The 44654-nt window shown below is 72.7% G+C and carries 30 protein-coding genes, 1 pseudogene and 1 riboswitch; of the genes and pseudogenes, 12 read left to right on the forward strand and 19 right to left on the reverse strand.

Features of this window, described 5'->3' with window-relative positions; all coding sequences use genetic code 11:
* Positions 1-279 precede the first annotated feature (279 nt).
* Positions 280-1269, reverse strand: a pseudogene (pseI, locus tag DLJ59_RS33845) (pseudaminic acid synthase); the annotation flags it as partial.
* 133 nt (positions 1270-1402) lie between these two features.
* Positions 1403-2566 (reverse strand): glycosyltransferase family 2 protein, encoded by a 1164-nt coding sequence (locus DLJ59_RS33850; RefSeq protein ID WP_124778184.1) that lies wholly within the window; start codon positions 2564-2566, stop codon positions 1403-1405.
* 300 nt (positions 2567-2866) lie between these two features.
* On the opposite strand from DLJ59_RS33850, the gene DLJ59_RS33855 reads away from it, so the two are divergent.
* The 5 genes from DLJ59_RS33855 to DLJ59_RS33875 all read left to right on the forward strand — a co-directional run bounded on the left by DLJ59_RS33855 (position 2867) and on the right by DLJ59_RS33875 (position 7924).
* Positions 2867-4102, forward strand: coding sequence for an acyltransferase family protein (locus DLJ59_RS33855; protein WP_124778185.1), 1236 nt, complete (start codon positions 2867-2869; stop codon positions 4100-4102).
* A 92-nt stretch (positions 4103-4194) separates the two neighbouring features.
* Entirely contained in the window at positions 4195-4635 is a 441-nt protein-coding gene (locus DLJ59_RS33860; protein ID WP_124778186.1) for a hypothetical protein, read from the forward strand.
* 131 nt (positions 4636-4766) lie between these two features.
* Complete coding sequence (locus DLJ59_RS33865) at positions 4767-5537, forward strand: hypothetical protein (RefSeq protein WP_124778187.1); 771 nt, start codon at positions 4767-4769, stop codon at positions 5535-5537.
* A 285-nt stretch (positions 5538-5822) separates the two neighbouring features.
* Positions 5823-5964: riboswitch (cyclic di-AMP (ydaO/yuaA leader) on the forward strand.
* Positions 5965-6197: 233 nt separating this feature from the next.
* On the forward strand, positions 6198-7043 hold the full coding sequence (locus DLJ59_RS33870; RefSeq protein ID WP_208648929.1) for a C39 family peptidase: 846 nt from the start codon (positions 6198-6200) through the stop codon (positions 7041-7043).
* A 134-nt stretch (positions 7044-7177) separates the two neighbouring features.
* Complete coding sequence (locus tag DLJ59_RS33875) at positions 7178-7924, forward strand: alpha/beta hydrolase (RefSeq protein WP_124778189.1); 747 nt, start codon at positions 7178-7180, stop codon at positions 7922-7924.
* A 39-nt stretch (positions 7925-7963) separates the two neighbouring features.
* Here DLJ59_RS33875 and DLJ59_RS33880 read toward each other — a convergent pair whose 3' ends face one another.
* The 4 genes from DLJ59_RS33880 to DLJ59_RS33895 form a co-directional block, all read right to left on the reverse strand.
* Positions 7964-9652 carry a CDP-glycerol glycerophosphotransferase family protein gene (locus tag DLJ59_RS33880; protein ID WP_124778190.1) on the reverse strand — a complete coding sequence of 563 codons (1689 nt, stop codon included), beginning with the start codon at positions 9650-9652 and terminating at the stop codon, positions 7964-7966.
* Between the two features lie 33 nt (positions 9653-9685).
* Entirely contained in the window at positions 9686-11203 is a 1518-nt protein-coding gene (locus DLJ59_RS33885; RefSeq protein WP_124778191.1) for a bifunctional cytidylyltransferase/SDR family oxidoreductase, read from the reverse strand.
* Between the two features lie 145 nt (positions 11204-11348).
* Complete coding sequence (locus DLJ59_RS33890; protein WP_124778207.1) at positions 11349-12125, reverse strand: ABC transporter ATP-binding protein; 777 nt, start codon at positions 12123-12125, stop codon at positions 11349-11351.
* Between the two features lie 34 nt (positions 12126-12159).
* Positions 12160-13053, reverse strand: coding sequence for an ABC transporter permease (locus tag DLJ59_RS33895; RefSeq protein WP_124778192.1), 894 nt, complete (start codon positions 13051-13053; stop codon positions 12160-12162).
* Between the two features lie 180 nt (positions 13054-13233).
* On the opposite strand from DLJ59_RS33895, the gene DLJ59_RS33900 reads away from it, so the two are divergent.
* From DLJ59_RS33900 to DLJ59_RS33910, 3 genes are all read left to right on the forward strand, one after another.
* Positions 13234-13872, forward strand: a complete 639-nt coding sequence (locus DLJ59_RS33900; protein ID WP_124778193.1) for a TetR/AcrR family transcriptional regulator — start codon at positions 13234-13236, stop codon at positions 13870-13872.
* 124 nt (positions 13873-13996) lie between these two features.
* A complete protein-coding gene (locus tag DLJ59_RS33905) occupies positions 13997-16105 on the forward strand; it encodes a DUF6077 domain-containing protein (protein WP_124778194.1) in 2109 nt (702 codons plus the stop codon).
* 224 nt (positions 16106-16329) lie between these two features.
* Positions 16330-18087, forward strand: coding sequence for a CDP-glycerol glycerophosphotransferase family protein (locus DLJ59_RS33910; RefSeq protein ID WP_208648930.1), 1758 nt, complete (start codon positions 16330-16332; stop codon positions 18085-18087).
* Positions 18088-18153: 66 nt separating this feature from the next.
* Here DLJ59_RS33910 and DLJ59_RS33915 read toward each other — a convergent pair whose 3' ends face one another.
* Entirely contained in the window at positions 18154-18492 is a 339-nt protein-coding gene (locus tag DLJ59_RS33915; RefSeq protein WP_124778195.1) for a DUF952 domain-containing protein, read from the reverse strand.
* A gap of 113 nt (positions 18493-18605) precedes the next feature.
* Here DLJ59_RS33915 and DLJ59_RS33920 point away from each other — a divergent pair, with 113 nt between their 5' ends.
* The 3 genes from DLJ59_RS33920 (at position 18606) to DLJ59_RS33930 (ending at position 21110) form a co-directional block, all read left to right on the forward strand.
* Positions 18606-18917, forward strand: coding sequence for a hypothetical protein (locus DLJ59_RS33920; protein ID WP_124778196.1), 312 nt, complete (start codon positions 18606-18608; stop codon positions 18915-18917).
* Positions 18918-19013: 96 nt separating this feature from the next.
* The gene (locus tag DLJ59_RS33925; protein WP_124778197.1) at positions 19014-19670 is read left to right on the forward strand and encodes a response regulator transcription factor; all 657 of its coding nucleotides are present in this window, start codon (positions 19014-19016) and stop codon (positions 19668-19670) included.
* A 9-nt stretch (positions 19671-19679) separates the two neighbouring features.
* Entirely contained in the window at positions 19680-21110 is a 1431-nt protein-coding gene (locus DLJ59_RS33930; protein WP_124778198.1) for a sensor histidine kinase, read from the forward strand.
* A 9-nt stretch (positions 21111-21119) separates the two neighbouring features.
* Here the strand turns inward: DLJ59_RS33930 and DLJ59_RS33935 are convergent, their stop codons facing one another.
* The 4 genes from DLJ59_RS33935 to DLJ59_RS33950 form a co-directional block, all read right to left on the reverse strand.
* A complete protein-coding gene (locus DLJ59_RS33935; RefSeq protein ID WP_124778209.1) occupies positions 21120-22076 on the reverse strand; it encodes a TAXI family TRAP transporter solute-binding subunit in 957 nt (318 codons plus the stop codon).
* Positions 22077-22138: 62 nt separating this feature from the next.
* Positions 22139-22879: a hypothetical protein gene (locus DLJ59_RS33940; protein ID WP_244236377.1), complete on the reverse strand. Its 741-nt coding sequence runs from the start codon at positions 22877-22879 to the stop codon at positions 22139-22141.
* A gap of 107 nt (positions 22880-22986) precedes the next feature.
* Complete coding sequence (gene yaaA / locus DLJ59_RS33945) at positions 22987-23784, reverse strand: peroxide stress protein YaaA (RefSeq protein ID WP_124778199.1); 798 nt, start codon at positions 23782-23784, stop codon at positions 22987-22989.
* Positions 23785-23848: 64 nt separating this feature from the next.
* The gene (locus DLJ59_RS33950; RefSeq protein ID WP_124778200.1) at positions 23849-25465 is read right to left on the reverse strand and encodes an ArnT family glycosyltransferase; all 1617 of its coding nucleotides are present in this window, start codon (positions 25463-25465) and stop codon (positions 23849-23851) included.
* 145 nt (positions 25466-25610) lie between these two features.
* Here DLJ59_RS33950 and DLJ59_RS33955 point away from each other — a divergent pair, with 145 nt between their 5' ends.
* Positions 25611-26651: an App1 family protein gene (locus DLJ59_RS33955; protein WP_124778201.1), complete on the forward strand. Its 1041-nt coding sequence runs from the start codon at positions 25611-25613 to the stop codon at positions 26649-26651.
* A gap of 183 nt (positions 26652-26834) precedes the next feature.
* Here the strand turns inward: DLJ59_RS33955 and DLJ59_RS33960 are convergent, their stop codons facing one another.
* From DLJ59_RS33960 to DLJ59_RS33995, 8 genes are all read right to left on the reverse strand, one after another.
* Positions 26835-28754, reverse strand: coding sequence for a hypothetical protein (locus DLJ59_RS33960; protein ID WP_124778202.1), 1920 nt, complete (start codon positions 28752-28754; stop codon positions 26835-26837).
* The gene (locus tag DLJ59_RS37790) at positions 28751-32404 is read right to left on the reverse strand and encodes a vWA domain-containing protein (RefSeq protein ID WP_124778203.1); all 3654 of its coding nucleotides are present in this window, start codon (positions 32402-32404) and stop codon (positions 28751-28753) included. Before DLJ59_RS37790 ends, DLJ59_RS33960 begins: the two co-directional genes overlap by 4 nt.
* A 50-nt stretch (positions 32405-32454) precedes the next feature.
* Positions 32455-33645, reverse strand: a complete 1191-nt coding sequence (locus DLJ59_RS33970) for an ATP-binding protein (RefSeq protein WP_208648931.1) — start codon at positions 33643-33645, stop codon at positions 32455-32457.
* Positions 33646-33679: 34 nt separating this feature from the next.
* Positions 33680-38719, reverse strand: a complete 5040-nt coding sequence (locus tag DLJ59_RS33975) for a hypothetical protein (RefSeq protein ID WP_208648932.1) — start codon at positions 38717-38719, stop codon at positions 33680-33682.
* Positions 38716-39573 (reverse strand): DUF4132 domain-containing protein, encoded by an 858-nt coding sequence (locus DLJ59_RS33980; protein ID WP_124778204.1) that lies wholly within the window; start codon positions 39571-39573, stop codon positions 38716-38718. Before DLJ59_RS33980 ends, DLJ59_RS33975 begins: the two co-directional genes overlap by 4 nt.
* Positions 39574-39820: 247 nt before the next feature.
* A complete protein-coding gene (gene glgB / locus DLJ59_RS33985) occupies positions 39821-41923 on the reverse strand; it encodes a 1,4-alpha-glucan branching protein GlgB (protein WP_124778205.1) in 2103 nt (700 codons plus the stop codon).
* Positions 41911-44061, reverse strand: a complete 2151-nt coding sequence (locus DLJ59_RS33990) for an alpha-1,4-glucan--maltose-1-phosphate maltosyltransferase (RefSeq protein ID WP_244236378.1) — start codon at positions 44059-44061, stop codon at positions 41911-41913. Before DLJ59_RS33990 ends, glgB begins: the two co-directional genes overlap by 13 nt.
* A gap of 184 nt (positions 44062-44245) precedes the next feature.
* A complete protein-coding gene (locus DLJ59_RS33995) occupies positions 44246-44473 on the reverse strand; it encodes a winged helix-turn-helix domain-containing protein (protein ID WP_124778206.1) in 228 nt (75 codons plus the stop codon).
* Positions 44474-44654: the final 181 nt, after the last annotated feature.

Raw genomic sequence — 44654 nt, forward strand, 5'->3', positions numbered from 1 at the left:
CCGCTGAGCTGGAACCTGATCTGACCCCAACCCCACCCCGCCCTCGCGATCTCGCAGTTACCGTCGCGGCTGAAGGCGCGAAAGCGGCGATTCGGCGTCCGGAAGCGCAAGATCGCGGGGCGGGAGGATCGCGGGGGCGAAGCCGACGCTGACCACCAGGTCGGCTACCCGGAGGGTCCGCCAGACCGCCGACCCGTCGGCTGGCGTACCCAGACCGTGGCGCCGCCACCAGGCCGCCACCGGCACGTCGACCAGCTTGCAGCAGCACTCCGCCCGGTGGACCCGGTCGATCTCCACGGGGGCCAGCCCGCCGGCCGGCCGGATCGAACGGACGTTGTCCGCGGTCACCGGGTCGCCGGCCCGGACGTCCTCGACCACGAAGAGCGACCGGCGGAACCGCAGCCCCTCCCGCTCGGCGGGGGTGGGGCCGATCGCGGTCCCGCCCAGCGCCGCGTACGCCCGGCCTGACTCGGCGACCAGAGCCGTGAGCTCCGCCGGGTTCAGGGAAAAGTCCGAGTCGACGCCGCCGTCGGCCCGGTCCAGCGTCACGTGCTTCTCGATGAAGCAGGCGCCAAGCGCCACCGAGGCCACCGCCACCCCGATGCCGGGCGTGTGGTCGGAGAGCCCGACCGGCACGTCGAACGCACCGGCCAGCACCGGCAACCGGCGCAGGTTGCTGTCGGCCGGTGGCGCCGGGTAGGACGCCGTGCAGGCCAGCAGGACGATGCCCGCCGCGCCACCGGACCGGGCGGTGCGCACCGCGGCGTCGATCTCGGCGACCGTCGCCATTCCGGTGGAGATCACCATGGGCTTGCCGGTGCTGGCGACCAGTCGGATCAGCGGCAGGTCGACCAGCTCCGACGAGGCGATCTTGTACGCGGGCGCGTCCAGGGACTCCAGCAGCTGCACGGCTGTCGCGTCGAACGGCGACGAGAAGACGGTCAGGCCACGCTCGCGGGCCCGCTCGAAGATCGGGGCGTGCCACTCGTACGGGGTGTGCGCGCGCTCGTAGAGGCGGTACAGGTTCTCCCCGCCCCACAGCTCGTGCCCACTGGAGATCCGGAACGCCGGGGTGTCGACGTCGATGGTGATCGTGTCCGGTCGGTACGTCTGGAGCTTCAACGCGTGCGCCCCGCTGTCGGCCACCGCGTCGACGATGGCCAGCGCCCGGTTGAGATCACCATTGTGGTTGCCGGACATCTCGGCGACCACGAACGGTCGCTCCCCGGCACCGACCGCGTGCCGTCCGATCTTGATTGTCGCCGTCATTCCGACCTCTGCTCAGGTACGCCCGCACCGGGGTGCGGTGGTGCTGTCGTCGTCCACCCGGCGGGCGGACGACCTGGAAAATCAGGACACCGGGAGTCGCCCCGACGCCCGGTGTGCTGTGCGGTGGGGTCGATCACGGCAGCCAACCAGCGGCCAGCGCGTCACGCCGTTCCGGGGCGAGCCCACCGTCGCGCGTCGGCGTGGCGTCCGCCCGGCGGCTCGGGTCATCGTCGACGGCGGGCGAACCGCTGTCGGTGCCGCCCACCGGGCCGGGCCGGCGCAGCCGACCAGTGACCCGGTGGGCCCGGCGCAGCGCCGAGTACGCCAACCAGTCACCCCGCCCGACGAGGCGGTGCTTGAGCCCGGTCGCGCCCGGGGGCACCGGGTAGCCGCCGGTGGGCAGGTATCGGCGGTAGTGCGCGGCGGCCCGGTGGAAGAAGTCGCGCCGCAGGTGCGGGTGCAGCCGGCCGTCGTTGCCCACCACCACCAGGTAGTGGCTGATCATCAGCTCGAACAGTTCGGCCCGCAACCGCTCGTCCGGGTGCTTGCGGGCGACCCAGTCCATCAGACGCTCGTACTGGGCGAAGGCGTCGAAGTGCCGGCCGCTGCGGGTGGAGGTGATCGCGCCCTGACGGCCCTGGCGGTACAGGTAGCAGACCCGGTCCAGCACGGAGATCTTCTCGGCTCCGATGAGCAGGGGGTGGCTGAACGGGATGTCCTCGTACCAGCCGGGGAAGAAACGCAGCTCCAGCTCGTCCATGAAGTCCCGGCGGACCACCTTGTTCCAGGCGGTGTGCTGCACCCGCAGCAGCCGCGGCTGGTCGGCCAGCCGGGTGACGCCGGTGATCCCGCGCAGCAGCGGGCTGCTCGCGTCGACCTCCCGTCGACCGTCCTCGTGCACCCGCAGATGGTCGAGCATCAGCACGTCGGGTTGGTGCTGGCGCAGCCGGTCCAGCACCGCCGCGATCGTGCCCGGCGGCAACCAGTCGTCACTGTCGACGAACCAGACGTACCGGCCGGTGGCCACGTCGAGCCCGGCGTTGCGGGCCAGCCCCAGACCCACGTTGCTGCTCAGGTGCACGACGCGGACGCCGTCGCGGCCGACCGCGTACGCGCGGAGCATGTCGCCGCAGCCGTCCGGGGAGGCGTCATCGACGGCGATCAGCTCGACCGCGTCCGACTCGCCCGCCGGGATGTCGGCCCGGATGGACTCGAGGCACTGGTACAGGTACGCCTCGACGCCGTAGACGGGCACGACGATGCTCAGCAGCGGTGCGTGCGTCGGCTCATTGACCACGTCCGCCACCTTCGACGACCCGGGTGGCCGGCCCCGGAACCTGACGTTGCCGCCGATGGTGGAATCTCTGAACTCCGGTGCAGCGGAAGGTTAACGCCGGACGGCGGGCGATCGCGCGGCCCGGGGAACGGGGGCTCATGGGGTCGGGTGGGACGCGTCCGGTTCACCCGGGAGTGACCCGGTAGGGTGCCTCGGTGCGGCCCTGCCGGGTCGTCGCGGGCGTCGCCGTCGCGCCGTCCGACGCCGCGCCGAGGAGGATACGACAGTGCTGGTGAGCCTGCCGAGCGTCGGGATCCCGGCATGACAAGCACCGCGGCGTCGGCCGCCCGGCCGGAGTCCGCCCCGCCCCGGCTGCCGTCGTTGACCGGGCTGCGTTGGATCGCCGCCCTGCTGGTCTTCGGCTTTCACGCGGGCACCATGGGGATCATCGCCGAGCCGGACTACAAGGCAGTGGTCGACGCGCTGTTCACCCTGGGCCTGTCCGGGGTGCAGTTCTTCTTCATCCTCAGTGGTTTCGTGCTGGTCTGGTCGGCCCGCGCGGGCGACTCCCGGCGTACCTTCTGGCGGCGGCGGATCGCCAAGATCTACCCGAATCACCTGGTGCTGTGGGCGGCGACGCTGGTGGTCGCCGCGTGGTTCGCCGACCCGGTCCTGCCGGCGGCCGCGCTGGAGAACCTGCTGCTGCTACAGGCGTGGGACGCCCGGCCAGGCTGGTTCTACAGCATCAACACCGTCAGCTGGTCGCTCTCCTGCGAGTTCTTCTTCTACCTCTGTCTGCCGTTCGCGTTGCCGCTGTTGCGCCGGGCCCGCCCGAAGCTGCTCTGGGCGTTGATCGTCGTGCTGCCGCTGCTGATCCTCGCGCTCTGGCCGGCGCAGGAGTTGGTGCCGGAGGTGAGTCGGTGGTGGTTCACCCAGATCTTCCCGCCGGTACGGTCGCTGGAGTTCTGGTTGGGCGCGGTGGCTGCCGAGTTGATGCGCCGTGGGCTCTGGCGCGGTCCCGGTCTCACCGTGGCCAGCGGGATCTTCCTGGTCACCTGGGTGGCGGCCGCGCAGTGGATCCGCGCCGAGCTGTGGACCACGCTGCTCGCGGTCGTGTACCTGCTGGTGATCACTGCCGCCGCGGACGCGGACGTGCGGGGTCGACGCTCGCCGTGGCGGTCCCGGCCGTTGGTCTGGCTCGGTGAGGTCTCGTTCGCCTTCTACCTGGTGCACGTGCTGGTGATGACGAGCGTGCTGCGCTGGAGCGGGGACTGGGGGACCGGCTTCGCGGGCTGGCGTGGCCCGGCCGTGGTGCTCGGCTTCCTGGTGGTGAACCTGATCCTCGCCGGGCTGCTGCACCGCTTCGTCGAGACCCCGATGATGCGCCGGCTCGCGCCGCGCCGTCCGGCCCGTCCGGCGCCGGTCCCCCGGCAACGCGCGGCCGGCACGCAGGCCGCCGGTAACGACGAGGCACGAGACCCGAAGGGCGGGGCCGGCGGGGCTGCCGACGAGATCGACCCGGCCGACAATCGATCAACGTACGTCGACCTGCGCTGACAGCGTCCACCCTGGTCAACGGGGTCGGCGCGGCGCGATTCGACACGCCCGTGGTCGGTGCGCCCGGGGCGGTGCGACGGTAGCGTGGGCACGTGCTCCCGGTCGCGTTCACCTGTCCGCTGTGGTGGGTGGCGCGCTGGGCGACGCGGGTGCTGACCAGCCTCGCCGTCGTCGCGGCCCTGGCGCTCGGCGCAGGTTCGGCCACGGCCGCCGCGTCGACGCCCAGCGCGGTGCCAACGTCGAGCGCGGTGCCAACGTCTAGCGCGGTGCCGGCCTCCGTCGCTGCCGGGTCGCTGGCGGCCTCCTGCCGGCACGTCGGCGCGCAGGGTGCGGCGAGCTCGGTGTCGGCGATCCCGCCGGACGCCGCCGAGGGGGCCGTTGCGGCCTGGTCGGTCGACTCGCCTGTGGCGCTCCCCGGCGACCAGCGCACCATCGCGTCCGGTGTGCTTCCGATTCGCGCGGCCGGGTCTGACCGGCTGCCCGTCGTCGACCCGGCGAACGGTCGGGCCTCCCGGGCCCCACCCCGGCGCTGAGCCACCGGGACGACAGTCCCGTCGTCGCGCCCTGTCGATCCACCCGCTTCCCAACCCGCCGACCGGTGGCCCCCGTGGCCCGCTGGCCGGTGCGGCCCCCGTCGCACTGCTCTCTCCCCGAGGTGCCGACCATGGAGACCGTCGTCTTCTACCAGTTCGTGACCGAGGTGCCACAGGCCGCCGCCATCTGGTCGACGCTGTTCCTGCTGACCCTGGGTCTGCTCACCGTGCTGGCCACCCGCTCCGAACGGGACCAGCCCACTGACGACCCACCCCCGGCCCCGCCCACCGCCCGGGAGGTGGCCGCCGCCGAGGCTGTCGACCTGCGCCGCTACGCCGAGGAGGTGGCCGTCGCCGCAACCGGTGCGGCGACGACCGCCAAACGGCGCCGCGCCGCCTGGCTGACCGCTCAGGAGCAGATGGAGCGGGCCTTCATCGAGTACGACGAGGCGGACAACGCCGCGCGTCGCTTCGCGGGCGCGGGGGCGCTGCCCACCCCGCGTACTCCGCAGACTCCCGCCGAGTACGCGGCCCGGGAGCGCTACCTGCACCGGGCGGCGATGGCGGCGTACTGGAGGGGTGACCTGACCATGGCGCAGCTCGGTGACGTGTTCGGGCACCGGCACGGCTGGGATCCCCGACGACACCCGGTCGAGCAGGAGGTGCTGATCAGCCGGGTGATCCGGGATGCGCGGCTGGCCGACTACCAGGTGGCCGCCGGCCGTGAGCGGGCCGCCTGGCGCGACGCGGAGTTGGCCGCCGAGTCGGCTCGTACCCTGGCCGAGGAGGCGTACGCGGCGGCGGTCCGGCTGCGTCCGGCCCCGGTGCCCGCCCGCCGGACGGTGGCGGGGGCGTTGCGTCCCGCCGTCGTGGCACGGTGGCGCCCGGCCCGGGTGGGTTGAGCCCGATCTGTTATGTGAGGCGGGTCACGCAATTGTGAAATCGGACGTCTGGCGCGATCGGCGCCATTGCTCCCACGATTATGGCTGCGTTCTTCGCCGGCTGTCCGGTTGTCGCCCGCGGGCGCGGTCGTAACCGGTTGTCCCATCGAGTCACATCATCGGCAATACGCGCAGAAATTGCTGCGATAATTGAGGTTTACGCAGGTGAACCTTGCTTGGCAGCGTGCGTGGGCGACCAGTACTGTCGTCCCGTCCGGTGCGGTAACCGATCGCAAGACGCGACGCCGCACCGACCCGCTTAATCGTGATCAACGAACCGGGGACCCATCAGTAAGTCCGGGGTGAATCCGCGAGCCACGGCCCGCGGTAGGGCGATCTTCCCGCCCGAATCCGTCAGCTAACCCGGTAGGCGGTGTCGGAAGGAGTCCCATCCTCGTGCAGCACCTTTCCACCCCTCGGTTGTTCCCTCGCCTCCACGGCGCGGCGGTGCACCCGCTCAATCGTCGCGTGACGGTGAGCTGACCCCCAAGGTCATCGCCTTTCCCGCCCGGCCACGCCGGGCGTTCCCCTGAGCGGTTCACCATCCGCGGACCACGGTCCGCGCGCTGGCGCCTGCCCGGATACCGGTCCGGCCCCGGTGTGCCGCTCTCCCCCCGATCCGTGGAGGACCCCGTGAAGCACACCCTGAAGCGTCAGCTCCGCCGCCTCGCCACCGAGCGCCCGTACCAGATCGTGGCCGCCTCCGCCGCAGCCCTCGCGATCGCCACCACCAGCGGCGCCCTGCTCACCACGGCCGACGACGCCCCGGCCGGCCAGCGCACCGCGACCACGGTCGCCGAGATGCGCAGCGACGTCGCCGCCTCCCGCGGTGAGGTTCGGGACGCGTCTCCCTCGGCCAGCTCCGCGCCGACCACGGCCGCCCCGGCCGCCAGCGCCGCGTCCCCCGCCGCCAAGGCCAAGAGCAACCCGGACCTGACCCGTAAGCCGACGCCGAAGCCGCCCGCGACGAAGGTGCTCGACTACGACTACGAGGCGCAGAACACCTATTACAACTGCGGTCCGGCGGCCACCCGGAACGCGCTCAGCGCCGCCGGCATCGACCGCACCCAGGAGGAGCTCGGCGCCGAGCTGGGCACCACCGAGATGGGCACCAACTCGGCCGAGGACACCACCCGGGTGCTCAACGCCGAGGTGAAGGGCTCCCCGTACCGGACCCGGATGTTCCCTGGGGCGCCCAGCCCGGCGCAGATGGACCGTCTCCAGGCCGACGTCGTGAAGGCCATCACCGACGGCCGGGGCGTGGTGGCCAACGTCGTCGGGGACGCCACCGACACCGACGGCGGCTGGCACTCCTACGGCGGTGGGCACTACATCGCCGTCGTGGGCTACAAGGACAACGGTCGCACCGTGCGGATCGCCGACTCGGCGAACCCGGCCGACCCGTCGTACTGGATCACCACCATCGACCTGGCCAACTGGATCACCAGCCGGGGCTACTCCGCCTGACCCGGGCACGCTGACCGCCGCGGGCGCCGTCCTCCACAAGGGGCCGGCGCCCGCGGCGTCTCTACGCGGCGGCCGGGTGTACGCGGTCATCGACGACTCTCGTACCGGGCCGCGAACCGTGGGAGACTGCGGCCGTGGTGGAGACGTCGGGTGGTCACGCCGGCCGTAGGCCGGTCCTGCTGCTGTTGCACGGCATGGGAGCGACCGGGGACGTGTGGTTGCCCTGGGCGCCCTACCTTGAGCAGCACTGGCCCGGGCGGTGGCTGGCACCGGATCTGGCCGGCCACGGCTGGGCGCCGCCGCTGCCGTCGTACTCCTTCGCGGGCTTCGCCCGGCAGGTCGCGCAGGCCCTCGCCCCCGACGACCGGCTGGTGGTGCTCGGGCACTCGCTCGGTGGGGTGGTCGGCTTGGCGGTGGCCGCCCGCGACGCCGGTACGCCGGTGGACGCGGTGGTCGGTCTGGGCATCAAGGCACAGTGGTCACCCGCGGAGCTGGCCCGCGCCGCCGAGGTCGCCGCGCGCCCGGTGAGTTGGTTCGCCAGCCGCACCGAGGCGGCCCGCCGCTACCTGCGCGTCTCCGGGCTGGCCGGCCTGGTCTCGCCGGACCATCCGGTGGTGGACGCCGGTCTGCGCCAGGTCGACGGCCGGTGGCGTCTCGCCATGGACCCGACCGCCTTCGCCGTCGGCGAGCCCGACCTGGCCGCGCTGCTGGCGGCGACCGACGTGCCGGTGGTGCTGGCCCGTGGGGAGAACGACCCGATGGTCAGCGACGAACAGCTCAAGGAGTACGGCGTACCCGTCGCCACGCTGCCCGGTCTCGGGCACAACGCGCATGTGGAGGACCCGGCGGCGGTGCTGGCGTTGCTCGACCCGTACCGCTGAGGTTCGTCGAGCGCGCGGCTCGGATTGGGCTGACCCTCTTCAGGCAAGCGGGGAGAGCTGCGCCGACCCCTCGGACACGCGGCCCTCGGGCAGCGTCAGCTCCCGGCGGGCAGCGGCCAGGAACGCCTCGGCGTACGACTCGGCCGGGAAGTCACCCAGGTAGCGGCGGCGGGTGGCCCAGCGGGCCTCGGCCAGCGGGTCGGTGTCCAGCAGCGCGGTCAACACATCGTCCACGTTGGACATGTCCCGGCGCAGCACGTAACCCGACCCGGCCAACGGGAAACGCTCCACGAACCGTTCGCCCTCGCCGCCCATGTCGGTGACCGCGTACGGCTTGCCGGAGTAGAGGAAATCGGAGATCACGCCGGACACGTCGGAGACCAGCGCGTCGGAGGCGTTGACACACTCGGTCAGGCTCAGCTCCCGAGCCGCCGCGCCGACCACGTGCTGGCGGCCGGTGTGGGCCCGGTCGGCGACGAGCAACTCGGTCAGGCGGCCCAGTTGGCGGGCCGACGCCGGGTTCTGCCCGGTGTACGGGTGGGCCCGCAGGATCACCGTCGCCCCGCGCTCCAGCAGCCGGTGCAGCAGCCCTTCGGCCACCGGCAGCGAGCAGTAGTCGGCGTCGGCGTGGTGCCCGGTCCACGTCGGGGTGTACAGCACGGTGGGGTTTGCCAACCCTCGCGCCGGCTCCGGGCGTACCTCGATCGACTCGACCTGTGGGCGACCCACCACCACGAACTTGTCCGCCGGGATCTGCACCCCGGCGCGGGCGTACCGGTCGATCGCCGCCTGCCCGGCCACGAAGATCCGGTCGAAGATCCCCGACACCGGGTTGGCGCTCGGCGCCTTGTCGCTGTCGCCGTGGTGCAGTTGGACGTGGCTGAGCTGGGTGAAGCGGACGCAGTGGCTGTTCTTCGCCCCGTGGTTGACGTAGAACGCCGCCCGCAGGCTCGGCACCAACGCCTCGTCCAACGCCCCCAGGGTGGGGCAGTAGACCACCGGCGCGTCGGTGGCCGCCGCGACCGGGGCCAGGAACTCCGGCTCGCGCAGTACGACCAGGAACGGCCGGCCGATCCGTTCCAGGTACGGCAGCCACATGGTGACCTGGTATTCCGACCCGGGAGGCGCGGAGAAGTAGAGCAGGAACTCCGGCTGGTGCCGGCGCAGCGCGGCGGCCACCGGCCCGCCGCCGGCCCTCGGCCGGAACCGCCGCCGGGCCAGGTCCAGTGCGACCGCACCGGCTCCCGCGCCGACCAGCAGACTGGCGGCCAGCGCCCCGCCGGCCGGCAGGTCGAGGGCGGCGGCGAGCGCCAGGGCGGCGAGCAGCCCGAGCAGAGCCGTGCCGAGTTGGTCGGCGATCAGCGGCGTCCAGGCGCGTACCGGCAGGTTGGCCGCCCGGATCTCCAGACTGCCGGCGGTGCGCAGCGGCCCCACCAGCAGCACCAGCCCCAGCAGGACCAGCCCGGTGGCGACCAGCGCGAGGTTGAGCCCGTCGTCCAGCCGCCGGGCGTAACCGACCACGATCGCCGCGGCGATCAACGTGGTTTCCGCTACGAGGTCAGCGCTGGGTCGGACCCGCTGCTCGGCGGCCGTGGCGGCCAGCGCGGCGACGGCCAGTGCCAGCCCCCAACCGGTGGCGCCGGTGAGCGCCAGCACGACAAAGGCCAGCACGGCCAACCCGATGGTCAGGCACCGGGCGGCCAGCTTTCGGACCAGGTCGCCGCGCATGTCGCTCCGTTCGTGGTTCCGCCGCCGCCGGCGTCAGTTCGCGGACGTCGCGCCGGTTGGTGACCCGACCCGACCCGACCCGGGCTGGGCCGGCAGGTTCGGCGTGGGCCCGTCACCGGGTGCCCGGCGTACGTCGATCACCTGACCGGTCAGGTCGGAGATCAGCACGTCCAGCGACGACTGGGCGACGGCCTCCGCGGCGAGCAGGGTGTGCTCCGGCTCCTCGCCGAAGGCCCGCGTCCGCATCGGGGTGGCGGTGCGCTCTGGGTTGATGCAGTTGACGCGGACGCCCACGTCGGCCCACTCGTCGGCGAGCGCCTGGGTGAGGTTGACCAGGGCAGCCTTGGTGGCCGAGTAGAGCGCGTAGCGGGCCCGGCCCCGGGTGTAGGAGCTGGAGGTGTAGAGCAACAGCTGACCCTTGGTCTGCTGGAGGTACGGAAGAGCCTGGCGGGCGATGGTCACCGGGCCGACGAAGTTGACCTGGAGAACCCGGTCCATGGTCTCCTCGTCCATCTCGGCGAGGGCGCCCCTCTCCAGGATGCCGGCGGTGACCACCACGTGGTCGATCCGGCCGGTGGCCTCGAAGGCGGTCGTCAGCGCGGCCTCGACGTCCTCGGCCCGCTCCACGTGGGTGCCCGTGCTGGAACGGCTGAACGGGAAGACCTGGGCGCCGTAGCGCCGGGCCAACTCGGTCAGCTCGTGCCCGATGCCGTAGCTGCCGCCGAACACCACGATGGTGCGGCCGGTCAGCTCCTCGCTGTAGCTGCGGTGGTCGGTCAGCCGAGGCGCCTGCGCCGCGGCGAGCTGGAAGAGCTTGTCCGCCAGGTGCACGTCGACCGGGTGGGTGACCTTGATGTTCTCGTCCGAACCGTCGATCACCTTGATCGGGGTGCCGGGAAGGTAGCGCAGCACCACGCCGCAGTCGTCGGTGGCGGCGAAGTCCGGGTCGTCCTCGGCGATCCGGTACGCCGAACGGATCGTGGGGGAGCGGAACGCCTGCGGGGTCTGGCCCCGGCGCAGCCGGGAGCGCACCGGGATGTCGGTGATGCAGTCGTTCTCGTCGACCTGGATGATCGTGTCCGCGGAGGGGATGGCCACGTCCACGGCGTCGTAGCTCCAGAGCGCGTTGACGCACTCGCGCACGATCCGGCCACTGAGCAGCGGGCGCACCGCGTCGTGGAAGAGGATGTTGCAGTCCTGCGGGCCGACCGCGTCCAGCGCGATCCGGGTGGTGGCGTTGCGGGTGTCACCACCCTCGATCACCTTGGTGACCTTGCGTAGGCCGGCCTTCTCGACGATCTGCTGGGCGTCCTCGACGTGGCCGGTGGCCATCAGCACGATGATCTCGTCGATCTCCGGTGCCGCCTCGAAGACCGCCAGGGTGTGCTCGATGATCGGCTTGCCGGCGATCTTCAGCAGCTGCTTCGGGATGCCGAGGCCCAGCCGGGTCCCGGTGCCTCCGGCCAGAACCACCGCCACTGTCCGCGAGGGCCGCCACGGCGTAGGGGTCTCCGCTTCGGCGTCCGGGCCAGTGGTCTGGTCCTGCGTCATTGCCGGATCCTCACTCTCAGGGATGCGTTAACGGAAGGTTCCGCCCGAGCGGCGACGGAATGAACCTTAACGCGCGGACCGCGCCGCCCCAACGCGGGCGACGCGGTCCGCAAATGCCGTGCCGGTGCCGGACGTTCGCGGAACTCTACTTGCTGTTCGCGTACGCCTCGTACGCCCGGATGACCTCGTCGGTGGGGCCGTCCATCCGGATGACGCCCGATTCCAGCCAGATCGTCCGTTCGCAGGTGTCCCGTACGGAGGAGAGCTGGTGGCTGACCAGGAACACCGTCCCCGCGCCCTCCCGCAGCTCCCGTACCCGCTGCTCGCTGCGCTTGCGGAAGCCCTTGTCGCCGGTGGCGAGGGCCTCGTCGATCAGCAACACGTCGTGCTTCTTGGCGGCGGCGATGGAGAACCGCAGCCGGGCGGCCATGCCGGACGAGTACGTCCGCATCGGCAGGCTGGCGAAGTCACCCCGCTCGTTGATCCCGGAGAAGTCGATGATCCCGGCGGCCTGCTTGGCCACGTCATCGGGGTGCATACCCATGGCCAGGCAGCCGAGGACGACGTTGCGCTCCCCGGAGAGGTCGTTGAGCAGGGCGGCGTTGACGCCCAGCAGCGACGGCTGCCCCTGGGTGTGGATGGCGCCCCGGTTGACCGGCAGCAGGCCGGCGATGGCCCGCAGGATGGTGGACTTGCCGGAGCCGTTGCTGCCGATCAGCCCGATCGCCTCGCCCCGGTACGCGGTGAAGGAGACGCCCTTGACCGCGTGCACCTCCCGCACGTTCGGCGCGTGGGTGCGCTTGACCAGCCGGCGCAGCGCGGCCACCGGCGTGGTGCCACCGGAGGCGCCCTGGTGCACCCGGTAGATGATGTGTGCGTCGTCCACGACCACTGTCGGGATGCGCTCCTGGGTTCGGGTCATCGTCGCGCTCGCCTCAACGGGGGCGCCGAAGTGCTCAACCACGGCCGTACTCCTGTTCGCCGCGCCAGAAGTAGATGAAACCGCCGATGCCGGCGACCAGCGCCCAACCTGCGCCGACCAGCCAGAGCTGGGTCAGCGACTCGTTGAGCAGCGGCGCCTCCTCGAGCAGCGAGTACCGGGCCAGCTCGATGTAGACCAGCAGCGGGTTGTACTGCACCACTGTCGTCGCCCAGCCGGGCAGCCGCTCGAAGAGGCTGACGCTGTAGAGGACGCCGGAGCCGTACATCCAGGTCCGCATGATGAACGGCATGACCTGCTTCAGGTCGCTCGACTTGGAGCCCAGCCGGGCGACCAGCAGCACCACTCCGGCGTTGAACACCGCCTGCAGGAACAGCGCCGGAACCAGCAGCAACCACTCCCAGGTGAGCGGCTCGCCGGTGACCAGCACGATGCCGATCAGCACCACCATCGAGGCCAGCAACTGCTGGAACTGGGTGATCGTGGTGGACAGCGGCAGACTGGCCCGGGGGAAGTGCAGCGCCCGGATCAGCCCCAGGTTGCTGCTGATCGACTGGGTGCCGGCCAGGACGGCGCTCTGGGTGAAGTTGAAGATGAACAACCCGGTGGTCAGGTAGGCGATGAAGTTCGGGATGTTGTTCTGTGCCAGCACCACCCCGAAGATCAGGTAGTAGACCGCCGCGTTGGTCAGCGGGGTGAGCACCTGCCAGAGCTGACCCAGCTTGGCGTTGCTGTACGAGGCGACGAGCTTGGCATTGGCGTACGCGGCGATGAAGTGCCGGTAGGCCCATAGTCGGCGGCTGTACTCGACGAGGCTGGGTCGCTCACCGGCGACCCGTAGCCCGTGCCGAGCGGCCAGCTGCGCCTGGGTCAGGCCCGTGTCGGGGTCGACCAGCGCGGTGGTGGCCATGGAAATGGCGCTCCGATCTTTCGTGCAGACGGGGGTTGCTCGCGACGAACGCATCCTAGTGGGAAATTTACGCGGGGCGCCGCCTCGTCGCTGCGAGGACAGTAGTCCGAAACACGTCGGGACGCAACCGTACCGTCGTTGCGCTACGATATCCGGCGTGACCTGCGATAAGAGCCCTCGATGACGGCCGAAAAGAGGCGGGCACCGGCCGGCGCGGCGGTGCTGCGCGACGAGATCACCACGGCGATCCGCCGCGCGTTGATGCAAGAACTCGCCGCGGTCGGCTACGGCCGGCTCTCCATCGAGGCGGTGGCCCGACGGGCCGGCGTCAGCAAGACGGCGATCTACCGACGGTGGAGCTCGAAGCTCGACCTGGTGCTGGAGATCGTCGCCGCCGCGGCCCACGGCAAGCTCCCCGCGCTGGACACCGGCACGCTGCGCGGTGATCTTGCGCTGCTGTTCCAGGCGGTGGCGCACGCGCTGCGGCACCCGCTGGCGTCGCAGATCCTCCCGGACCTGCTGGCCGAGGCCGCCCGCAACCCCACCATCGACGCGACCCTGCGGCAGGTGCTGCACGCCCGGCAGCAGGAGATCGGCGGTCGCCTGGTCAGCCGTGCCGTGCAGCGTGGCGAACTGCCCGCCGACACCGACCTGGACGCCGCCGTCGACCTCATCGTGGGGCCGCTCTACTGGCGTCTCGCCATCGCCCGGCTCCCGCTCACCGATGGTTACCTCGACAACCTTGTCGAATCCGTGGCGGCCGGGCTCGGCGCCGACAGCGTTCTGCCCCGTCCCCGGGCGGCTCCGAGATCGGGTTGACCAGCCCTCGACACCCGGCAGCCGGTAGCGGCGGCCCTCCTGCCCGATTCCGCTACGCTGCCCCCTTGACACCCGGCCGTCACCGTGCCGAGGCCCCTCATCCGTCTGACGAGTAAGGACGACCGTGGCCAACGTCGACAGCATCGCCGTAGCGCCCGCCGAACCGGATCCGACGTCCGGGACCGGGCAGGCATCCCGGCCCGCCACCGCTCGGGTGGGGCTCTCCCGGGTGCGCGCGCTGGTGGCCGTCGCCCCGGTGGTGCTCACCGATGGCGCCGTGATCGCGTTCGCGCTCTTCACAGTGCTCTACCACCTGGCCTTCCTGGGGGACCTGCGTCCGTCGGTGACCTTCCGGATCTGGCTGCTGGCCTGCGTGGTGCTCGCGGTCGTCGCCGTGCTGCGCGCCCGCCGTCGTCGCGCCGCCGGCACCCCGACCGACAGCACCCCGACCGGTCAGGAGGATCCGGTCAGCGCGCCGCCCGCCGCCGACCGTCGCCTGCTGATCGGGGTTCTGGGCGCCGCCGCTGTGGCCGCCGTCTCCGCCGGTGCGGCCGGCACCCGCATCAACCTCTCCTGGTGGATCCCGGCCGTGGCCGGTCTGCTCGCGGCCGTCGGCGGGCTCCTGCTGGTTCGCCAGGCCTGGCTGCGCGGCCCGGTGTCCACCCCGGCCGCCCCGGCGCCCACCACGGCGCAGTCGGCGTACGCGCTTGTCATCTCGGTCCTGGTCGGCATCTCCTCGTTCTTCATGTCCCGCAACACACCTGACGACGTCTACTACGTCGGCAAGTCGGTGTGGATCGCCGAGCGTGACCTGATCCCGCTCAACGACTTCCTCTTCTCCGAGAACGTGCTGCCGGCCATGGGCTCGCAGCCGCCCATTCCGTCGATCGAGGTCTTCGACGGCGCGTTCGCCAATGTGGTCGGTATCCACGCCAGCTCGGCCCTCTGGTACGTGCTGCTGCCGATCATGGCGGTGTTCGCGGCGCTGGCGCTGTGGCGGCTGACGCACCGGTGGGCCCCACGCCGTCCGTTGCTCGCCTTCACCGTGGCGATCGCGTACCTGTACCTCGTCGCCGGCGGCGATGCCGCGCTGGGCACGTTCCACGTGCTCCGGTTGCACGAGGGCAAGGGCGTGTTCGTCTCGGCGGTCATCCCGCTGATGTGGCTCTACCTGACCGAGTGGTTCGACACCCGGTCGCGGCGCAGCCTGGTGCTCATCGTTGCGCTCTCGATCACCGCGATCGGGCTCACCAACACCGCGGCGATCATCCTGCCGATGCTTGTCGGCGCCGCCGGCTTCGCCATGATGCTGGTCGGCCGCTGGAAGGCGGCCATCGTCGCGGCGGTCGCCGCCCTCGCGTACCCGATCGGGTCGCTGGTGGTCTCCCGCCTGGCGCTCGGCGTGATGACCGCGACCGGCGCGGACGACACCTTCTTCGACGCGGCGCACACCTACCGGCGGACCCTGCTGTTCGGCGTGGTCGGGGTGATCAGCGGTCTCGCGCTGTGGTGCGGTGCGTTGCTCGCCCGACGGCGCACGCCCGCGCTGCTCGCGGCCGGTGCCACCCTGGCGTTGAGCGTGATGTTCGTGCCCGGCGTGCTGGAGGTGCTGAGCGCGTTGAGCGGCGTCTCGGTGGTGCTCTGGCGCGTGCCGTGGCTGCTCGCCCTGCCGACGCTGATCGGTCTGCTCTGCACCGTGCGTGTGCCGGCACCGACCGCGGCGCTGCGCCGGGCGGCGTCCGGTGGGATCGCGGTGCTGTTGGTCGCCTCGTTCGCGCTGTTCGCCACCCCGGTGTGGTCGTCGAAGAGCTGGGTCGAGGTGCGCACCAGCCCGACCTGGAAGCTCCTGCCGCATCGTCAGTCGATCGCATTCTGGATCAAGGGCCTGGACCGCCCGCAGGGTCTGCTGCTCGCCCCTCAGACGGTCATGCGCACCGTGCCGATCATCACCAGCGAGGTCCGGGTCGTCCTGCCCCGCGAGTTCTACCTCGTCGAATACGACCTCAACTCTCAGTTCGCCAAGGACCGAATGTTGCTCGCCGAGTTCGCGGACGGCACCACCAGCCCGGCGCCGGCCGAGCTGGCGCCGGCACTGGACCGCCTGGACGTGGGCACCATCTGCGTCTACAACGGCAACCGGTACGCCCGCGACACCGTGCCGGAGCTGGGCTACCAGGAGTTCGCCACGCGCAGTTCGCCCGGCGCGATGACCTGCTTCCGGCGGGCCGACTGAGCGCTCTGCCCGCACCGGACGCCCGACCCCGCGCTGGGGTCGGGCGCGTCCCGGCCCGGAACTTTGCCCGAAATGATGCCGGATACCCGAGCGACACCGAGCTGTCCCCTCGCGTTAAGGTCGCAGTCACACGCAGCCGCGACTGAGCCGCTGCGCGACGGGGGAGTGACGTCGGTCCATCACGGGCACCGCCCGCAACGAAATCTCGTAGGGAGCGAACTCGTTTGTTCGGCACGTTGACAGGACGCCTCGGAGTGGCCGCCCAGAGTGCGCTACTGGTACTGGCCTACCTGGTCATGCTCGTCGGCGGCGCATTCGGCTGGATCGGCCTGTTCGCCGTCGCCGGATTGGCCGCCATCATCGGCGAGTTCGCCGTCGCCCGCTGGTCACCGCAGTCGCAGGTGCTGTTGGAGAAGGTGGGCCTGCACTGGTCGTACCGACAGCTGACCCGGGACCTCGCCGCGGTGCTGCTGGTCGCCGCCGAGGTGCGGCTCAGCGGCGGCGAGCTGACCCTGCTGCTCGTGCTGCCGGCCGTGGTGTGGGTCGTGTCGGTCTTCGCCGGCGCGTTCTCCACCATGATCGAGCGTCGTAACCCGATCTCCGCCATGGTGCGCAACATCGAGCTGGGTCCACTGTCCAGCGCCCCCCAGCCGCCCGCCTGGGCGGCGGCGGTCGCCGGTGACCGGATGCCGCTGCTCAACCTGCTGCTGGTGCCGGCCGGCGTGGCAGCCGCGGTGCAGCACGACCCGACGCCGTTCTTCGTGGCCGGCGCTGTGGCGGTCGTGGCGACCGGTCTGGTGGGCGCCATCATCGCGCTGACCTGGCTGCGGGGTCGGGGCGCGGGGCAGGGCCCGCTGCTGCCGGCGGTCCAGCGTTGGCTGGACAGCTATCGGCCGGAGGTGGCGCTGTACTTCGCCGGCCCGGCCAAGGACGTCTACCAGGCGAACATGTGGCTCGCCCCGGCCGAGGCGCTGCAGCAGCGCGCGGTGGTGCTGATGCGCAGCCGGGAGGCGTTCCTGGAGTTGGCCGACACCCGGCTGCCGGTGATCTGCGTACCGGCCGGGGTCGACTTCATGAACCTCGACCTCGGCGGCGTCCGCGCGGCGCTCTACTGCGCCAACGTCGGCGCGAACATCCACATGCTCCGCGAGCCGGGTACGAAGCACGTCTTCGTCGGGCATGGCGACAGTGACAAGCAGGCCAGCGTCAACCCCTACAGCAAGGTGTACGACGAGGTCTGGGTCGCCGGTCTGGCCGGCCGGGAGCGTTACGCGCGGGCCGGTGTGGGCGTGCTCGACGCGGACATCGTCGAGATCGGCCGGCCGCAGCTCGCCGGGGTGCACACCTTCGGCGCCGAGTCGGTGGACCGGCCGTTCACAGTGCTCTACGCGCCGACCTGGGAGGGTTGGCTCGACGACGACCCGTACCACACCTCGCTGGTGCTGATGGGTGAGCGGATCGTCAAGGGGCTGCTCGCCACGAACCCCCGGGTTCGCCTGATCTACAAGCCGCACCCGCTGACCGGTTCGCGGTCGAAGGCGGCCAAGGCCGTGCACGAGCGGGTCGTCACGGCGATCCGGGCTGCCGGCGGCGACCCGGACGCGTCCTCGCTGGACGGCACCGCGCACCTGGTGGTCACCGGCCGCACGCCGGCGCTGTTCGACTGCTTCAACCAGACCGACCTGCTGATCAGCGACGTGTCCAGTGTGGTGTCCGACTTCGTGCAGAGCCAGCGGCCGTACGTGGTGGCCAACCCGGCCGGCCTGTCCGAGGACGACTTCCGCCGCGAGTACCCGACGGCTCGGGCCGCGTACCTGCTCTCCAAGGACTGCGGTGAGCTGGAGAAGATCGTGACGGTCACCCGGGCCGGTGACGACCCGATGACCGAGGCCCGCCGGGAGCTGAAGACCTACCTGCTCGGCCCCGCCGAGGCGAACCCGATGGACCGCTTCCAGGAGGAGATCGACCGGCTCTGCCGCTGATCTGGCATCGCGCGCCCGGCCCGACACCCGTCGGGTCGGGCGCGTCCGGTTCAGCCCGCGTCCGGTTCAGCTCAGCAGGGCGGCCACCGCGTCGGCGGCCGGAAGGTCCGCCGGCAACACCCGCGCCGCCACCACCGCGGTGACCGGCAGTGGGCCGTAGACGTGCGGGAAGAGTTGACCGCCGCGCGACGGCTCCCACCGCAGCGCGTCGCCCAGTTGCTCCTCGTCGACGCTGAGCAGGGTCAATCCGGTAGCGCCGGCGAAGTGCCGCCGCGCCGTCTCCACCACCTGGTCGCCGGCGGAGAGGTGGATGAAACCGTCCTGCCGGTCCACGGCGGAGCCGGTGAAGGCGCCGGCGGCGAGGGCGTCGTCCCATTCCGTGCTCGGCAGCAGTTTGTAGATCACCACAGCAGCGTACGGGCCCGGCGTCGGCGCGCTCGCCCGGTTTTCGCCGGTACCGCCGCGCCCGTCGCCTCCCGCCGGGCATGCTCAGGTCAGAGGCCGCGGAGGGATGGGCGATGCAGAGCTACGACGATGACTGGACCGACAGCCAGCGTGCGCTGTACGACGAGTGCTACCGGGCCGGCGGCGAGTGGGCCGAGGACCCGGACACTCCGTCCGACGACGTACAGCACGTGATCAACCTGGCCGAGGCGGACGACGACGCCTTCGGAGACGCCGAGATCGACTACCCGCCGCTGGTCGACGCTGTCACCCAGGCCAGCGGGGTCACCGTCACCAGCGTGCCGGCCAGCCACGAGGACCCGGGTTTCCGCGGGTTCACCGACGGCGTCCGGGACGCCACCGCCGACGACGTCTTCGGCCTGTAGCGGCCGGTAGCCCGCCCGCGCGGGCGGGCGGTCTCCCGGTCCGCGCGCGCTTCTGCCACCATTCGCAGAACAGCGCTGCGACAGACGGGGGCACGGGTGCGCATCCTGCTGGTGGAGGACGACCGCCGGGTGGCCGCCGCGCTGTTCTCCGCTCTCACCCGCCGGGGGTACGAGGTCGAGCACGCGGCCACCGTCGCCGCCGCGCTCTCCGCCGCCCCGTGCGACCTGGTGCTGCTCGACCTGACCCTGCCCGACGGGGACGGCACCGACCTGTGCCGGGAGTTGCGTCGGCGCAGCAGCCAACTCGGCATCATCGCGGTGACCGCCCGGGGTGAGGAACGTGACCGGGTGCTGGGTCTGCGCCTCGGTGCGGACGACTACGTGGTCAAGCCGTTCTCGATGGTGGAGTTGCAGGCCCGGATCGAGGCGGTGCTGCGCCGCGCCGCGAACGCCGCGCCCGAGCGGCACCTCATCGAGGCCGGGTCGGTGCGTATCGATGTGGCCGCGCGGACGGTGACCGTCGAAGGCCGTGCCGTGACGTTGACCCGCAAGGAGTTCGACGTGCTCCTCTCGCTGGCCCGCCAGCCGGGGGTGGCGGTGCCCCGCGATCGGATCCTGCTCGACGCCTGGGGCACCACCTGGGCCGACCGGCACACCGTTGAGGTGCACGTCGGGTCGCTGCGCGGCAAGCTCGGCGACGCCCGCCTGGTGGAGACCGTGCGCGGCGTCGGTTACCGGCTGCGCGTCGCGTGAGGAGCTGACGTGCGCCGCCGCCTGGTGATCAGCTATCTGCTGCTGATGGTCCTCGTCCTCATCGCGTTGGAGACCCCACTGGCCGCCACCATGGCCAGTCGTGAGACCGAGCGGGTCCGTGCCGACCGGCTCGCCGACGCCACCCGGTTCGCCTCGCTGGCCGGGCCGGCGTTGCGCGACGGCGGGCCCGGCCCGGTCGAGTCGGAGTTGGCCAGCTACGACGACCTGTACGCGATCGGCGCCGCGATCGTCGACCGGGACCGGAAAATCCCGGTCTCGTCGCCGAGGTGGCAGTCGAGCCCGGGAACCGCCACGGTGTTGGACGTCGCGCTGTCCGGGCAGCAGTCCAGCGCCCCGGAATCGGTCTGGCCCTGGACGACCGACCCGGTGGTGGTGGCGGTGCCGATCAACGACGGTGGCGAGGTGCTCGGCGCTGTGGTGATCGTGACCCCGGCCGACCCGATCCGCCGAGTTGTCGTTGCCTGGTGGCTGCTGCTCACCCTGGCCGGTCTGCTCGCCGTGCTGGCCTGTGTGCTCACCGCGTTCGGGCTGGCCGGTTGGGTGCTGCGCCCGGTCACCGAACTGGACGCGGTCACCCACGAGATCGCCGAGGGCGACCGGGGTGCCCGGGTGCAGCACCGGCTGGGGCCGCCGGAGTTGCGCCGCCTCGCGGCCAGCTTCAACCACATGGCCGACGTGGTCTCCGACGTGATGGACCGGCAGCGCGCCTTCGTCGCGCACGCCAGCCACCAACTGCGCAACCCGCTCACCGCGCTGCGGCTGCGGGTGGAGGAGTTGGGGCCCAGCCTCACCGACCCGGACGGTCGGTCGGAGCACCGGCTGGCCCTGGAGGAGACCGACCGGCTCGCGTTGGTGCTCGACGCGCTGCTCACCCTCGCCAGGGCCGAACGGGAGGAGAACGAGCGGGTCACCGTGGACGCCGCCGCGGTGGCCGCCTCCCGGGTGGCCGCGTGGGCGCCGCTGGCCCGGCACCGGTCGGTCGCGTTGCGGCTGGCCACGACCGACGGCCCGGCGTACGCCCAGACCGTGCCGACCGCCGTCGACCAGGCGTTGGACGCGCTCATCGACAACGCGGTGAAGTTCAGCGGGGCGGGCGGGGCGGTGACGGTGACGGTGGCCCGCCGCGACGACGGCGTGGCGTTGGAGGTGCGCGACTCCGGCCCCGGCATGACCGAGAGTCAGCTCGGTCAGGCGACCGAGCGGTTCTGGCGGGCCCCGGACGCGCAGAACGTGGACGGCGCGGGGCTCGGCCTGACCATCGCCGCTGTGCTGGTCGACGCCTCGGACGGGCGGCTCACCATGCGCCCGGGGGAGTCGCGGGGGCTGATCGCCGCCCTGTGGTTTCCGGCGCCGGCCCTCTCGGTGGAGCCGGCGGAGGAGGAACCGGCCGCCGATCTACGGCCCAGCCCGGCGCGCTGAGCCCGGCCGTCACGGTTTGGTGGCGCGGTACCAGGCGGCGGCGCCCGGGTGCAGCGACAGCGGTGCGGTGACGATCGCCGAGCGGGGGCTCATCCGTCCCGCCGCCGGATGGGCGGCGGCCAGTTCGGCGCGGCGGTCCATCAGCAGCCGGGTCACCTCACGGACCAACGGCTCCGGCAGGCCGGCCCGGACGATCAGGTAGTTCGGGTTGGCCACCGTGGTCACCGCGTCCACCCCGTACACGGAGCGGGGGATGTCGCGCGAGACGTAGACCTGGCCGTAGCGCGAGCGCAGCGGCTCGGTCCACTCGCTGAGGTCCACGATCCGGACGGCGCTGGCCTCGGCCAACTTCTCGATGCCCCGGACCGGCAATCCGCCGGAGAAGAAGAACGCGTCGATCCGCCCGGACCGCAGCGCCGTCACCGAGTCGTCCAGACTGAGCCGTTCGCGGCGCACCTCGTCGCCACCGAGGCGGGCCACCTCCAGCAGCCGGATCGCGGTGATCTCGGTGCCTGAGCCGGGCGCCCCCACGGAGACTCGCCGGCCGCGCAGGTCGGCGACCGTGCGGACCGGGCCGCCGCTCGTGGTGACCAGGTGCAGTTGGTCGTCGTACACCCGGGCGATGGCGTCGACCTTGGAGCTTCCCGTCGTGCTGGTGGGCAGCACGTCGGCCTGGGTGAAGCCCAGCTCGGCCCCGCCGGAGCCGACGAGTTGGACGTTCTCCGCCGAGGCGGCGGTGATCACCACGCTCGCCCGTACGTCGGGCAGTTCCCGGTTGAGGATGGCCGCCAGGGACTGCCCGAACGCGTAGTAGACAGCGGTGGGGCTGCCGGTGGCGATCCGGATCGTCGTCGGCTGGGTCGGGGTGTCCCGGCAGCTGGCAATGGCCAGGTTCGCGATCAGCAGCACCGTCGACAGGGCGACCAGGCCGGCGCGGCTGGACGAGGTACGACTCACGCGGAGCACTGTGCGCCGTCGGACCGGTGCGCGCAAGCCCTGGTCGGCCACGTCCGGACGGTCGGCGCCGGTCAGCAAGCGGCGCGGCCTGCGGGCACCCTGACCGGACCCCGCACCGACGCCGGGTTCACCCCGCGCGCGGGTGCGGCCAGCGGGTTGCGCGCCGGCTCCAACGCCGCGCTGCGCAGGATCCGCTGCCGGTCCGGGCCGTCGGCCACGCTGACCAGGAAGCAGCCGGTGCCGGGGCGGAGCCGGGCCGGCACGTCGAGCACTGCCGCACCCCGGATCAGCACGGCGGCCAGCTCCCGGTCGGTGAGTCGGACACCGAGGATGTGCCGGCGGACGTGCCGCCCGGCGGCCAGCAGCGCCGAGCGCCAGGCCGCCTCCGCCAGCCGGGTCACCAACCGTCGGCGGGCCGGCGAGGCGCCGGGCAGTGGCCCGGTGAGCAGCTCGCGCCGCCCCTGCCACCAGCCCGCGTCCAACAGCCGGGTGTACGCGCCCTGGTGCTCCCGGGGCACCCACAGTCGGTGCAGCTCGTAGCGGCGGCGCAGGCCGCCGACGGCCACCTCGTGGGTGACCGGGATGTCCAGCCGGGCGAGCAGTTGCCGCATCCGCTGCGCGGCGTCCTCCCGGTTGAACTCCACCCCGGGGGCGTGCTCGGCCCGTACCGCGCTCGGTCGGGCGGCGGTCGGTGGCGGTGTGCAACGTTGCAGGCAGGCAGCCTCGAACGCGTCGCCCAGGGTCAGACAGTCCAGCGGGGAGGGGGGCGTCGAGGGGTGGGGCCGGTCGAGCAGAGCGGGTTCGCGGGTCAACGGAGGCTCCCTTGTCGGAGTCTTGGTTGCCCTACCGTGGCTTCTGCCACGCCGTTAGGGAACCGATCCGGCCCAGCCTTGAGCAAATCTTGCGGCTGCCGCGCCCGCTACAGGTCGGTAACCACCAGATCCACCTGCCGCACCCGGCCCGCGGCGGTGCTCTGCTCCAGCACGTTGTGCTTCAACTCCCGCAGGGTGCCCACCAGCTCTGCTGCGGTGCGCGGCCGGGCTCCGGCGACGAGGAGGTCCCGGACCAGCCGCCCCTTGGTGGCCTTGTTGAAGTGGCTGACCACCGAACGGACCGGCACCCCGTCGACCTCCCGCTCGTGCAGAACCCGCACGGTGACAGTGCGCTCGGCCAGCTCCCCGCGCGGCGTCCAGGTGGCCGCGTACGCGCCGGAGCGCAGGTCCAGCACCGGGCCGCGCCCGGCGGCCCCGTCCATCGCCGGCGTCAGCTCCCTGCGCCAGTACGTCGACAGCGCCCCGACGTCGGGCAGGCGAGCGCCGATCGGGCAGCGGTACGGCGGGATCCGGTCGGCCAGCCGGACCACGCCCCACAGCCCGGAGCTGATCAGGATCGACCGGCGGGCCGCCCGCTGCGCCGCCGCCGGCAGGGAGGCCAGGTCCAGCGCCTCGTAGAGCACCCCGGTGTAGAGCCGCTCGGCCGGCGCGGTGGCGGCCTCCCGCAGTCGGGCGTTGCGCCGCAGCTCGCCCCGTTGGCCCTCGCTGAGGCCGAGCGCCGCCCGCGCGGTCTCCTCGTCCGGCCCGGCGCTCAACGCCACCAGTGCGTCCAGCACCCGCTCCCGGGCCGGGTTCAGCTCGGGCAGCGACAGCCGGTCCGGGGCCCAGCGCCGTCCGGTGCCGGCGTCGGCCTTCCCCTCCGAGGGCGGCAGCAGGATGAGCATGGGTCTCCTCGACGGCGAAACGGCGGCGCCCCACGCGCCGGCCCGGCCAGCGTACGACCAGCCCCTACCGCCAGGGCCGCACCGGGGTGTCGGGGTGGTACACGCGATAGCCGCCGACCTCCCGCACCGGCGCCTCGTCGGCCCGGTCGGCGAGCAGCGCGCGCAGCCGCCGGTCCATCGGCGAGTCGATCTCGACCACGTAGCCCGGCCGCTCGGCCCGCCCCACCTGCCGCCAGTACGGCCGGTAGCGGTTCTGCCCGGGGGACAGGTCCCCGTCGAGCACCGCACAGATCACCGATTCATCCGTGTTGAAGATCAACCGGTTGCAGGTCCAGTAGTCCCCGTACACCTCGTGGGGTCCGTCGGCGCGCAGCGCGGCGGCCAACTCGCGGGCCTGGCGCTCCTCGGTCCGTGACGCCGCGGTGCCGGTGGCCGCGAAGAGCACGGTGACCACCAGCGTGGTCACGGTCAGCGCGGCCAGCACGGCGGCGGAGAGCGCGCCGGTGAGTCGTCCCAGCACGCTGCTGGTGCCCCGCCAGGCGGTCAGCGCCGCCACCCAGAGCGGCCAGAGCACCGCCGGCAGCGACAGTTGCAGCACCGACAGGTAGCGGGCGTTGTCCAGCGGGCTGGTCGCGGCGAGCGGGCTGCGCACGTACGACAGCAGTGTCAACGCCGCGCCGGCGATCAGCGCGAGCTGCACGACCGGCCCGACCCGCTCCCCGCGCGGTCCGGCCGCCCGGCGGTACGCGAGCACCGCGAGTGCCGCGCCGGCCACCAACAGCACCGGGTACAGCACGCCGAACCACTGTTGCCAGCGTCCGCAGCCGTCCACCGGGCAGAGCCCGTGCGCCAGCGGCACCCCCTCCAGCAGGCCGCCGCGGATCCGGTCGAACCACTGCGGCTGCGGCCCGGCCTTGGTGCTGACCTCCCGGAACACCGACAGTGAGTCCTCACCCGGCCCGGCCCGGAGGTTGTCGACGATCATCGGGGCCACGCCGACGATCACCCCCGCCACCAGCAGCAGGCCGGACCAGCCGAGCAGCTCCCGCCGTAGCGCCCAGAGCAGGGCCAGCCCGGCCACCGCGAGGTACGGCAGGATCAGCCAGTCCGACCAGACGGACACCCCGACAAGCAGCCCGAACAGGCCGATCGCGAGCCGTCGACGGTGCAGCGTGCGGGCGGCCAACCCCACGGTGATCAGCAGCATCAGCAGCACCGCCGGTTTCACCTCCGGCCGCCCACCGACGACGGTGAGCTGGTCGCGCACCACCCGTTCCGACCCGAGCGCGAGCAGACCCACCACGAACGCGGCGAACCACGGTGTGCAGAGCCGGCGGGTCAACCGGTGGATCAGGTAGAGGAAGACCGCGTACAGCGCGAGCATCGGCAGCCGCAGCACCGGCCAGCTCGGCCCGGCGACCGCCACCAGGGGAGCGGCCAGGTACGACTCCAGAACCCCCATGTAGTGCTGGCCGTAGAGGAAGATCGGGCGTTCCCGGCCCTGGGCGATGTGCAGCGCGGCGAGGCCGAAGGTCGCCTCGTCGCTGTTCGACACCGGCACTGTGAACAACGTCAGGACCAGCCGGTAGACGACACCGGCGAGCCCGAACAGCAGCGCGACGAGCGCCGGCCGGTCGAGTCGCGGACGCCATCGCCCGCGGTGCTGCTCTGGATGCGACACGACCAACGCCCCCGTCGTCGTCCCGACCAGAGTGTTTCACGTCTGGTCGGGCCGCCGAGGTGGATCGGCGCAGCCGGTGCCGGCTGGCTCGGTGCGGCGGTCGGCTCGCGTGGCCGTGGCTGTCGACGTGTGGCAGGGTTGGCGCGTGCCACCCACTCCCGCCGGCCAGCTGGCCGTTCCGAACCTGCACCGGGCCGCGCGGATCGAGGACGCCGTGCACCAGCTCGTCGAGCGTCGGCTGCGGCGCACCGGCTGGCGGATCAACATCGTCGCGTACACCGGTTATGGCGCGCCGGGTTGGGTGCGGGTGATGTGCCGGGTGCTGCTGGGTCGTCCGGACACCCGCCAGCGGGGTCGACTGGACAAGGTTCGCGGCTGGCGGAGCTTCACCACGCTGCCCGCGAAGCACGTCACGGTGACCATCGAGGCCGGCGGGGTGTGCCACGAGACGCGGGCCGACCGCAGTGGGTTCGTCGACACGCTGGTCGAGGCCGACCTGCCGCCCGGGTGGGGCACGGTCCGGCTCAGCGTTCCGGACGCCGACCCGGTCGACGCGCCGGTGCGCATCCTCGACCCGGACGTCAGGTTCGGCATCATCTCCGACATCGACGACACGGTGATGGTGACCGCGCTGCCCCGACCGCTGCTCGCCGCCTGGAACACGTTCGTGCTCGACGAGCACGCGCGCAACGCCGTGCCCGGCATGGCGGTGCTCTACGAGCGGCTGGTCACCGCGCACCCCGGCGCCCCGGTCTTCTACCTCTCCACCGGCGCGTGGAACGTGGCGCCCACGTTGACCCGCTTCCTGTCCCGGCACCTCTACCCGGCCGGGCCGCTGCTGCTCACCGACTGGGGCCCGACCGCCGACCGCTGGTTCCGCAGCGGCATGGAACACAAGCGGGTCACCCTGGCCCGGCTGGCCCGGGAGTTCCCCGACGTGCGCTGGCTGCTGGTCGGCGACGACGGCCAGCACGACCAGGAGATCTACCGGGAGTTCGCCGCCGCCCACCCGGAGAACGTCGCCGGGGTGGCGATCCGCCGACTCTCCCCGACCCAGTCGGTGCTGGCCGGCACCCTGCCCGCCCCGGCCGGTCGCCCGTCGTCGGGGCCGGTGGGGCAGAAGTGGCTCTCCGCCCCGGACGGCGCGGGCCTGTGGCAACTGCTGCGCGACGCCGGCCTGGTCTGATCGGGCGCTGTCGGAGGGTTGTGGGGGAGCGCCACGTTTCCATCCGCCCCGCCTGAACGGGAGGCGGGGCGGATGACGCTCAACCGCACCTACCCCGGATCCTCGGCGACATCCACGTCAGCGCCAAGGACGTCCGCGCCGACCGCATCGGGGCCGTCTCCCGGGTGGCGACCGACCGGGCGCCTACGGCCGAACGGCAGGCGCCGAACCTGGGCAGTCCCAGGATGAGCGGATCAACTCCCGCTCGGTGGCGGCGAGGTGGGCAGTCGCGGCGAGCCAGGCCCACGCGTACCGGTCCGGGTCGGGCTCGGTACGCCGCCCGAACGCATTCCGCCCGCGCCGGTCGGACTCGTCGGCGAGCGCGGAGACCACCGTGGCGGCGGTCGTGAAGCCGGCGCGGCGCAGCGGACCCGTCAGCCCGGTACCCTCGCCGCGGGCCGCCTCGACGACGGCGCGGCGGCCGCCGGAGACGGCCAGCTCCACCAGCCGGCGAACCCTCCACAGCGGGGACTCCGCGACCGCGTCGACGCCGAGGGCGAGGACCGGTTCGGTCATCGCAGCCGGGTCACGCGGCGGCAGGTGACCGCCCTGGATCTCGTCGTAGCCGAGGTCCGCCCGGCCGTGCCAGTCCGCCGGCAGCCGGAGCGTCGTGGCGGCACCGGGCACCGGGCCGACCGCGAGTGGCCACAGTGTGCTGGCCCGGTCCGGGTCCAGCCGGCCGACCACCCGGATCCGCAGACCCGGCCGGGAGGCGAGCCGCCGCAGGTTGGCCACGTGGGTCAGCATCGGGTGGGAATCGGCCGGCGCCAGCCGGATCACCGGGCCGTCCGGCACCGGCTCCCGCTCCGGTCCGGCGTCGGTGGCGGACGCCAGCTCGCGGGCCAGCACCTGGTCGCCGACGGCACCCACGATCATCAGGTCACCTCCGACCAGCGCGGTACCGGCCCGGATCGGGTCCTCCGGGTCGTCGGCGGCGAGTTGGGCGGTCACCACCTCGGCGAGTGGCCGGGCGAACAGTTCCGCCAGCGGTCCGGTGGCCCAGTCGGTCTCGATGAGCGGGCTGGCACGGACCCCCTTGCCGGCGCCGAGCCGGCCGTCCGGCGAAACGGTGGTACCGGTGATCCGCAGGCCGCCGCGGGCCAGCACCGCGTGGTTGACCGCGACAGCGCCCATCTCGGTGACCGCCCGGGCGCAGTCCCGCGCCCGCTCCGGGCCACCCGGTTTCACGTCGCCGAAGGAGAGCCGCCGCCCGTCAGCGGCGACCAGGTGGGTGACCACCCCGGCGTAGCCGTTCGCGCTGATCACCGGCTCCCGGCAGACGCCGTACACCTCCAGCGTTCCGTCCGGCTGGTAGGCCCTGCGGAGGATGCCGACCAGCGCCGGGTCGGGATCACCGGTGGCCAGCCGGCCGGCCACGTACAGCAGGTCGTGCAGCACCTCGACCAGCTGGGCCAGCCGGTGGCCGGCCTGTCGTTCCCGGTGGGCGCGCAGGCCACGGACCGCGCGCAGCGCGGCGCTCTCGGCCCGCGGCAGGCCGGCCAACCGGGCGCTGTGGGCGGCCCGCAGCAGTTCGGCCTGGGGAACCGCACCGGCGGCCGGCACGCCGGCCGCGAGCACCGCGGAGGCGGCCCGCCACAGCGCACCGGCGGCGGCCCGTTGCGCCTTCGTCGGTGCCGTGTTCCGGCCGGCACGACCGGCGGCCGATCTCTCGGTTCGCCCGGTCCAGCTGGGTTCCGCGCCGTCGCTGTCGGGAGCGGACGACACGCCGGTGGACGCCGAGTCGGGATGGGTGACCGGATCGGCGACCGGGCAGGCGACCAGGACCGCGGTCCGGTGCAGACAGCGGGGCGCCAGCAGGCAACTGCACCGCGCCTGGTGCCCTTCGGTGACCGCACCGGTCGGCCCGGGCGTGAGGGTGACCAGGGCCTCGGCGCCGCAGTCGACCGATACGCCGCCGTTGACCCGGCCGACCGGTACCCCGGCCAGCCGTCCGACGGCGGCGTCCAGCCGCTTGTGCAGCCGGGGTGGCAGGGCGGCCACCGCCGCAGCGGCGACCTCCGGCAGCACCGGTGGCAACAGGTCGGTGGGTGTGCGGTCCGTCAACGTGATCCTCCGCGGATGCGATCGCCCACCCAGCGGGCGAGTTCGAGCGGGCTGAGAGCGGCGACCGGCATCCCGGCCGCGACGAGCTGCTCGGCGACCGGCACCGAATAGCAGGGCGCGCCCCTGTCGTTGAGCGCGGCGCAGCCGAGCAGATGCACACCGGAAGTGGCCAGGGCGCGGACCTCGCCGAGCAGCCCGGCCAGCGGGTAGCCCTCCTCGAAGTCGCTGACCACCGCGACGATGGTGCGGCTCGGCACGGTCACCAGCGAGCGGGCGTGGGCCAGCCCGGCGGCGATGTGTGTACCGCCGCCGACGCGCACCTCCAACAGCAGCGACAGCGGGTCGTCGACCCGGTCGGTCAGGTCGACCACCTCGGTGGAGAAGGCGAGGAAGTGGGTGGAGAGGGTCGGCACCCCGCCCAGCACGGCGGCCGTCAACGCCGACCACACCACCGACGCCTCCATCGAACCGGACACGTCGACCACCAGCACCAGCCGCCAGTCGGCCTCCCTGCGGGTCCGGGTGTTGAAGACCGGGCGTTCCGGCACCACGACCGTCCGGCCGTCGTCGAGCCGCTGGGTGTGCTGCAGGTTCCCCCGGAGCGTACGGGCGAGGTTGATCCGGCCGCCGGGACGGCGGGACGGACGTGTGTTACTCAGCCCGGTCAACGCCGGACGCACCTGGGTGGCCAACTGTTTGGTCAGTTCCTCGACCAGCCGCCGGACCAGTGGCCGCAGCTTGGCCAGGTGCCCCTCGGGCAGCCCGCCGGCCAGTGACAGCACCGAGGTCAGCAGCTCCATCGAGGGGCGTACCGCGGCCGGGTCGAGCTCGGCGAGCACGTCGGTACGGCCGTTCTCGGCCGCCCGGGCGATGACCTCCTCGCGTACCGAGGTGCCGAAGAGCGCCTCGAGCTCGTCGGCCCACTCGCGTGCGGTCGGGAAGGAGGCTCCCTGGCCACCACCACCGGCCGCCTGGCCGAGGTCGGTGGCGCCCTCGCCCTGGCCCGCCCCGTACAGCTCGTCCAGGGCGAGGGCGTAGCGCCGGGCGCCGGCCGGCAACCGGTCGGGTTGGCGGCCGAGGAGCAGCCGCCACCGGTCGGTGGGGTTGAGCTGGGCGGCCGATGTGTCCAGGTCGGGTTCGGTGTCGGCGGAGCCGGTCGGCATTTCCGGGCCGGGTCCGGTGTCGGCGGAGCCGTTCGGCGTGCCCGGGATCGGTATGTGGCGGGCGATCAGGGCGGCCCGGCCGGCGAGGTCGGCGGCGGTCCAGCGGGCCAGCATCTCGGGCGAGACGGACAGTGCCAGATCGAGCCGATCGCCGAGCCGGTCGGCGACGGTGTGCAGCAGCCGGCCCCGGGCCGCCGGGGTGAGCACGTCGAATCCGCCCCGCAGCGCCGGCAGCCGGTCCAGGAACTCGGTGTCGGTGAGCCGCTCGATCCGTTCCAGCAACGGGTCCAACGCGGCCGGGGCGGACTGCAGCAGTGGATGCGCCGCGGTGAGCAGACCCCCGAGCAGCCGGTGCAGCTGCCGCCGGCTGTCCGGTCCGGTCGCCGCGTCGATCCAGCCGGCCATCCGGGTGCCCAGGACCTCGAGGGCGGTCAGGTCGAGCAGCACCCGGGCGGCCAGGGCAGCGCCCTGGATCAGCGGCGAACCGGCCCGGGTCAGGTGGCCGAGGGCCTCGTCCAGGCGTAGGCCGATCCGATCCTCGCCGGCGCGGACCGCGAGGTCGACCAGCGCGGCGGCGTCGGTGGTGGCGTCGCTGCCGGCGAGGCCCGGCAGCCCGCGTACCGCCGCATCCAGCAGCACGACGGCCAGCTCGGCGGCCCGGACCCGGCCGTCGGCGGTGGTGCCGGGCAGATGCGCGCGGCGCAGGGCCTCCAGCAGGTCCAGGGCGGCCAGCAACTCGGGCAGCGTGCCGGTGCCAGGCAGCACCACGGTGGCCAGCTCGAGCCGGTCGGTGACCAGCTCGGGCAGGTCGCAACGGGCGGCGTCGCGCAGCCCGGTGAGCAACTGCGCGGCGGTGGGGCCGCCGTCGGCGGCCTCCCGGCGGAACCGGTCCCGCAGGGTGCCGGTCGCGGCCAGCGCTGCGGTCACTCCGCGTACGCCGACCAGGTCCAGCCGGGCCGCCACGGACGGCGTCCAGGCCAGCTGCCAACGGGTGGTCAGGGCGGTACCGTCGCCGGTGCCGGAGACCACGGTCGGCTCGCCGTAGCCGACGCCGCAGATCTGCAAGCGTTGCAGCAGGATCTCCCGTCGCCCGTCCAGCTCGGTGCGCAGCGGATCCAGCCGGACCTCGCGGGACTTCGGGCTGTCCGGGTTGGGCAGCCGCAGCGCGGTGAGTTCCGCCTCGACCGCGGGACCGAGGCCGGACCGCGGCGTACCGGGGGCGATCCGGCCGCGCTCGGCGCCAACCAGCACAATCTCCAGCGCCTTGGCCAGCGCTCGGCCGCGGCCGAGCAGCTCACCCTGGCCGAGCACGGTGGTCACCGCCTCCAGCACCTCGCCCCGGCCGGGAGCGGGCAGGTTCCGCAATCGGGCCAGGTCGCCGGCCAGCCGTACCGTCTCGGCGGCCTCGCCGGTACCGGCGCTGTGACCGGCCGAGCGGAGTTCCCGGCAGAGGTCGGTGACCGCCCGTGCGGCGGCGGCCCGGATCTGTTCTGGGTCGCCGGCAGCGGTGAAGACGGACTGCTGCCAGCGGGGGTCACGGATCCCGGCCGGGTAGCCGGAGCGGGAGTCGAGCAGGTCGAACGCGTACGGCACCAGCGAGGTGACCGCCGTGCCGCCGTCCTTGGTGGCCGGCCCGGGCCGGGTCGTCACGGACCGGACCGAACCGGCCTGTGTGGCGGCACCGGCCGTGCTGGCGGTCGGGGCGGGGCCGGCGTCGGTAGACGGGGTGGCGAGCAGGGCCGGGGCGTGGAAGGCCCCGATGACGGCGGCGACCCGACGGCCGTCCCCGCCGGCCTCGGCCAGCACCCGGCGCATGTGTCGCTCGCGGGCCAGGTCCCGGGCCGGTATGCCGTCGCTGCTGGCGCTGTCGGTACGCATCGCCCAGCCGACGCCGAGGGCGGCCCGTCGGACCGCCTCCGGCGGGCAGCCCGGGGCTTGCACCTCGACCACCCGGTCCCATAGGTCGTCGCCGTCGCGGCCGGTGCCGCTGGCGCTGAGGGCGGCGGCGTAGCCGGACCGGCGCGGGCCGCGCACTGGTTCACCGGCGTCCGGGTCGCCACCGGCGGCCGGCTCGGGCGAGTCGGAGTCGGTGGTCGGGTCGATGGTGTCGGCGCTCCAGCCGGGGTCGGTCAGCGGCAGGTCGCAGCAGACCACCTCGACGTCCTGCTGTCGGGCCCAGCGGATCGCGGCCAGCTCCGGGGAGAAATCGGCGAACGGGTAGAAGCCCGTCGGCCCGTCCTCGCCGTGGCTGCCGACCAGGGCCAGCGGGGCCCGGGCTGCCGGGTCGGAGAGGTACGGCAGCCAGGGCTGGAAGTCGGCCGGCAGCTCGATACAGACCACCTCGGCTGCGGCGGCGTCAAGCAGGGCCGGGAGCACCGCCGCCAGGGCCGGGCTGTGATGCCGCACCCCGATCAGGTACGGCCGGACGCAATCGGCGAGCGCGTCGACCACGGCTCGTGGGTCGACCGTCGAAACTTTGGCCGTCATCGAGTCGACGGTCGGCGGAGCCCCATCGGGCAACGTGCGGGATGCGCTCGTCACCGCAGGTTTTCCCGCAGATCCCAGAGCCGGCGCCACATCGCCGAGCCGTCCTCGGCACGGCGGCGGACCGGGCCGTCCCAGTAGCCGAGCAGGCGGGCGTGGTCGTTCTGGTCGTCCTTGCGAACCACGCCGAGCAGGTGCCCGGGGACCAGTTCGAGCGCGTCCCCGCCGGGCAGGTACGCGGCGGCCAGCCCGAGCGACGCCGCCACCTGCACCGCCTCGGCGGTGGACATCACCGTGCCGGGCCGTTCCACGTCCCAGCCCTCGCCCGACCGGCCGGATCGCAGGTCGCGGAACACGGTGACCAGGGCGTCCAGCACCGCGTCGTCCACGGCGTACGCCGCCCCGGCGCGCTGCACGGCGGCGGTGGCCTGCCGGCGTACCAGGTCGGTTTCGGTGTCCACATCCGAGATCGGGTGGATGGTCTCGAAGTTGAACCGGCGCTTGAGGGCAGAGGACATCTCCGACACGCCCCGGTCCCGCAGGTTGGCGGTGGCGATCACGCTGAACCCCGGTGCCGCGCGGATCAGGGCGTCTTCGGTGCCGCTCAGCTCCGGTACGTTCATCCGCCGGTCGGACAGGATGGACACCAGCGCGTCCTGCACCTCGGGCAGGCAGCGGGTGATCTCCTCGATCCGGACGACCCGGCCGGTGCGCATCCCGGTCAGCACCGGCGAGTCGACCAGCGCCTGTGGGGTCGGGCCCTGGGCGAGCAGCAGGGCGTAGTTCCAGCCGTACCGGAAGGCGTCCTCGGTGGTGCCGGCGGTGCCTTGCACGGTCAGCGCGCTGGTGCCGCAGACCGCGGCGGCCAGCAGCTCGGACAGCATGGACTTGGCGGTACCGGGCTCACCGACCAGCAGCAGGCCCCGCTCGCCGGCCAAGGTGACCACGCACCGTTCGACCAGGCTCCGCTCGCCGACGAACTTCGCCGCTATGGTCATGCTGGCCGGCAGTTCGGTGCCGGCCGGGCAGGTGCGCCGGTCGGCGGGCAGCTTCAGCGCCTCGCCGTCGCTGCCCCGGATGAAGGTGACCACGGCGCGCGGGGTCAACGCCCAACCCGGTGGCCGGGCCCCGTCGTCGTACGCGGCCAGGAAGGCCAACTCGTCGGCGTACCGCTGTTCGGCGGAGAGGACCTGGGCGGCGGTCTCCGGCACCACGGTGGGGCGGACGTGTTCCGTCACGGTCACTGATATTCCTCGATCTCTCTCTGGTTCGGGCGGGTCAGCGGCGGGGGCCGCGGGTGGGCAGGTTGTCGAATCGGGGCCGGTCGCCGTCGCGGAGGCGTTGCCAGGCCCGCCGGTAGAGGTCGGCGGCAGGCTCGAACGGGACGGTCACGCTGAGCCCGGCCGTACCGTCCGGTGCGAGGTCGAATAGATTGGTCTTCCAGCCCTCGATCGGTTTCTGCCCGTGGCCGCGCTCCAGCCACGGGCCGGGCAGGAACAGCGACCGGCCGGCCCGGGACCGGCTGGCCTCGACGACCAGTGCGGTGCCGGCCAGTTCGGCGCGGGCCGCTTTCAGCCGGGCTGGCTTCCAGCCGGTCCACTTCGTCGTGTCGCGGTCGGTTGGGTCCGGCATGGCCAGCAGCATCAGGTACACCGCCGCCGCGTCAGCACCCAGGCCGTTTTCCCCGGCTGCCTCGGCGACCAGATCGGGCACCGACCGGGTCGGGTCCTGCGGCCACCAGGTCCCGTCCGCCGCCCGCGCGCCGCCGCCCGGCTCCCCCGGATCGCCGAGCAGCGCCGCGAAGCGTGGGTCGCGGACCAGCCGAAGCGCCACCTCCATCGGGTACGGCTTGGTGGCGTCGCCCCGCAGCGCCGGCAGGTACGGGTCCGTTCCGTCGACGTTGAGCAGGTCCGGCCGCAGCGCGGGCGAGGGTCGGGCGTCGGCGGTAGCCAGGACGATGGCGCCGTAGCGTTCCCAGCCCGGGCCGGTTTCCGACGGGGTGCCAGCCACCTGGCGGAACGCGGGCAGGGAGACGTACTCGTTGAGGTCGAGCAGCAGGTGCGGGTTGGCCAGCCGATCCCGGATCTGAGCCAGCGCGCCGGGCAGCGCTGCCCGGCACGGATCGCCGGCCGGGGTGTGGTGGGCGACCCAGGCGGCCAGGGTGACCGCGGAGCACAGCACCTCTCCGGTGAAACCCGTTGGCTGGCCGTCAGCCGGCTGGGCCCGATCGCCCTTGATTCCGAAGGTCAGGTCGGTGCTCAGCTCGGCCGAGCGGGCGGGGTCGAGCAGCGCCGGCAACGCCTTCGTGGGTGCCCAGTCGGTGCTGACCGCGCCCACCGCGTCGACGAAGAGCTGTTCGGGTACCACAGCCCGGCGTCCCACGGCGGCGTTCCAGACCCTCGCGGCGGCGGCCACGTCCACACCGTCGGTCCACAGCCGGGCCGGGTCGTCCGGCAGCAGCGCCGAGACTGTGGCCAGCCGGACCGCCGGGCTTGACTCGTGCAGTAACTCGTAGGCCAGGTTGACCTCGCGGACCTGCCTGATCCCGAGGGCCTTGAGCAACTCGGGCGTGGCGGGGTTCATCGAGTTTCCGTACAGCAGTCCGGCCAGCACCAGCTTCCCGGCGGTGGGGGTGACGCCGGTCAGCTCGGCGAACTGCTCGGCCGCTTCCGGCCGCCAGGGTAGTGCACCGCGCGTGGCCCACTCGGTGCGGAAACCGGTCAGCCAGCCGGCCGGCCGTTCGTCACCGACCGGCGCCGAGGATCGCACGGTGTACGGCTCGGGAACGGCGAACACGCCGGCCGGGTCGTGGTACAGCGCGTCGAAGAGGTAGCCGCCGGCGGTGCCGGAGTGGTTGAGCATGGCGATGAACGCGCCGTCGGGCAGCGGCAGGATGCCCGGCCGGGGGGATCGGCGTGCGCCGTCGAGGTTGGTGAGGTCGTCGTCGCGCAGGTACAGCGAGAATCGACGCCAGCGGGCTGGTTCGGCCGCCGTGCTCAGATCGAGCCGGTCCAGCTCGGTGAGCAGGGCGCGCAGCGTCTCCCGGTGTTCGTCCGGGGTGACCGCCGCGACCGCCCGGTAGGCGACGGCGGCGACAGCGCCGAGCAGGTCCCACCAGTCCAGAGTGACCGGCAGCGGCGGCCCGTCGAGGTGCAGCCGTACGGTGGGTTCGTTCCCGGAGGCGGCGGCTCGCTGGGTGGCGATCACCTGGAACTGGGTGAAGGCGTAAGTCGAGCTGCTCGCCCTGACGGTCGAGCGCAGACCGTTCAGCGCCAGCCTGAGCTGCTCGTCGGTCGGTCCGCTCGCGGTGGCCGCCGGTGCCACCGCCTTCGGGGCGGACAGCGACTTGGTGAGCCGCTCGCCTACCACCTCCAGGTCGGTGCGCACATTGGCGGCCAGTCGCAGCACGCCAGCCACCCCGGCCACCAGCGCGTCGTGGCTGATGGTCGGCAACGTCGAGCGGACCAGTTCGACCAACGCGTCCTCGCCATCGTCGGTGGGGGATGGGCCGGCCGATGGGCCGACCACGGTTCCCGGGAGGGCGATGGGAAGGCCGGTGCTGGCCTGCAGGGCCACGGCCAACCCGGATCGGGTCGTCGCCCGGGCTGCGGCCCGTGCGGCCGCTTCGGCCATGGCGGCGCGGCGTTCGTCGAGGGCAGCCTTGAACAGCGTGGCGGCGGTGCCCCGGTCCACCCGGCGCAGGGCCGCGGAGCCGGCCGGGTCCCGGTGCAGCATGTTGCCGAGGAACTCCCGCCTCGGCAACGGGACCACCCTGGCGGTGTAGGGCCGGCCGGACGTCGCTCCGGCGGTGGCTGACACCACACCGTCCGGGTCGACCAGGACGAAACCCTCAAGGACGGCCCTTGGCCGGTCGTCGCCGGGCAGCATCAGCGCCGCGATCGGTTCCTGTCCCGCGGCCACGGTGACGGTACGACCAGCCAGGTCCTCGCCGCGCACCGCGCCGTCCGGCAGGGTGACCACCCGCCATCCGAGTAGACCGCCCACCGGAGCGGCGGCCGGGGTGTCCCGGTCGGACAGGGCCGGCCGTAGCCAGCTGGCCGACTCCTGGAGGCGGCTTCCGCTCACCGGCGACTCGGTCAGGAACCGGGGCAGGCTGCGCCGACCGTGGGTGTTGCTGGCCGGGTCGTACTCGCGCCAGCCGTAGTCGCTGTTCTCCTCGCGGCGGTAGACCCAGTAGGAGGTGCCGTCGGTGATGATCGGCAGCTCCACCGGGACAGCGGTATCACCGGGGTACAGCACGCCGTCGCCGGTGGTCCGTCCGCCGCCGGCAAGCGGCAGAGTGATCTTGTTCGGGCGCCACTGACCGCGAAGACAGCCGTTGATGGCCTGCAGCTCGCCGGGCGACGAGTGCCAGTAGCCGCGCAGGTCGTAGTTGGACGACCGGGATTGCCAGAAGACGAGGAGTTGGCCGTCGACGTAGTGGTAACCGGGCTGGTGCCACATGTCGCCGGCCGGGATGCGCAGGTCGTGGCGGAGCACGATGCCCTCGGCGCCGAGCACGCGCACCGTGGTCGGCCCGCCCATGATCAGGTACGGCCAGGCGTCCTGCTGGGTCACCTCGACCCGCCGGTCGCCGCCGGTCACCTCCTGCCAGGCCTGCTCCCAGTCCGGCCAGCCCAGCTCGTCGAGGAGCCCGCCGCGCAGACTGCGGGCGACGTGCCCGGCGAGGTCGACGTCGAGGGCCTGCCTGAGCTCGCCGCCCGCGGCCTGCGCGGCGGGCCCGTCGAGGTCGTCGAAGACCAGGCGCAACGTCTCGACCGGGAGGTTGCCCAGCCACTTCACCGCCTCCGGAAGGTACGGCAGCCCGGTGGTGAACCGGTCGCGGATCCGTGCCCGCAGCCAGTCGGCCAGCAGGGGCCGGATGCCCTGCGTCCCGGCCAGCCGGCGCTGAGCCTGCTTCTGGTCGTCGACCTGGTCGAGACCTCGGCGCAAAGCCGCGGTGAACCGGTCGTCGCCGGCCAGGGCGAGCAACTCCCGATCTCCCTCGGCATTCACCCAACGCGCCAGGTCCAGGGTGTCGCGTTCCTTCGGCGGCGCGACCGGCAGGTCGAGGGTGAGCAGCAGGTCGAGCAGGTCCAGGTCGCCGGCGACGGCGAGGGCCTCGCCGCTGTCAGCCAGCTCGGCGCGTAGCCGGGCGGCCATCCGCTCGACGAGTGGGTACAGCTCCCGCAATGGCCGGTGGCGGTCCAGGTTGGTCCGGTTCAGGAAGCGGCGCAACCAGCCGACGGACCCATCCTGCGGGCGGGCCGCGTCCGGCACCTCCGGGTCGGAGAGTCCGGCGAGCGCACCGGTGTCGGCCAACAAGGCCAGCCACATGGCCAGGTTGTTTTGGTTGGCGGGCATCAGATCGAGCAGGCTGCCACGGATCGCCGGGTCGCGACCGGCCAGCGCCGTCACCGTCGGCTGGTGCACCTTCCACCAGCCCGCCGGCGCCTCGGCGGCCACCGGCAGCCGCAGCAGCTCGGTCAGGTAGGCCGCCTCGCGGTCGGCGACCTCGGCGGCGCCGGCCGCACCAGCGGACTTGGTGGCGGCCCGGACCAGCCGCTGCACCGCGCTGGCCAACTGCGCGGAGGGAACCACGCCGGCGGCCGCTGCCCGCAGCGCCAGCCGGCAGAACCGCGACAGCGCCTCGTCGGCCGGCAACTGGGCGGACAGTTCCTTCGCGTGGCCGGCCAGCGCGGTCGCGGAGACCACCTTGGCCGCCGCGAATTCCACGTAGACCTCGTCCAGCCGGTTCAGGTCGACCGGCAGGCCGTGCTGCGCCTCCGCCTTGCGCGCCTTGTTGAACAACTGCGTCGCGTAGGTGTCCTGTCCGGCGGCCAGAAACACCCGCGCCGCCTGCTCGAAGAAGGTCGGCAGGAAGTGCGGCAGCGTACGGGCGAAGCGGTCGGCGAGGCTCTGGTGCCCGTCCAGGGCGGCCTTCGGCCGTGACCGGACCTGCTTGGCCAGTTTCTGCAGCTCCGGCACCACCGCCAACGCGTGCCGGCCGTCCGCCGGGCGGTGCACCAGCACCCACTCCGGGAAGGCCAGCGGGCGGCGGGGGCCCAGCCCGACGAGGGCCGGCTCGGCGCCCGGCGTCAGACCGAGGAACCCGACGGCCATGTCCTCGCCCTCGCCGAGGGCCGCGTCGACCAGGCGGACCACCGGCCGGTCGTCGAGAGCCGGGTGCCGGTAGGTGCGGGCGGTGAGGGGCACTGCCCGGTCGCCGGCGCCGGCGGTGCTGATTGGCAGCACCGCGCCGGCGGCCAGCAGGCTCTCCGCCGATTTCCCGTCCGAGGTGGTCGTCATCCCGGTCACGCCTTCTCCCCCATGCGGGTCAGAGCGCCGGACAGGGCCGTCGCCATCCGTATTCCTTCCGACCAGGCCACCGGCCCGACCTCGGTCAACCGCAACGTCGGCCCGTCCACGACGGACCAGGAGAGGCTGCCGAGGGTCGCCTCGGGGTCCCAGTAGTCCTCGTCGAACCACATGACGGCCTCGACCGTGCGGCCGGCCTCCCAGACCCGGCACCTGACCTGGGAGCCGGAGACCCGGAAGCCGAGCGTGGCGGCCCGGGCGGCCAGCCGGTTGGGGACCGTGTTGCCGTGGAAGTCATTGATCGTGGTGTCCCGGTCCTTCAGGTTGGCCGGCCTGACCCACGTGTCCCGGCGTAATTGCTCGACCCGCTGGGTGATGTCCAGTTCGTCGGCGAACTCGCGCAGGTCCGCCAGATCGGGTACGCGCACCGGGTGGGGCAGCGTGGCGCTGACCGGCGAGAGCCGGACGGTGTCCCCGTCGAGGTTGACCACCCGGAGGTCACCGGTGTCCGTGACGTCCCGCAGGAAGCCCGGCTCGGCCGGGTCGTCCCCGAGCACCACCAGGTCGCGCAGCGCGCCCTGCCAGGCCGGGTCCGGCCAGACCCGGGCCAGCAGCCCGGTCGGCACCGGCAGTGAGGACACCACCCAGGCGTCGACCCGCGCCAGGCATTCGGCGGCGTGTCGATCCAGCCACTGGCTGAGCTGGCGCAGCCGGTCCACCTCGGGGTCGTCGCGCAGCGCCTTTGGGAGTGTCTTGAGTGGACGACCGCTGGCCCGTGAGCCGGTGGACCGTGCCGCCATCTTTCCGTCCACAAGGGAGACTTCGTAGGAGTCGCCCACCGCTACCCAGCCCATCAGGATCGCCCTCCACAGTGGCAGATCGGCCGGATTGCATGGCGAATTGGCCGAGACTGATCAACGAGGGGGGAGGCTAACAGTAGCGACCGACACGACAGGGACCCGTTGGCCGGGCGGCGGTGGGGGCCGGGGCCGAGCGGCGGGACGAGAAGGACCGGGCCTGCATAAGTCGCAGAACCGGCTGGTTCGGTTGTACCAGCGGACGGTCGGGCACGCGCCGCGACGCCGGCGTGCACCCGCGCGCTCAGTTGCGGCGAAGCCAGATGACGCCCAGTGGGGGGACCTGGAGGGCTGCTGACGCCACCATTCCGTGCCACGGCACGTCCTCGGCCCGCACCTCACCCAGGTTGCCCACCCCCGACCCGCCGTAGTGGTGCGCGTCGGTGTTGAGCACCTCCGTCCACGTCCCGCCGGCCGGCAACCCGACCCGGTAGTCGTGCAGCGGCTGGGCGGAGAAGTTCGCCACGCAGACCAGCGTCGAGCCGTCCGGGGCGATCCGGACGAACGACACGGTGTTGTTGGCGACGTCGTCACCGGCGATCCAGCGGAAGCCGGCCGGCTCGGTGTCCTGTGCCCAGAGCGCCGGGGTGTCCCGGTAGATCCGGTTGAGGTCGCCGACGAGGCGTTGCACGCCGGCGCGGGCCGGGTCGTGCAGCAGGTACCAGTCGAGGCCCCGTTCCTCGCTCCACTCCCGGTCGTCGGCCAGCTCGGAGCCCATGAAGAGCAGTTGCTTGCCCGGGTGCGCCCACTTGTACGCCAGCAGCGCCCGCACGTTCGCCAGCCGCTGCCAGGTGTCGCCGGGCATCTTGCCGGCCAGTGAGCCCTTGCCGTGCACCACCTCGTCGTGGCTGATCGGCAGCACGTAGTTCTCGCTCCAGGCGTACGCCAGGGAGAAGGTGAGCTGGTGGTGGTGGTGCTGGCGGTAGATCGGGTCCTTCGAGGTGTAGAGCAGGGTGTCGTGCATCCAGCCCATGTTCCACTTGAAGCCGAAGCCCAGCCCGCCCTCGGCGGTGGAGCGGGTGACCCCCGGCCAGGCGGTGGACTCCTCGGCGATCATCACGACCCCGGCGTGGTGCTTGTAGACGGTCGCGTTCACCTCCTGCAGGAACGCGATGGCCTCCAGGTTCTCCCGACCGCCGTACTGGTTGGGGGCCCACTCGCCGTGGTTGCGGGAGTAGTCCAGGTAGAGCATCGAGGCGACCGCGTCCACCCGCAGCCCGTCGACGTGGAACTGGTCGCACCAGTACAGCGCGTTGGCGACCAGGAAGTTGCGCACCTCGTTGCGGCCGAAGTCGAAGACGTACGTGCCCCAGTCGGGGTGCTCGCCGCGCCGCGGGTCGGGGTGCTCGTAGAGGGGGGTGCCGTCGAACCGGGCCAGGGCCCACTCGTCCTTCGGGAAGTGCGCGGGCACCCAGTCGAGGAGCACACCGATGCCGGCCGCGTGCAGCCGGTCGACGAGGAAGCGGAAGTCGTCCGGGTCGCCGAACCGGGAGGTCGGCGCGTAGTAACCGGTCACCTGGTAACCCCAGGAGCCACCGAACGGGTGTTCCATCACCGGCAGAAACTCCACGTGCGTGAAGCCCAGCTCGGTGACGTACGCGGTGAGCTGCTCGGCCAGCTCGCGGTAGCCCAGGCCGGGCCGCCACGAGCCGAGGTGCACCTCGTAGACGCTCATCGGTTCCTGGTGCGGCTGCCGTTCGGCCCGGCGGGTCAGCCAGTCCGCGTCGTTCCACCGGTACGTCGAGTGGTGCACCACCGAGGCGGTGGCCGGCGGCACCTCCGCGTACGCGGCGAGGGGGTCGGCCTTGTCGCGCCACTGCCCGTCGGCGCCCAGCACCCGGTACTTGTAGCGGGCGCCGACCCGGGCGTTGGGGACGAACAGCTCCCACACGCCGCTGGAGCCGAGTGACCGCATCGGCCAGCCGTCGTCGGGCCCCCAGCCGGTGAAGTCGCCGACCACCCGCACCCCGCGGGCGTTGGGCGCCCAGACGCTGAACGCGACGCCCTCGTCGAAGACCCGGGCGCCGAGCGCCTCCCACAGTCGCTCGTGCCGGCCCTCGCGGATCAGGTGCAGGTCCAGCTCGCCGAGGGTCGGCGGGTAGCGGTACGGGTCGTCGTGGGCGGTGCCGTCGACCTCCACCCGGTAGTCGAGCACGACGCCGTCGACCTGCGCCTCGAAGACGCCCACGTCGTGCACCCGCTTCATCTCGTACCGCTCGTCGCCGACGAGCAGCGCGACGTCGCCAGCGCCCCGACGCATGGTGCGGATCGTCGTCGAGGAGTCGGTGGGGTGCGCGCCGAGCAGCGCGTGCGGGTCGTGCGTCGCGCCGGAGATCAGCTGGTCCATCGGGCGTCCTTCGGGGCGGGAGCGGTCGGCGCGGAACGGGACGGGCGGGTGGCAGCCGAACGGGCCGCGGACAGGCGGGCCGCCACCGTGGCCGGGGTCGTCGGCGCGGTGCCCCCGGAAAGGTCGTCCGGCACCTCGGCGACGGTGAGGTCGGCCGGCTCGGTACCGGCCAGCTGCGGCTGGGTCGGCGGGGTCGGGCGACGCACCGTCAACACGTGCGCGGGTTGCAGGTACGGGTCGAGGCGTACCGCGTTGCGCTGACCCCAGTCGTAGTTGGTGCCGGTCAGCTCGTCGTGCACCGTGAACCGTTCGTGCCAGTCGAAGCCGAGCGCCGGCATGTCGAGGGTGGTGTTGCCCCACTGCACGGTGTGCGAGTCGAACGAGCAGACCACGATGACCGTGTTGCCGGTCTGCGGGTCGTGCTTGGACCAGCAGAGCAGCGCCGGGTTGTCGATCTCGTGGAAGCGCAGGTTGCGCAGCTGGTGCACTGCCGGGTTGTCGTGGCGTACCCGGTTGAGGGTGGCCAGGAACGGCGCCAGCGAGCGGCCCTGCGCCTCGGCGCCGGCCCAGTCCCGCGGTCGCAGCTCGTACTTCTCGTTGTCCAGGTATTCCTCGGCGCCCGGCCGGGCGACGTGCTCGAACAGCTCGTACCCGGCGTAGACACCCCAGGAGGGGGAGAGCAGCGCGGCCAGCACCGCCCGGATCTTGAACATCGGCGGTCCGCCGTGCTGCAACGAGGAGTGCAGGATGTCCGGGGTGTTCGGCCAGAAGTTCGGCCGCATGTAGTCGGCCGCCTCGATCAGCTCCTCGCAGTACGCCCGCATCTCGGCGGCCGTCGTGCGCCAGGTGAAATAGGTGTACGACTGGGTGAAGCCGATCTTTCCGAGGCCGTGCATGATGGCCGGCCGGGTGAACGCCTCGGCCAGGAACAGCACGTCCTCATCGACCGCCTTCACCTCGGCGATCAGCCAGTGCCAGAAGTCGAACGGCTTGGTGTGCGGGTTGTCCACCCGGAAGATCCGGATGCCCTCGCCGACCCAGTGCAGCACCACCCGCAGCACCTCGGCCCGGATGCCCTCCGGGTCGTTGTCGAAGTTGACCGGGTAGATGTCCTGGTACTTCTTCGGCGGGTTCTCCGCGTACGCGATGCTGCCGTCGGCCCGGGTGGTGAACCACTCCGGGTGCTCGGTGACCCACGGGTGGTCCGGCGCGCACTGCAACGCCAGGTCCATCGCCACTTCCAGGCCCTGCGCGGCAGCCGCCTGGATGAAGGCCCGGAAGTCCGCCGGCGTACCCAGGTCGGGGTGGATCGTGTCGTGGCCGCCCTCGGCGGCGCCGATCGCCCACGGCGAGCCCACGTCGGTCGGCCCGGCGGTGAGCGCGTTGTTGGGGCCCTTGCGGTTGACCCGGCCGATCGGGTGGATCGGCGGCAGGTAGAGCACGTCGAAGCCCATCGCGGCCACCCCCGGCAGCCGCTCGGTGGCGGTCGCGAAGGTGCCGGACCGGCCACCGACCGCCCCTTCGGAGCGGGGGAAGAACTCGTACCAGGCCGAGTAGAGCGCCCGCTTGCGGTCAACCCAGATCGAGTACGTGTCACCGGCGGTGACCAGCTCCCGCACCGGGTGCTCCCAGAGCAGGTCGGCCAGCGCGAGCGCCGGGTCGACCCGCTGGGGCAGCGGCAGGTCGGTGTCGACCAGCGCGGTGAGCGCGTCGGCGACCCGGGGCCGGTCGGCGGTCGGGACGAGGACCCGGGCGGCGGCGAGCACCCGCGCGCCCTCGGCCAGGTCGTTGGCCAGATCCTCCGGACCCTGCCCGGCGGCGATCTTCTTGGTCACCGCGTTCTGCCAGGTCAGGTACGGGTCCTGAAACGCCTCCACGGAGAAGGTCCACGGGCCGACGGCGTCCGGCGCGATGGTGGCGTGCCAGCGGTCCTGGCCGGGCTCGCCGGGGCGCATCCGGGTGAACGGCCGTTGCTCGCCGTCCGGACCAGCCCACACCACGTTGCAGCCCAGCGCGTCGTGCCCCTCCCGGTAGGCGCGCGCCGACACCGGAACCGGTTCGTCGACCACGGCCTTTGCCGGGTACCGCCCGCACGAGACGACGGGGGAGACGTCTTCGATCGGGAACCGTCCAGTCACCCCGCCAACCTACTGCGCGAGATCCGTTCGCGCGCGGCCAAGCACCGGACGTTGCCGGCCTGGCGCGACGCCGGCTCGGCCAAGATCGACACGCGTTCCATGAAACCGCGGTATCAGCGCGACCCGGATACGGCGGTTTCCGGAAAGCCGAGTGGATCTAGGCCGGCGAGAGACCCGAACAGCTTCAGGCCGGCGGTTCCGGCGCCACGAACGACCCCTTGCCCTGGTGTACCTCGATCCAGCCCCGCTCATCCAAGATCCGCAGGGCCAGCCTGATGGGCGTGGCACTGGCTCGGTACTGCTCGCCGAGTTCCGCGATGGACGGCAACTTGTCGCCGGGCTGGAGCGCGCCGGACTGGATCGAGCGGATCACGTCGTCGATGACCTGCTCGTACACAGGTTGTCTCGGCATGGCAGGGCCACCTCTCGTCAGCCCTCTGAGCATGCCATCCAACATGACACTCTGTGCATCCTGTGTTGACTCTGTACTCACTGCACTCTAAGTTGGATTTGAAGGTTCTCTCGTCAGCAGCGGAGTACCTCCACGCGGTCAGGGTGGGTGGTGCCCCCGTGTCACCCACCCTGACCTGCAC

The organism is Micromonospora inaquosa (assembly GCF_003857055.1).
Classification (GTDB): Bacteria; Actinomycetota; Actinomycetes; order Mycobacteriales; family Micromonosporaceae; genus Micromonospora; species Micromonospora inaquosa.

Bases quoted from the DNA above. Each gene is read 5' to 3' on its own strand.
- DLJ59_RS33855 (WP_124778185.1), top strand. From the start codon at position 2,867: ATGACAAGCACCGCGGCGTCGGCCGCCCGGCCGGAGTCCGCCCCGCCC.
- DLJ59_RS33865 (WP_124778187.1), top strand. From the start codon at position 4,767: ATGGAGACCGTCGTCTTCTACCAGTTCGTGACCGAGGTGCCACAGGCC.
- DLJ59_RS33880 (WP_124778190.1), bottom strand. From the start codon at position 9,652: ATGCGCGGCGACCTGGTCCGAAAGCTGGCCGCCCGGTGCCTGACCATC.
- DLJ59_RS33885 (WP_124778191.1), bottom strand. From the start codon at position 11,203: ATGACGCAGGACCAGACCACTGGCCCGGACGCCGAAGCGGAGACCCCT.
- DLJ59_RS33890 (WP_124778207.1), bottom strand. From the start codon at position 12,125: ATGACCCGAACCCAGGAGCGCATCCCGACAGTGGTCGTGGACGACGCA.
- DLJ59_RS33895 (WP_124778192.1), bottom strand. From the start codon at position 13,053: ATGGCCACCACCGCGCTGGTCGACCCCGACACGGGCCTGACCCAGGCG.
- DLJ59_RS33900 (WP_124778193.1), top strand. From the start codon at position 13,234: ATGACGGCCGAAAAGAGGCGGGCACCGGCCGGCGCGGCGGTGCTGCGC.
- DLJ59_RS33920 (WP_124778196.1), top strand. From the start codon at position 18,606: ATGCAGAGCTACGACGATGACTGGACCGACAGCCAGCGTGCGCTGTAC.
- yaaA (WP_124778199.1), bottom strand. From the start codon at position 23,784: ATGCTCATCCTGCTGCCGCCCTCGGAGGGGAAGGCCGACGCCGGCACC.
- DLJ59_RS37790 (WP_124778203.1), bottom strand. From the start codon at position 32,404: ATGACGGCCAAAGTTTCGACGGTCGACCCACGAGCCGTGGTCGACGCG.
- DLJ59_RS33980 (WP_124778204.1), bottom strand. From the start codon at position 39,573: ATGGGCTGGGTAGCGGTGGGCGACTCCTACGAAGTCTCCCTTGTGGAC.
- glgB (WP_124778205.1), bottom strand. From the start codon at position 41,923: ATGGACCAGCTGATCTCCGGCGCGACGCACGACCCGCACGCGCTGCTC.
- DLJ59_RS33995 (WP_124778206.1), bottom strand. From the start codon at position 44,473: ATGCCGAGACAACCTGTGTACGAGCAGGTCATCGACGACGTGATCCGC.